Here is a 57,671-nt window from a genome sequence, read left to right as displayed (position 1 = left end):
TGGACCGACATCATGAAGGAGGCGATGCGGCTCGGGCCGCTGCACTGGATCTATTTCGTGAGCTTCGTGCTGCTCGGAACCTTCGTGGTGGTGAACCTGTTCGTGGCGGTCGTCATCAACAGTCTGGAGGAAAGTCACCGCGAGGTGGCAGCGGCCGAAGCCGAAGCGCTGGCGCCGACGCGGGACACCGCCTTGCAGGACCTGCAGGTGATCCGGTCCCTCGTGGCGGACATCGACCGCAGGATCGGATCGCTGGAACAGGCCCTGGAACGCAGAGGCAAGGACGCCCCGCTGCCCTGAACCGTCCCCGATGCAAGCCGTGCCGGGTTACATTGCGCGCTTGCCCCCTTCTACGGAGATCGCCATGCGCGTCGGCGTTCCAAAGGAAACGAAGAACCACGAATACCGCGTGGGCCTCACGCCGGCAGGTGCCGCCGCGCTCGCCAGGACCGGCCATGACGTGGTGGTGGAGGAAGGCGCAGGCCTGCGGACCGGCTTCGCCGACGCCGCGTACGAGGCCGTGGGCGCCCGCATCGTCCCGGCCGCCGCCGACGCCTGGGACGCCGACCTGGTGCTGAAAGTGAAGGAACCGCAGCCGGCGGAACTCCAGTTCATCCGCTACGACCAGGTGCTGTTCACCTATCTGCATCTGGTGACGTGTCCCGATGTCGTCGAGACGATGACCCGGGTGGGCGCCATCGGCATCGCCTACGAAACCGTCACGGACGAACGCGGCGATCTGCCCCTGCTGGTGCCCATGTCCGAGGTCGCCGGCCGACTGGCCATCCAGACGGGCGCCTGGGCCCTGATGCTTCCGCAGGGAGGCAGCGGCGTGCTGATTCCCGGAGTGCCCGGTGTGCCTCCGGCGAAAGTGACGGTGATAGGCGGCGGCACGGTGGGCACACAGGCGGCCCGTACGGCCGTGGGGTTCGGCGCCGATGTGACGGTGCTGGACGTGAACCTGCGCAGGCTGCGCGAACTGGACGACATCTTCGGCGCCCGGCTGAAGACCTGCTACTCGGAACCCGAGGCCGTTGCCCATCACGTGGCCGCATCCGATCTGGTGATCGGCGCGGTGCTGGTACGCGGACGCCACGCGCCGAAGCTCGTGACCCGGGCGATGCTGCGCCGGATGCGGCCCGGTTCCGTATTCGTGGACGTGGGCATCGATCAAGGCGGTTGCGCGGAGACCTCTCGCCCCACCTCCCATGGCGACCCGATCTACGTGGAAGAAGGTGTGCTGCACTACTGCGTGCCGAACATGCCCGGGGCCGTCGCCAGAACCTCCACGCTCGGGCTCACGCAGGCGACGCTGCCCTATGCGACAGCGCTTGCGGATCTGGGTTGGCAGGAAGCGCTGCGGCGCGATACGGGCCTTCGCCAGGGGCTGCAGGTCTGGAACGGGTCCATCACCTACGCGCCACTCGCGGACGACCTGGGCGTGCCTTACGTTCCACCGGAGGACGCCCTGCGCTGACCGGCCGGCGGCTGGTCCAGCGCCCGTCAGAGAGGCTCGGGAACGCATTCGCAGGCTGGCGGTCCATCGCGCTGTCGAATCCTCAGGAGCACTCGCGCATGTGCGTCCTCCCCGCCAGACTGCAACGCTTCGTTCTCCTCTTCTCCCTCGTGGCGGGCAGCGTCGCAGCGCATGCGCAAACGCCGCTCAGGCAGGACGTGACGGCCATTCCGGTGTCGCGCAGCTTCAACCTCATCGGAGCCGGGGCCGGCTTCCTGCCGGTCTTCTCCGGTGCCAACGACTACCGTGCCATGGTGCTGCCGGTGGTGCGGCTGACGTGGCGCGACCGTCTGTACTGGAACGCGCTGCAGGGCGGCGCGTGGCTGTGGGACGCGGACGACAAGTCGGTTCGCATCGGCCTGGCGGTGGAACCGCGCTTCGGCTGGGATCCCGAGGACGGGACCCGCGTGGCGGGCATGCAGGGGCGCGATTTCTCGTTCGACGGCGGTCCGGTCGTGCAGTGGCGGACGGCGGCAGGCGTGTTCACGGCTTCGGTCTACCGGGATCTGGGCGGAGCCTCGGGCGGACACACGGCACAGCTCCAGTACGTGAAGGCGCTCGCCGCCCGGGGCCCGTTCCGATTGAACGGCCTCCTGGGCCTGCAGTGGTTCGACCGGCGCTCCAACGACTACTACTTCGGTGTGCAGCCCGCGGAGGCCAGGCCAGGCCGGCCGGTGTTCGAAGCGCGAAGCTCGACCAGTGTGCAGTTCGGCGTGAACGGCTCCTATTCGCTCACGGAACGCGGCTCGCTGCTGTTCGGCGCGATCGGCAGCCGCCTCGGCGGGGGCGCGGCGGACAGTCCCATCGTGGAAACGTCCGTTCAGGCGATTGCATATCTGGGCTACGGCTGGTCGTTCTAGGGACGATCCGGTCAATGCGCAGGTTCACCACGCGTTCACCCGGCGCTTCACGCCATCCGTTCGCCGAAACACCGTCGCGACCGCGGGTGTCCATCGGTCCCTTCCGGTAGACGGTCTCCTCAGGCTTGCCGGTCCGCGCGTCGGGGGACCGACGTTGCGGCAGGGCCGGTCCGCGATCTTCCCTTTTCCTCGCCATCCGCGGCCCGATCCAGGTCCGCCAGCATGCGGCGGATGCGGTCTTCCAGCTTTTCGGTGGAGAGTTTTTCGCGAATGCGGCCCACCATCAGGGGAAACGAGAACGGCGTCGGTCTCGGCGGATGCGTCAGCACCGTCCGACGGCCTTCCATGGCGCGCAGCGTCGCGGCCAGGCGAGTGAATTCCAGCTCGCGCACGAGGACCTCGCGGCCTGCCTGCTCGAGCAGCAGATTCTCCGGATCGTGCTTGCGGAACACTTCGTAGAAGAGCTCGCTCGATGCCTGCAGCTGGCGCGTGCTCCTGGTCTGGCCGGGGTATCCCTGGAACACGAGACCCGCCACCCGGGCGATCTCGCGGAAGCGCCCGCGTGCGAGCTGGCTTGCATTCAGGCTCGCGACGATGTCGTCCTCCAGCGAGTCCGGCGAGAAGAGACCCGAGGCGATGGCACCTTCCCAGTCCAGCGGCACGGGGGACATCAACTCGAATCCGTAGTCGTTCACGCTGAGCGAGAAGCTCGCAGGCTGCACACGTCCGATGCGCCACGCGCACAGGCTGGACAAGCCCACGTGCACCTGCCGGCCGGCGAACGGGAAGCAGAACAGGTGATGGCCTTCGCGCGTGCGCATGGTCTCGACGAGAAGCTCGTCGCGCGCGGGTATCCTGGACCACCGCCGCTGGATGTCGAACAGCGGGACGAGGGCAGCAAGCTCGGGATCGTCGAAGCATCCCGACCTTGCCTCGTCGACGAGTTGCACCACCGCTGCCGCCAGTTCCGACGAGAGCGGCATCTTGGCGCCGTTCCACCGCGGCACCGCTCCTTTCCCCGGCGGGGCCTTGCGCACGTAGGCCGTCATCTCGTGCACGCGCACCAGTTCCAGCGTGCGTCCCGCGAACCAGAAGCAGTCTCCACGCTCCAGCATGCCGATGAAGGATTCCTCCACCTGGCCGATCCGGCCTCCGGACATCCAGCGGATCTGCACCGCGGCGTCGCTCATGATGGTGCCCACGGACATGCGATGCCGCCGCGCGATCGCCGGGTCTTCCACGATGCATCGTCCGTCGTCGGCGCGGCTCACCTTCCGGTACTCGGGATAGGCGCGAAGCGACGAGCCGCCATGGGTCGCGAACTCGAAGGCCCACCGCCATTCGGCGTCCGACAGATCGCGGTAGGCGTGCGTGGTGCGGACCTCGGCCAGCAACTCCTCCTCGCGGAAGCCTTCGCCCAACGCCATGTTGACCAGGTGCTGAACGAGCACGTCGAATGGCTTGTCGGGAATCTCTCGCGACTCGATCCTCCCTTCGGCGATGGCGCGGCGGGCAGCAGCGGCTTCCACCAGTTCGAACGCGTGCGTGGGCACGCACGTCACGCGCGAGGCTCGGCCCGGCGCATGTCCGGACCGGCCCGCACGCTGCATCAGACGGGCCACTCCCTTTGGGGCTGCCCAGCTGCAGCACACGCTCCACGGGCAGGAAATCCACGCCCAGGTCAAGGCTGGAGGTGCACACGCAGGCCTTGAGCGTGCCGGCCTTGAGCCCCTGCTCCACCCAGTCCCTCAGGTTCTGGTCGAGCGAGCCGTGATGCAGTGCGATGAGTCCGGCCCAGTCGGCCCTTGCCTCCAGCAGTGCCTGATACCACTGCTCGCACTGCGAGCGCGTGTTGGTGAAGAGCAGCGTTGTCGACGCACTGTCGATTTCGCGCACCACATCGGGAAGCTGCGGTATGCCCAGATGACCTGCCCAGGGAAACCGCTCCATGGCCGCAGGCACCAGCGTGTCGACGATGAGGCGCTTGGCGAGCTTGCCCTGTACCAGCTGTCCTCCACGGCCCAGACCCAGCAGCACTTCCATCGCCTGATCGAGGTTGCCGAGCGTGGCGGACAGCCCCCACTGAATCATCGCCGGATTCCAGGAGCGCAACCGGGCAAGCGCGAGCTGCGTCTGCACCCCTCGCTTGTTGCCCATGAGTTCGTGCCATTCGTCCACGATGACCGCCTCGACGCCGGACAGACGCTCCCGCGCGTCGGCGCGCGTGAGCAGCAGCGTGAGGCTCTCGGGTGTCGTGACCAGGGCACTGGGCATGCTTCGCACTTGCTTCACGCGTTCGGCCGACGGCGTGTCGCCCGTGCGAACGCCGACGGTCCAGCCGGTCCCGAGTTCGGCAAGTGCCACCTCCAGCGATCGCGACGTATCGGACGCCAGCGCGCGCATGGGTGTGACCCAGAGCACACGCAGCGTCCGTCCGGCGGACTTCACACCGGTGGCGTGCGACACCGCACCGGCGGCGCGCAGCATCGCACCGATCCAGACCGCGTACGTCTTTCCGGCGCCCGTCGTCGCGTGCAGCAGCCCCGATTCGCCTCTTTGCATGGAAGCCCACACCTCGCGCTGGAAGGGAAAGGGCTTCCAGCCCTTGCGCGCGAACCATCGCTCGACGCGCTCGGACAGATCCGCGACTTCGTCGCGAAGAACCGCCGGCAACTCCTTGTTTCGCGCCCGGGTATTCATGGTTCTTCGTCGAGGGCCTTTACAGCATCGGCCGTATGGGCGAACGCGGCGATGCACTTCTCCTATGGAACGTCCTGCGCAGTAGCACATGGCACTGCCCTTGCTGAAACGTAGCGCGCAGGCGTCGACGACGGAGACCCCACCGGCCATGCAAGCCGGACGCGACGCCTCGCAACGCACACGGCCCTCTCGCGCACCGATCCACGCTGGTACGCGGGGAGGCCGGGGGGACGAGACCTGCCCCGGGGTGCTGCGGCCGAGTAGGCACATCCCGCGCGACACCACAAGAACAACGATCCGCTGTTCCCTTCCGAGCCGCCCGACGAGGCGGCTTTTTATTTCGCCGTCCGCTCATCGATGAGTGCATGCAACGCTTCGAGGCGGTCGGCGTCCGCGGGCGTCTTGTCGCTTCGGATCCGCAATATGCGCGGGAAGCGCACGGCCACCCCGCTCTTGTGGCGCGGGGAAGGACCGATGCCTTCGAAACCGATCTCCATCACGAGCGATGGCGTGACAGTCCGCACCGGACCGAAGCGTTCCACGGTATTGCGGCCTATGAAGGCGTCGACCTCCCGGATCTCCGCATCGGTGAGACCGGAATAGGCCTTGGCGAAGGGCACAAGTTCGTCGCCACGCCACACCGCGAACGTGTAGTCCGTGTACAGACTCGCGCGCCTGCCATGGCCGCGTTGCGCGTACACCAGCACCGCATCGACGCTGTAGGGATCGATCTTCCACTTCCACCATTCGCCGCCGGGCCCCAGCTTCACGCGGCCCGCGCCGTAGGACGAGTCCCGGCGCTTGAGCATGAGACCTTCCACTCCACGATCGCGCGACCCGCTGCGCAGACCCGCTGCCTCGCCCCAGTCGGCCGCATTCACGGCGGGCGACAGGACGAGCTGCGGGTCGTCGAGATCTGCGACGAGCCGTTCCAGGCGCACTCGCCGCTCGTGCAGAGGCCGGGCACGGATGTCCTCCTGTTCCAGCTCCAGCACATCGAAGGCGATCAGTGCGACCGGCGCATCGGCAAGCACGCGCGCGGTGAGCTTCTTTCGGCCGATGCGCATCTGCAGGGTGGCAAAGGGCAGCGGGGCGCCGTCACGCCACGCCAGGAGTTCGCCATCGAGCACGGTTCCGTCGGGAAGCGTTTCGCCAAGGTCCGCGATTTCCGGAAAGCGTTCCGTGATGAGTTCGTCGCCCCGCGACCAGAGACACACTCTCCCGCCGCGGCACACGAGCTGCGCCCGGATGCCATCCCACTTCCACTCCGTGTGCCAATGCTCGATGGGGCCGAGCGAGTCCGGCGTGCCTGCGAGCGGGTGGGCGAGAAAGAACGGATAGGGGCGACCGCCGCGTCCGTCCCGTCCCTGCCCTTCGATCAACCGGCGATACTGTTCCGCCGACGGTTGCCAATCCCCTGCCAGCCGCTCGGCCACGATCGACGGTTCGATCCCTGCCACCATCGCGATCGCCCGGGTCACCAGCAACCGCGACACACCGACACGGAAGGCGCCGGTGACGAGCTTGTTCCACACGAAACGGCCTTGCTCATCCAGTTCCGACCAGGCGCCGAGCACGGCGGCCTCGAGTTCCGCACCGCGCAAGGAGCGTAGAGGCAGCAAGCGCTGCTTGACCCAGTGCGACAGGGACGCATCGCTGCCCTCACCCGGCGAAGGCAGCAGATGAGCGATGGTCTCGGCGAGATCACCCACCGCCTGGTAGCACTCCTCGAACAACCAGTCCGGAATGCCTGCCGCCTGCAACGTGAGACTTCGCAGCGTCTTCGTGGGGATGACCTGCCGGGGCTTCTCGCCCGCGAGGAAGAACACGGCCCAGGCGGCGTCCTCGTCACTGGCTTCGGCGAAGTAATCGCTGAGGGCATCGACCTTGGCCAGCGTCGACGTGGTGGCATCGAGACGCGCGTAGAGCGCAGCGAAGCGTTTCACGACTCTGCCTCCGCAGCCTCGTCGCCGAACTCCGTGGCGAAGGCGTTCGCCTGCAGACCCTGCTCGTTCAGCCAGCGCACCATCGGGGCGACATACCCGTGGGTGACGATGACCCGCTGCGCTGCGCTTTCACGGATCGCCATCTGCAGACCGGGCCAGTCGGCATGGTCCGACAGCACGAATCCGCGATCGAGCGATTGCCGCCTTCGCGCACCGCGCAATCGCATCCAGCCAGATGCGAAACCATCGCTGTACTCCCCGAACCGGCGCAGCCAGGGCGTGCCCCGGGCCGAGGGCGGAGCAAGCACCAACGCGCGATCCATCGCCACCGGGTCCGTGACCCGGGCCGTCGCAGGCAGGGAAACGCCGCTTGCCCGGTAGGCGGCATTCAGCGCTTCGACCGCGCCGTGACAGACGATGGGCCCGATGGACGCATCCACCCCCGCCAGCAGACGCTGCGCCTTGCCGAAGGCGTACGCGAAGAGCACGCTCGTCCGGCCCGCGGCGGCATTCGCCGACCACCAGGCGTCGATCTCGGCGAACACGCGCGAAGCGCGATGCCAGCGATAGACCGGCAGACCGAACGTGGACTCCGTCACGAAGGTGTGGGCGCGCACCGGTTCGAAAACCGCGCAGGTGGGATCGCTCTCCACCTTGTAGTCCCCCGATACCACCCACACCTCGCCCCGATGCTCGATGCGGACCTGCGCCGAGCCCAGCACGTGGCCTGCGGGATGCAGCGAAACCCGCACACCGCCGATGTCGATCGGTTCGCCGTAGTCCAGCACGTCGAGCGAGATATCGCCGAGCCGCGCGCGGAGCACGGCGTCGGACGCCCGGGTTGCGAGATAGCGGCCGTGTCCGCGGCGCGCATGGTCGCCGTGCGCGTGGGTGATGACGGCGCGCGTCACGGGGCGCCAGGGGTCGATGTGGAAGTCCCCGGCTGCGCAGTAAAGACCGCGCTCTGTGTTGCGGACGAGGTCCGCGGACGGGTTCGGTTCGATGGTCACGGAAACGGATCGGGTCGGGCAGTCCGTCGCGCATCGTCCGGTGGGCGATGCGACTGCCGCGGATTTCGATCGCGGCGCGGGCCGAAAATTCCGTGACCGGCGGGGATCGTCAGGAAGGCCGGCCGGCAGGCTGCCCGCCGGCCTTCCGCATCGCGGCGCGGATCAGCTCACGGCAGCGAGCAGCGCCGCGTAGGCTTCCTCGAACAGCTTGACGCCTTCGGTCTGCAACTGAGTGCCGGCGGCTTCGAGATCGATGCCCAGACGCTCCAGGGCCGCGAGCGCGGCTTCCGCCTGCGGCACGCCGTCGCCGATCGTCAAGGCCGCCTTGCCGTGATCGCGAAAGGCAGCAAGCGTTATGTCCGGCACCGTGTTGATGGTCTGCGGTCCGATCAGCGGTTCGACGTAGAGCAAATCGTTGTAGGCGGGATTCTTGGTGCTGGTGCTCGCCCACAGCAGGTACTGCGGCCGGGCGCCCGCGGCACGCAGCGCGGCGAAGCGGGGGCCGTTGAAGACCGAGAGGTACCGCTGGTAGGCGATCTTGCCGATGGACACCGCGCTGCGTCCCTTGAGCGGGGCCGCCTCGGCGGTGCCGATGGCATCCAGCCGCTTGTCCAGCAGGGAATCGATGCGGCTCATGAAGAAGCTCGCGACGGCCTTCACCTTGGACACATCGCCTCCGGCTGCCTTGCGGGCCTCGAGGCCCGAGATGTACGCATCGAAGATGCGGTCCATCTGACCGATGGAGAACAGCAGGGTGACGTTGACGCTGATGCCTTCGGCAATGCAGCGCCGGAAGGCCTCGGCGCCTTCCACTGTGCCGGGAATCTTGATGAGGACGTTGTCGCGCGCCACGGCCGCGCGCAACCGGCGTGCCGCGGCGAGCGTGGCTTCGGCGTCGTACGCCAGCAGCGGGGACACCTCCAGGCTCACGTAACCGTCGTCGCCGCCCGTGGCATCGAAGACGGGGCGCATGGCATCGCAGGCGTTCTGCACGTCCGCGATGGCCATCTGCTCGTAGCGCCGTTCCGGATCCGGCTGGGACGCCCTCAGCGTGGCGAGCTCGGACTGATAGGCCGCCCCGGTCGACATAGCGTTCTTGAAGATCGCCGGATTGGTGGTGATGCCGGTGGCTTCCCCGGCTTCCACGAGCCGCCGGAGTTCGCCCGACTGGAGCATGCCGCGGGAAAGGTTGTCGAGCCAGATGCTCTGCCCGATCTGCCGCAGGGAAGCGAAGGGGGATGCCATGAGTGCCTCGCGATGCTGGTCAGGCGCCGCCTTGCCGGTGGCACGACGCCTGGATTGCCTGGACGGCGTCCCCGAGGGAGCGCCGGAGGCGGCGTGGTGCCGCCCGTTGAGGTCCACGCCGGTCCGGGGAGCGGACCGGCTTTGTGGATCAGACCGCCGCTTCGTCCGTTTCGCCGGTACGGATGCGGATCACCTGTTCGACCGAACTGACGAAGATCTTGCCGTCGCCGATCTTGCCGGTGCGGGCCGACTTGATGATGGCGTCGACCGCCGAATCGACCAGCGTGTCGGTCACGACAACCTCGATCTTCACCTTGGGCAGGAAGTCCACGACATACTCCGAACCACGATACAGCTCGGTGTGCCCCTTCTGCCGGCCGAAGCCCTTCACTTCCGTGACGGTGAGGCCGGTCACCCCGATCTCGGACAACGCCTCGCGAACCTCGTCGAGCTTGAAGGGCTTGATGACCGCTTCGATTTTTTTCATGAAATGCCTCGATCCCGCGAATCTGGAAGGGCCAAGTATAGAGCCTGAGCCTGCCGGCCGGAACCTTGCAGACGGGCGTCCTCCGTTCAGCCGATGTCCGCGGCGAGTGCTTCGATACGCCCGCTGTCGGCCGCCACGTTCTCCAGGATCTGGTCCAGGGTCACGCTGAGCTCCAGGGCCTCCACGATCTCGTTCAGTGCCGGGTCGGATTCCGGAAAGCAGCCCAGCGGGATGTCGTCGCCCACCGTGAGCTGCCCCTGGGCGCGGCTGAGAACGCCCTGGTGAAGGTGGTCGGCCAGGTGCACGACGATCGCCGGCGCCGATTCCTCCGGCGAGAATCCGGCGTGGTGCCGTGCCGCGATCTCGCACAGTGTCGCGGGAGCCCCGCACCGGGACAGGAGCGCCTCGCCCAGACCCGTGTGGGCCTCGACGAACTGCTGGTGCAACGGCGTGCCCCTTGCATAGCCGGCCCTCACGAACAGGCTCATGAGTTCCGGTGCCGCGCCGCAGAACGCCAGCGTGCCGATGTCGTGCAGCAGGCCGCCGGCGTAGGCGACGTTGGGGCTCACCGCGCTGTCCCCGAGCACCCAGGCGATCTCGTGGGCGCAGAACGCCGTGATGAGGTACTCGTACCAGAGGGCGCGCATCATGGCGCGGTCGGGCATGCGGGTACCCTTGCGCATCCACACGGCGGCAAGCTGCGCCAGCGCCACGCGCGTCGTGGTGTTCATGCCCAGACGCAGAACGGCGGACTTGACCTCGAAGATGAGCTTGCCCGAGCCGCTGTAGGCCGCCGCGTTGGCGAGGCCCAGCACCCGCGCGGTGAGCAGGGGATCGCTCTCGACGATGTCCACCAGTTCCCCCGCCGCCTGCTGCCTTTCGGGATCGAACTGGATCAGCCGCAGTGCCAGGGGGGAGATCGGCGTGACGAGGTGGTCCAGTTCGGCCAGCCTGGGCCAGGTCCCGAACAGACGGGAAAGCGCCTCGATCTGAACGGGGCCCAGCACCGGTGCTGCGGGTATCGGAGACGGCGCTCCGCTCTGCATGTCCTGCCCTGCGGTGTTCAAGTCGCTCACCCGTGAAGGTCGTGGTCGGGGGAAACGGTAGGGTCGGGGATGCGGCACGAACAGCCTTGCAGACGTGACACCGGCGCAAGGGCCATACCGACCGGACCGGAGGTTCCCGGATTCTCTGGAATTACGGTCGGGGGCCGACGGGCTTGAGCACCGTTTTCGGCGCTGCCGGGACCGGCACAGGAGCGGCCGGGCTGCCCGGCACGCAGTAGAGCCCGGCGATTTGCGACCGGCGGAACGGCTGTGATAGGTTCCGCGGCGGTCCCTGACCGACCCACCACCACAAGCCGCCGGAGGAGTCCCGCCCGTGAGCGCCACACTGTCAAGGCCCGGACTGCTGTCGGCGCTGCTGCGCCGCCTGTCGCAGATCCTGGCGGCCATCGGCGGCGTCACGCTCGTCGCCATCGCCCTCACGACAGTCGCTAGCGTCGCCGGCCGGGTGCTGTTCTCCTCGCCCATCCAGGGCGACGTCGAGCTGGTGCAACTCGCCTCGGCCGTGGGGCTGTCGTGCTTCCTGCCCTATACCCAGTGGCAGAACGGCAACATCATCGTGGACTTCTTCACCGCTCGCGCATCGAAGCGTGCCCGGGACAGGCTCGATGCGGTGGGTTCCGTCACGCTCGCTGCAGTGGCCCTGCTCGTGGCCTGGCGCACGGCCGTGGGAGCCATGTCCGCGTGGGACAACGAAGAGACCTCGATGCTCATGTCCATTCCCATCTGGATTCCCTACGCGCTCATGACGCCGGGGCTCTTCCTGACAGGTCTGGTGGGGCTGCACCTGGGCTGGCTCCGTGCGACAGGCACCGATGAGTAGCGCGCACCGGCGCGGAGCCCGCGCGTGCTGACGAGTCCGGCAGCCACCGGCATCGCGCTGTTCGCTGCGATGCTCGTTCTCATGGCGATCCGCATGCCCATCGCGATCGCCATGTTCGTGCCCGGGGCCATCGGATATGGCCTGCTGTCGGGCTGGACGCCGCTGCTCAACCACCTCAAGGGCGCGGTGTTCGGGCGCTTCTCGGTCTACGACCTTTCCGTGATCCCGCTGTTCATGCTGATGGGCGCGCTGGCGACGCAAGGAGGCCTGTCCAAGTCGCTGTTCGATTTCGCCAACGCGCTGCTCGGGCGCTTCCGTGGCGGAATGGCCATGGCGGCCGTGCTGGCGTGCGCCGCGTTCGGATCCATCAGCGGCTCGTCGGTGGCCACCACCGCGACGATCGCGCAGGTGGCGCTGCCCGAGATGCGGCGGCTTCGCTATTCCGGGCGCCTCGCCACTGCCGCGCTCGCCACGGGAGGCACGCTGGGCATCCTGCTGCCGCCCTCGGTCACGCTGATGATCTACGCCGTGCTGACCGAACAGAACATCTCGAAGCTGTTCCTGGCCGCCTACGTTCCCGGGCTGCTTGCCGCGGCAGGCTACATCCTGGCGATCGCCCTCTACGTGCGGTGGAAGCCCGAACACGCGCCGGCCGTCGCGCCGCGGATCCCCGGCGAAGTGCGTTCGAGCGCCGTTGGCGTGCTGCCGGTTCTGGCGGTCTTCGTGGTCGTTTTCGGCGGCATCTATGGCGGTTACTTCACGCCGACCGAAAGCGCATCCATCGGCGCGATCATGACCTTCGCCGTCGCGCTCCTGAAGCGCGGGCTCACGGGACGCAAGATCGTGCTCGCGATGCTCGCCACGGCGCAGACGAGCGGGATGATCTTCATGATCTTCATGGGGGCCGACATGATGAATGCCTGCCTCGCGCTCTCCCAGCTGCCGGCGGAACTGGCGTCCGCCGTGGCCAATGCCGGGATCCCTCCCCTGGCCATCATGGCGGCCATCATGATCTTCTACATCGCGCTGGGCTGCGTGATGGACGAGCTGTCCATGATCATGCTCACCATTCCGGTGCTCTTCCCGGTGATCCTCGGCCTGGATTTCTTCGGCCTGCCGCCCACGGAGAAGGCGATCTGGTTCGGCATCCTGATCCTGATGGTCGTGGAGATCGGCATGATCTTTCCGCCCGTGGGGCTCAACGTGTACATCATGAACGGGCTCGCCAAGGACGTGCCCATGGTCGAGACTTACAAGGGCGTCGTGCCGTTTCTCGTGTCCGACGCCATCCGCATGACGCTGCTCATCCTGTTTCCGGGGATCGCGCTGTGGCTCGTGCGGATGATCGAATGACCGCCGATCACGGCGGCATCCCCATCACCACGGAGGAGAAATGATGAAGTCCATTGCCGCGCTCCGCGCGTTCGTTCTCGGCGCACTGTCGGCGCTGGCCCTGCCCGCCGCTGCCGAGCAGATCGTGCTCAAGGTCCACCACTTCCTGCCCGCCACTTCCAACGCGCAGGTGCACATGATCCAGCCCTGGTGCGACAAGGTGAACCGCGAATCCGGCGACAGGATCAAGTGCCAGATCTATCCCGCCATGCAGCTGGGCGGAACGCCGCAGCAGCTCTTCGACCAGCTGCGGGATGGCGTCGTCGACATGATCTGGACCGTGCCCACGTATGCCGCGGGCCGCTTCTCGAAAGCTGAAGTATTCGAGCTGCCCTTCATCGTGACGAGCGCCAAGGCAGGCAGCCAGGCGCTGTGGCAGTACGTGCAGAAGAACGCCATGGACGAGTTCAAGGGCGTGCGCCCCATCCTCCTCCACGTCCACGACGGTTCGGTGCTGCATCTCACGAGCAAGCAGGTGAAGACGTTGGAGGATCTGCGCGGTCTCAAGATCCGCGCCGCCACACGCATCAATGCCCGCATGCTCGCGGCGCTGGGTGCGACACCGGTGCAGATGCCGCTGCCGCAGGTGGCAGAAGCGCTGTCGAAGGGCGTGATCGACGGCGCCATGGTGCCGTGGGAGGGCATGCCCGCACTGAAACTGCACGAGATCACGAAGTATCACGTGGAACCGCCCGCCGGCACGCCGCGATTTTCCAACGCCATCTTCCTGTTCGGCATGAACCCGGCGAAGTACGACAGCCTGCCGCCGGACCTGAAGAAGGTGATCGACGCCAACAGCGGTGCCGCCATGTCGGCGTGGGCCGGTGAACGCTGGGACGCAACGGTCGAACCGCATCGCAAGCTCGCACGCGACCGCGGCAATCAGTTCTACACGCTGCCCGAGGCGGAGAACGCGCGCTGGGTGAAGGCCACCGAGAACGTGGACGACGATTGGGTGAAGGAAGTGGAGAAGAAGGGGGCCGACGGCAAGCGCCTGGTGGGCGAGGCGCGTCAGCTGGTGGGACAGTTCAGCCGCTGAGACCGTACATGGGGCGGCGGGGCGTTCGCCCCGCCCTGCGCTGACGGTCGCCGGTCAACCGACGGCCGCGCACTCCTTCCGGCATTCGGCGCAGGATTCCGCGCAGTCACGGCACTGGGCATGCATGTCCTCGTGCTTGCGGCATTCCTCCTCGCACGACCTGCACATTTCGCCGGCGATGCGGGCCAGCGCGGCGACGTACTCTCCGTTCTGCGCCGCCACGGAGCGCAGCGCGCCGCACAGGGCGAGCATCTCGTTCACGCGCCGGGCGCACTCGGCCAGCATGGTGTCGCCGGACCCGAGTTCGCGGACGCAGTGGTTCAGGCAGATCTCGCCAGCAGCAACGCATCTGGCTGCGGCCGCGACGAGGGCGGCATACCGGGGCCCCTCTGCGTTCCCGCCCCCGTGATGATGTGAATGCTCGCCGGCTCCGGCGACGGAAGCAGCCCCCATGGCAGCGATGGCGGCTGCCACGCCGAACATTTCGCGACGGTTCATTGAAAGTATCTCCCGGCATCGATTGACCCACCGACGGCATCCGACGCCCGGATGCTCGTCGAGCCCGCCGCGATCATGCCACGCGGCGCGTACCGCGTCGCCGGCTCCCCAAACGAAGAGGGGAGGCACCTCGTGCCTCCCCTCGGGGTGCTGCGCCGGAACGTCCGGTCAGTGGCTGATCATCCAGGGCCGCGCCGTGGGAAAGGCCTTCTCTCCGGTGGGCGCGGTCACGGTCGCGCGTTTCGGCAGCCCCGGCTTGCAGCAGGAACATCCGGCGCCATGCCTTTCCTTGTACTCGGTGCTCGAGACGGGCGCATGACTCGCCCGCTCGTTCGTGGCGTGAGCCTTGCGGGCGGCCGCCGGCATGGCCGACAACGAAGGCGCGGTAAGCATGGCGCGCTCAGCGCTGCCGCCGCAGTCGGGACATTCGTGCGGAAGATGGGACTCCGACATGCGCCGGAGCACCGTGAAGTCGCTCTCGCACGTATCGCACCAGTACTCGTACACGGGCATGGCAGCCTCCGGTCACTTGTCGGGGGAGATGGGCATGTCGACGGAACCGTCGAGATACTTCACCGGACCCGCGCTGGTCGGGTTGATGTCGAACTCGAAGATGTCGGTCGGCAGCCACAGCGTGGCGCAGGCGTTCGGGATGTCGACCACCCCGCTGATGTGACCCTGCACCGGCGCGACGCCCAGTATCGAGTGGGCCTGCGCCTTCGAGAACCCGAACTTGGTCATGTACTCGATGGCGTTCAGGCACGCCTGCCGGTAGGCGACGTGGACGTCGAGGTAGTGCTGCTTGCCCCACTCGTCGACCGAGATCCCTTCGAAGATCAGGTAGTCGTCGTACTTGGGTGTGATCGGGCTGGGCTTGAAGATCGGATTCTTGATCCCGTACTTGGCCATGCCGCCCTTCAGCAGCGTCACCTTGATGTGCAGCCAGCCGGCCATCTCGATGGCGCCGCAGAACGTGATCTCGCCGTCGCCCTGGCTGAAGTGCAGGTCACCCATGGACAGGCCGGCACCCTTCACGTACACGGGGAAGAAGATCTTGGAGCCGCGCGACAGGTCCTTGATGTCACAGTTGCCGCCATGTTCGCGCGGAGGAACGGTCCGCGCGCCTTCGGCGGCGACCTTCTCCTTCGCGGCACCGGTCGCCTTGCCGCAGTGCGCGGTCTTCGCGAACGGCGGGTTGGCCAGCGGAGGAACGCGCGTCGGGTTGGTGGAGATGAAGTCCACCTCACGCGTGTTCCAGGTTTCCAGCAGCGCCTGGTCGGGCAGGCAGCCGATCAGTCCGGGGTGGATGAGGCCCGCGAAGCGGACGCCCGGGACGTGACGGGACTTGGTGAACATGCCTTCGATGTCCCAGATGGACTTCTGGGCCAGCGGGAAGTGGTCGGTCAGGAAGCCCCCGCCGTTCTTCTTGGAGAAGAAGCCGTTGAAGCCCCACAGGCTGTCGGGCAGGGCGCCGATGTCCAGCAGGTCGACCACCAGCAGGTCGCCCGGCTCGGCGCCTTCGACGCCGATCGGACCGGACAGGAAGTGCACGGTGGACAGATCGACGTCACGCACGTCGTCAGCCGAATCGTTGTTCTGGATGTAGCCCCCGGTCCAGTCGTAGGTCTGGATGACGAAATCGTCGCCCGGCTTGACCCACGCCGCCATCGGAATGTCCGGGTGCCAGCGGTTGTGGATCATCGGGTTGTCGTAGGGGGACTGCTTGAGATCGACCTTGATCAGGGTCTCGGGCATGACGCTCTCCTTTCGTTTGGTACAGCCGGTGTTGCGAAACGCGTCGTCATCGGGGCGCGGAAAGCGGCCGAGAAGCCAGGCAATGCGGCACGGCCAGGCACGTCATGGCATGGCGCCGTGCGGGAAATGGCGTGGCTGCGCACGGTGGCGTGCTCCGGTGTCCCGTGACGTAGGTTCTGGGATCAGACGGACAGGTACTGCTTGACGCGGTCCGCATCGATGTTCCCGCGGTCCGCCTCGTGCACGAGCCGTCCGCCTTCGATCACGAACAGCCGGTCGGCCACGTCCAGGGCGAAGGACAGCACCTGCTCGGACACCACGATGGTGATCTCGCGCAGCTTGCGGATCTCGTTCAATGCCTTTGCGATGTCCTTGATGATCGACGGCTGGATCCCTTCGGTCGGTTCGTCCAGGAGCAGCACCTTGGGATTGGTCACGAGCGCGCGGCCGATGGCGAGTTGCTGCTGCTGACCGCCGGAAAGGTTGCCGCCCTTGCGCTTGCGCATCTCGAACAGCACCGGAAACAGCGCATAGATCTCTTCGGGAATCTCCTTGGTCCTGGCGTTCTCCAGGCCCGTCTCCAGGTTCTCCTCCACCGTGAGCGTGGGGAAGATCATGCGGCCCTGCGGCACGTAGCCGATGCCCTTGGCGACACGCTGGAACGACTCGTCCTTGGAGACGTCCACTCCGTCCACCTGCACATGACCTCCCTTCAAGGGGAGCACGCCCATGAGTGCCTTGAACAGCGTGGTCTTGCCCATGCCGTTGCGGCCCATCACGGCGATGGTCTCGTTCTTCTTCGCCTCGAAGGAGATGCCGTGGATGGCCTGGCTTTGTCCGTAGCTCACGAAGAGGTCGTTGACGGTCAGCATGTGTTGGCTCCTTCGGGACTCAGTGGCCCAGATAGACGTCGATCACCTTGGGATCGTTCTGCACCCGCTCCATGGGGCCTTCGGCCAGGATCTTTCCCTGGTGCATGACGGTCACCTTGTGCGCGATCTTCTTGACGAAATCCATGTCGTGCTCGATCACGATCATCGAGCGGTTGCGGCAGATGCGTTCGAGCAGTTCGGCTGTCAGTTCGCGCTCCCGCACGCTCATGCCGGCGATGGGCTCGTCGAGCATCAGGAGTTCGGGTTCCTGCATGAGCAGCATGCCGATCTCCAGCCATTGCTTCTGACCGTGGCTCAGCAGGCCGGCCTCCATCTCGAGCTGCTCGTGGAGTCCGATCTCGCGAGCCACCTCGTCGATGCGCGCCTTCACTTCGTCGGTGCACTTGAACTTGAGCGCGCCGAACACGCCACGACCGCGCGGGAAGGACACCTCGAGGTTCTTGAACACCGAGAGGTTCTCGTAGATCGACGGAGTCTGGAACTTCCGTCCGATGCCGGCCCGCACGATCTGGTGCTCGGCAAGCTCCGTCATCTCGGCGTTCTTGAACTTGATGCTGCCCTTGGACGCCCGGGTCTTGCCACAGATGAGATCGAGCAGCGTCGTCTTGCCGGCGCCGTTGGGGCCGATGATGACGCGCAGCTCGCCCTTGTCGACGTACAGGGTCAGCGAGTCGATCGCCTTGAAGCCGTCGAAGGACACGGTGAGGTCCTCGACTGCCAGCACGAAATCCGAATTGCTCATTCTTTGTCGCTCCAGAAACCGACGCGGTGGATGTGGTGTCTCACGTGGCGCTCATCCGCTCAGGCCGCCGCGGGGTCCACGCCGTCCGGCGTGCCCGGCGCCGTCCGCGGTTCCGCGACACGGCTCACCGGCTTCATCGGCGCTGGCGCCGCCGCGGTGGGGGCGGGGTCCACGGGCGCGGTCGCGTTCGGCGTGGGCTCCCGCTTGCGGGCGATCCGGGGCTTGATGTAGCTCTCGTACAGGCCGGCAAGGCCGTTCGGGAAGGCCATCACGACACCGATGAACAACGCCGCCATGAGGAAGAGCCACAGCTGCGGAAAGCTCTCCGAGAAGTACGTCTTGGCGAAGTTGACCAGCAGTGTTCCGTACACCGCGCCCACCAGGGACATCCGGCCGCCGACAGCCGCGAAGATCACCATCTCGATCGAAGGCACGATCCCGACGAACGAGGGCGACATGAAGCCCACCTGCAGGGCGAACATGGCGCCGCCGATTCCGCACAGCATGGCGGCCAGGCAGAAGACGAACACCTTGAACATCGCGACGTCGTACCCCGAGAACCGCACGCGGTCCTCCTTGTCGCGCATGGCGAGCAGCAGGGTGCCGAGCTTGGACTTCTGGATGGCGCGGCAGATGAAGATCGTCAGGAACAGCAGGACCCCGTTCGCGTAGTACAGGACCATCTTGGCCGAGTCGGTCCGGATGTCCCAGCCGAGCATCGTCTTGAGGTCGGTCATGCCGTTCACGCCGCCGGTGTAACCCTGCTGGCCGATGATGAGCACGGACAGCACGAGCGCGACCGCCTGGGTGATGATCGCGAAGTACACGCCGCCCACCCGGCGCTTGAACATGGCGAAGCCGACGATGAACGCCAGGATCGTGGGGACGATCAGCAGCGCAGCGATCGCGAAGGGCAGGCTGCGGAACGGCTCCCACCACGTGGGCAGGGCGGTGAGCTGGTTCCAGTCCATGAAGTCCGGGATGCCCGGCGTCGACTGGATCTTGGTGCTCTCCGGATCCGAGGCCTCGAGCTTGAGGAACATGGCCATGCAATACCCGCCCAGCCCGAAGAACACCCCCTGGCCCAGGCTGAGGATGCCGCCGTACCCCCACAGCATCACCAGACCGACCGACACGAAAGCGTAGGTGAGGTACTTGCCGATCAGGTTGAGGCGGAAGATGTCCAGGGCCGCGGGCATCACGGCGAATATCACGATCGCCAGGATGACGATGCCCGCCATGTCCGAACCGGTGACCCACTTGCGAAGCTTTTCCATCGAGATCTCCTTTGAACGCGAGACCGGATTACCGGCGTACCTTGAGAGCGAACAATCCCTGCGGGCGGATCATCAGGATCGTGATGATCGCCAGCAGCGTGAGCACCTTGGCCATGGAGCCGGTCAGGAAGAACTCCGTGATCGACTGTGTCTGTGCGATGCCGAAGGCCGAGGCCACCGTGCCGAGCAGGCTGGCCGCGCCGCCGAACGTGACAACCAGGAATGCATCGACGATATAGAGCGATCCGCTGGTCGGCCCCGTGGAGCCGATGGTCGTGAAGGCCGCGCCTGCCACGCCGGCGATCCCGCATCCGATGGCGAACGTCATGCGGTCGGTGCGCTTGGTGTTGATGCCGATCGAGTTGGCCATCACGCGGTTCGAGACCGTGGCACGAACGCGCAGACCCCAGCGCGAGCGGAACAGCATCAGGAACACGCCTGCCGTGACGACCAGGGTGAGAGCCATCACGAACATGCCGTTGATCGGGATGTCCAGGCCCTCGGACGGCGACCATGAGCCGAGCAGCCATTCAGGCAGCGTCGGGCTCACTTCCTTGGCGCCGAAGGTGGAACGGAAGATCTGCTGCATGCCCAGGCTGAGGCCCCAGGTGGCAAGCAGCGTGTCGAGCGGACGCTTGTACAGGTGCCGGATGAGCGCCCACTCGGCGAGCCACCCGACGATGAATGCGAGAACGAACGCGACGACGATCGCGACGAAGAAGTAGTAAGGCATGAGCCCCGGTGCGTAGGTCTGCGTAAGGCTCGACAGCATGAAGATCGTATAGGCACCGATCGTCATGAACTCGCCGTGCGCCATGTTGATCACGCCCATCTGGCCGAAGATGATGGCCAGTCCCAGGCCCATCAGCAGCAGGACGCTGAAGAGGCTCAGTCCGGCGAACCCCTGCATCAGGATGATGTTCCACAGCTCCGAAGCGGTCATGTTCCAAGTTCCTCTTCTTCAGGGAAGGACGACCGTGACGGGCCGTCCGATGCTTCGCACTACGCGCCGCGAACCCCCGGGGGATTCGGAGGAACGCGGCGCAACGCCGTCACGCGTTTACTGATAGCCCTTGGGGAAGGGATTCGGCTCGATGAGATTGGGCGACTCGGCGATCTCCTTGAACTGGCCGTCGGCAAGAATCTGCCCGATGCGCGCCTTGGACCACAGGTGATGGTTCTCGTGGATCTTCACGTAGCCTTCCGGGGCGCCCTTGAACTCGATGCCCGGAGAGGCCGCCGCCACCTTGTCCACATCGAAGCTTCCGGCCTTCTCGACCGTGAGCTTCCACAGCCACGGGCCGAGGTAGGCCGCCTGGGTCACGTCGCCGATGACCGCCTTGGGTCCGTACTTGGCCTTGAACGCCTCCACGAATTTCTTGTTGTTGGCGTTGTCCAGGCTCTGGAAGTACTTCATGCAGGCATAGAAGCCGTTGCAGTTCTCGCCGCCGATGCCGAGAAGTTCGTCCTCGGTCACGGAGATCGTGAGCAGCAACTGCTTGTCGGAGGTGATGCCGGCGGCCTTCATCTGCTTGTAGAAGGCGACGTTGGAGCCGCCCACCACGATGGCGTAGACGCAGTCGGGCTTGGCGACCTTGATCTTGTTGATGAGCGAGTTGAAGTTCGTGTGGCCGAGCGGGTAGTACTCCTCGCCCACGACCTTGCCCTTCTGGAAGTTCTCGATGTGCTTGCGCGCGATCTTGTTGGAGGTGCGCGGCCAGATGTAGTCGGAACCGATCAGGAAGAAGGTCTTCGCGTTCTTCTCCTTCGCGACCCAGTCCAGGCCCCAGATGATCTGCTGGGTGGCTTCCTGTCCGGTGTAGATCACGTTCTTGGACTGCTCGAGGCCTTCGTAGAAGGTCGGGTAGTACAGCATCCCGTTCTCCTTCTCGAATACCGGCAACACGGCCTTGCGGGAAGCGGAGGTCCAGCAGCCGAACACCGCAGCGACGCGGTCGTTCACCAGCAGCTTCTTGGATTTCTCGGCGAAGGTCGGCCAGTCACTGGCACCGTCTTCCTGGATGATCTTGATCTGGCGGCCGAGCACGCCGCCCGCCGCGTTGATCTGCTCGATGGCGAGGCGCTCAGCCTGGATGGAACCCGTCTCGCTGATGGCCATCGTGCCGGTGGCCGAGTGCAGCTGGCCGACCGTGACTTCGGTGTCCGTCACGGCGAGCTTGGTCGTGTTGACCTGTGCCGTGGGGTACTTCGGCGCGCCGAAGGACAACCCCGACATGCCGATCAGCGGAAGCGCAGCCATGCCGCGCGTGAAATTGCGGCGCGACGCAGAAATCAGCCGGTCGCGATCATCTTGAGAGGACATTGACATCTCCTGTGCAGTTGGGCGTGGGCAGTTGCGGCATGTGGCCAGCAGGCCGCGAAACGACGATCCCAGATTAGGTTCCTGGGTGCGGCGCAACAATACGTAGATTCACGTACGAAGAAGACGTCCTCGGTGTACGCGATGCTCCGCATCGCACGTGCACCTCGGCCGGACATTGATTCGCGCGACCGCGCGAATCGACTTCAACCCTGATGACCCCGCCAAACCCTCAATCAGAGAAAAAGCTTGGGACGGCCCGGCGCTTTTTCTTTCGGCGTTCGTGGTCGCGACCCTGCAGGTCGCACGTGCACGAACGCCGGGATGATTCGCCCGCCTGCGCGAATCAACTTCAACCCCGGATGACCCCGCCAAACCCTCAGTCGGAGAAAAAGCTTGGGACGGCCCGGCGCTTTTTCTTTGAGGGGCCGAGGAAGCCCTCGCACGGAAGTTGCGATCCGATTGACGGCAGGAACGGCTTTGTCGAGTCGCCCGAAGCACTTATCAGTGCATCGGGCGCGGCATGCGGTGCTGTGTCTGCCCGATCGCGCCCAATATGGGTGCGCGACGACGTCTGACTGCACCACAATGGCCGCCACTCAACGCATAGTCCGGATACGACGCGAGTACAACCAGTGGGTCGCGAACGAGACCCTTGAGGATTACTCCCTCCGCTTCACCGCCAAGTCGGCGCGCAAGTGGTCGTCGTTCCGCGTGGCCAACACGGCGCTCGGCGCGATCTCGTTCCTTGCGCTGGAGGCGATCGGCGGTGCCATCGCGCTCAACCATGGCTTCGTCAACTCGACCTGGGCCATCCTGATCGTCGGTACGATCATCTTTCTCACCGGCCTTCCCATCAGCTACTACGCCGCGAAGTACGGCATCGACATGGACCTGCTCACCCGCGGCGCAGGCTTCGGCTACATCGGGTCGACGATCACGTCCCTCATCTATGCGTCCTTCACGTTCATCTTCTTCGCCATCGAGGCGGCCATCCTTTCGCTTGCGCTCGAGATGGCCTTCCACGTGCCGCTGTGGATCGGCTACATCGTCAGTTCGCTCGTGGTGATTCCGCTCGTCACGCACGGCATCACGTTCATCAGCCAGTTCCAGATGTGGACCCAGCCGCTGTGGGTGGCTCTGCACGTGCTGCCGTTCGCGTTCATCGCATTCAAGAATCCGGAAGCCTTCGCCGACTGGACCACCTTCGCCGGACGTAACGGGGACGGCGGTGGAGACTTCGACATGCTGCTGTTCGGGGCAGCTTCGGCGGTGGTCTTCTCGCTCATCGCGCAGATCGGCGAACAGGTGGACTTCCTCCGTTTTCTTCCGTCCGCCGAGACGACCGGCCGGCGAAGGTGGTGGTCGGCTCTGCTCTCTGCCGGGCCGGGGTGGATCGTGCTGGGCATCCTCAAGCTCCTGGCGGGCTCGTTTCTGGCCTTCCTGGCGCTCCAGCACGAAGTCGGCGCCGAGCGCGCCGCCGAGCCGACACAGATGTATCTGGTCGTGTTCCAGTACGTATTCAGCTCGCCGGGTGTCGCGCTGGCCGTGACTGCACTGTTCGTGATCGTTTCCCAGCTCAAGATCAACGTCACCAACGCGTATGCGGGCTCCATCGCGTGGTCCAACTTCTTCGCTCGTCTCACGCACATGCACCCCGGGCGGGTGGTGTGGCTGGTCTTCAATGTGCTGATTGCCCTCATGCTCATGGAGCTGGGCGTCTTTCACGCGCTGGAACAGGTATTGGGGCTCTACTCGAACGTGGCCAGTGCATGGGTGGGCGCACTGGTCGCCGATCTCGTGGTGAACAAGCCCCTGGGCCTGAGCCCGGCGTACGTGGAGTTCAAGCGGGCTCATCTCTACGACATCAACCCCGTGGGCGTGGGATCCATGCTCATCGCCTCGATCGTCGGCATCCTGTGCTTCTCCGGCCTGTTCGGGGAGACGCTGAGGGCATTGTCGTCGTTCGTGGCTCTGGGCGTCGCGTTCGTCACGGCACCCGTCATCGCGGTGGCCACGCGTGGCCGCTACTACATCGCACGGACGCCGCGGGATTATTCGACGGCAGGCGAGACGGTGCGCTGCGTGATCTGTTCGAATCCGTTCGAGCCGGAGGACATGGCGCGCTGCCCTGCCTACGCCGGCCCAATCTGTTCCCTGTGCTGCTCCCTCGACGCGCGCTGTCACGATGCGTGCAAGCCCAGGGCACGGCTCACGCACCAGGTGAGCGCCGCGTTGAACGCGACGTTCCCCGCGCCCATCGCCGCCCGGCTCAACTCCAGACTCGGACACTATGCGACGGTCGTCGTGGTGCTGGGCAGCCTCGTGGCAAGCATCTTCTGGATGGTCGACTACCAGATCTCCCTGAGCGCGGGCCCCGCCTCCGAGCTCGTCAGCGACGCTCTGTGGAAGGCCTTCGTCGTGCTCATGCTCGTGTCGGGCGTCGCGGCCTGGCTCTTCGTGCTCGCGCAGGAGAGCCGGCGGGTCGCCGAGACGGAAACGCAGCGGCAGACACGCCTGCTCATGCGGGAAATCCGCGCCCACAAGCGCACGGACGCGCAATTGCAGCGCGCCAAGGAGGCGGCGGAAAGCGCGAACGTGGCGAAGAGCCGCTACGTCACGGGCATCAGCCACGAACTGAGGACGCCGCTCAATACCATCCTCGGTTACGCGCAGCTGCTGCGGCGGGACCCGAAGGCCCCGGACAAGTTGCGCGACACGCTGGGCATCATCCAGCGCAGCGGCGAGCATCTCGCGGGCCTCATCGACGGCCTGCTGGACATCGCGCGCATCGAGGCTGGCAAGCTGCACCTGAATCGCGGCGAGATCCATCTCACCGAGTTCCTGCAGCAGATGGTCAACATGTTCTCGATCCAGGCGGAGGCCAAAGGTCTGCGCTTCCAGTACGAGGCCGTGACTGCCCTGCCGGCCGTGGTCAACGGCGACGAGAAGCGCCTGCGGCAGATCCTCATCAACCTGCTGTCCAACGCCATCAAGTTCACGGAGACCGGGGAGGTGAAATTCTCGGTGTCGTATCAGCGCCAGCTCGTCGAATTCACGGTGGCAGACTCGGGTATCGGCATAGCGCCGGAGGACATCGAACGGATCTTCCAGCCCTTCGAACGCGGCAGCTTCAGCATGGGGAACGCCGTGCCCGGAACCGGCCTGGGCCTCACGATCAGCAAGCTGCTCTCCGAGATCATGGGCGGCAGCCTGACGGTGGAGAGCGCGCCAGGCAAGGGCAGCATCTTCAGGGTAAAGCTGATGCTCTCTCCCGTGGCCCAGCCGGCGCTGCCTGCGGCGCCCGTGCGGGAGGTGCGCGGCTACCTCGGACCGCGCAAGGCGATCCTCGTGACGGACGACCAGCCGCTGCACCGCTCCTTCGTGGCCGAACTGCTGGAGCCCATCGGCTTCGAGGTCATCCAGGCGGATGGTGCGGCAAGCTGCCTGGCCATTGTGGCGGCAAGGTCCGTGGATCTCTTCCTGATGGACATCTCCATGCCCGGACGCGATGGCTGGTCGATCGCAAGGGAACTGCGCGAGGGCCGGCACGAGCACACGCCGATCATCATGGTTTCCGCCGACGCGTTCGAGCGCAGCAGGCCCGGCGCGGACGGTTCGGTTCACGACGGATTTCTGGTGAAGCCGGTCAATCTGGACCAGCTCGTCGAGAAGATCGGCAACTGCCTGCACCTGCAGTGGATCTATCGCGAGGAGTCGGGGCCTCCCGCGGGTATCGCAGCGCCGCCGAGCGAGGCAGCGCTGTCGCGCAGTACGGCCGACTCGCTGCTGGCACTGGGCGAGATCGGCTATGTGCGGGGCATCCATCGCAAGCTGGAGGAACTGGACGGGGGTTCGCCCGGAGAGCAGGCCGCCGCACGCAGACTGCGTCCTCTCGTCCAGGACTTCCAGTTCAAGCGCTACATGCAAACGGTCGAGGAGTTGCGTCAACGTGCCGTCTGAATCTTTCCGCCGGGATGTCGTGCTGGTCGTCGACGATTCTCCCGACACTCTGTCACTGCTGACCGACGCGCTGGAAAACCACGGGATGACGGTCCTGGTCGCCACCGATGGCGCCTCCGCCCTCGAGCGGGTGCGGCGTCTCACGCCCGACGTGATCCTTCTCGATGCCGTGATGCCCGGCATGGACGGCTTCGACACCTGCGTGGCGCTGCGTGCCGAGCCCGCTGTCGCCGCCGTGCCGATCATCTTCATGACCGGCCTGACCGACACGGAGCATGTCATTCGCGGCTTCGACGCGGGCGGAGTGGACTATGTGACCAAACCCATCGATCCCGACGCCCTCATCGCGCGCATCCGCAGCCACCTGGCCAATGCGCGGCGCATGACCAGCACGCGCGCGGCGCTCGACGCCGCGGGCCGCGCGCTGGTGGCGGTGGATGGCAGCGGTGTGGTGGTCTGGCACACGCCCAAGGCGGCCAGCTTCATCGATGCCACGTCCCTGGACGAGAACAGGACACTGCCGGCAGCCATCGCCCGGTGGCTGGGAGCCGTGTCGAGGGGTGCGGAGGTCCGCCCCTACGGCTGGCCGGAGGAGCGTCCGCGCTACACGCTTTCTTCGCTCGGAGACGCGGGCGGCGGCCAGCTTCTTCTTGCGGTCGAAGAGGCGGACGATTCCGGTGCTCTGGAGAGTCTCGGCAAGCGGTTCCAGCTTACCGAGCGCGAAGCGGAGGTGCTCCTGTGGGTCTCGCGCGGAAAGTCGAGCCGTGACATCGGTGCAATTCTCGGCTCGAGCCCCCGCACCGTCGACAAGCATCTCGAGCGCGTCTTCGTGAAGCTGGGAGTGGAGAATCGCGCCGCGGCCGCCTCTGTCGTCACGAAGCTTCTGAGTGCCCGGTAGCCTTCCCCGGTACCGCCGCCTGCGGCAGCCGCAGCAGCGGTTCTCCCATCCTGATCCTGTCCCCGGTGGTGACGCGCTCGCAGAGGTCGTAACCTCGGGGCGCGAACACGATGATCGTGGAGCCGTGTTCGAACCACCCCATCTCCTGTCCCTTGAGCAACGATGCGTCGCAGGGCAGCTCTCGCGGCCCCCGGTATCCCATGTTGAGCAGCACGTCCGCAAAGTGGAGCCGGATGCTCGCGACCAGCACGGCCGCCACGGGGACGAGCGCGATGACGTCGCCGCGACCCGCCACCTCGGCGCGGATGACGGCGCGTTCGTTACGGCAGTAGAGACGCTCGACCCGCTTCAACGCGACCGGATTGACGTTCCAGACATCGCCGGGAATGTAGGTTACCCGTCGGACACGGCAGTCGGCGGGGGCGTGGAAGCGGTGATACATGGTGGAGGTGAGCCGCATCGTCACGTAGACGCCCTCCTGGAATCGCCGGGCCAGCAACGGATCGGCAAGCAGTTCGTCGATCGGGTAGGGAAACCCCTTTGCCTGGACGACCATGCCGTCCCGCACCCGCCCGCAGGCGCCGATGATGGCATCGCACGGACTGGTGAGGATGGACGGGTCCGGGTGGATCGGTCTGGCACCGTCCTTCAGTTCCCGGGTGAAGCAATCGTGCAGACTGCGGAACTCGGAGCGTCGCGCTTCCGACAGATCCAGATCGCTGAACGTGCGCCAGACCCGCAGGGAGATGTCGCGGATCAGGGGGTGCTCGATCTTGCTGAACCAGCCCATGAATCGCGTGAGGCTGCGGCGCGGAATGCGGTTGGTGAGCCAGAAATTGACCCCTTCCCTTTGTGCCAGTCTGGCAAGAAAACCCGGCATGGTCACAGTCCCGTAAAGTGCGCCCGGTAAATGCTGGCGCATGGATGAAGAAATCGCTCTGATTGCGCTGGGCGCCGGCACGCTTGCCGCCGCATTTCCCAAACTTCGCCGCCGCCTCCAGCTGTCCCGGGCCAAGCACCGCTCGCTCGGGGGGCACGCGCGCATGTCGAGATTCGTCGCCAGGCTCGTGCCCTTCTACGAGTACGGCGAATCGCGCTTCTACGACGCCGATGGAGCGCCCCCGGAGATCGCCGCCAGAAGGCGGGAGGCATTCGAACGGCTCGCAGAGATCTACAGAACGCGGTTCGCGCGGACCGCCGCCAGGACGGCAGAAGTGCGAGACGCGATCTCCGACTTGCAGTTCACCAGCACGTACCGCGTGCCGTTCCAGTTCAGCCGGCACGTGAAAGCCCACCTCTCTGCGGGGGCCTTCGTGGAGTCCTCGGCGGGCGTCCGGGTGAAGGATCTCGACGGCAACGAGTTCTACGACCTCACCGGCTCCTATGGCGTCAACGTGTTCGGCCACGACTTCTACAAGGCCTGCATGGCGGAAGGATGCGCGAATGCCTCCGGCCTCGGTCCGGTCCTGGGTGCCTACCATCCCAGCGTCGCCTTCAACGTGAGGCGGCTGCAGGAGGTGTCGGGCCTCGATGAAGTTTCCTTCCACATGTCGGGCACCGAGGCGGTCATGCAGGCCGTGCGCCTCGCGCGCTATCACACCGGCCGTTCCCATCTCGTCCGCTTCTGCGGCGCCTACCACGGATGGTGGGGCGATGTGCAACCCGGAGTGGGCAATCCGGTGCCGGCACGGGAGACCTACACGCTGGAAGACATGAGCGATCGCGCCCTCCGGGTCCTGCGTACCCGGAAGGACATCGCCTGTGTGCTGGTGAATCCGCTGCAGGCGCTGCACCCCAACTCCGGCGCTCCGAGCGACGGTGCTCTCGTGGATGGCGGACGCAACGCGCACTTCGATCGCGAGGCCTACGCGCAGTGGCTGCGCCGTCTGCGGGACGTCTGCTCCGAACGCGGCATCGTGCTGATCTTCGACGAGGTGTTCGTGGGATTCCGGCTCGCCCGCGGCGGTGCGCAGGAGTACTTCGGCGTCAGGGCGGACATGGTGACGTACGGCAAGACGGTCGCGGGCGGCTTTCCCGTGGGAGTCCTGTGCGGAAAGCGGGAAGTCATGAAGCGCTTCCGCGACGATCGTCCGGGAGACATCTGCTTCGCCCGCGGGACATTCAACTCTCATCCGTATGTGATGGCTTCGATGCAGTCGTTCTTCGAGCGCTTGGACGGCCCCGGCATCTCCGGCATCTACGACGGTCTGGACGAGCGCTGGAACGGACGCGCCGAATCCCTCAACCATCAACTCGAGCAAAGCGGTCTGCCTGTGCGGGTGGCGAATCTCTCCACCATCTGGACCGTGCTGTACACCCGCGCCAGCCGCTACAACTGGATGCTTCAGTTCTACCTTCGTGCCGAGGGTCTTGCGTTGAGCTGGGTGGGTACGGGCCGCCTGATCTTCAGTCTCGACTACACGGACGAGGACTTCGCGGAGGTGGCCCGGCGGTTCGTCCGCGCGGCGGCTGCCATGGAGAAGGACGGCTGGTGGTGGACATCACCCGAGGCCACGAACCGCTCGATTCGCCGCGGCGTCCTGCGCGAGATCATCTCTCGCCGGCTCTCCCGCCAGGAGAAGGTCTGATCTGACCAGACCTTCTCCGGTCTGTTATCCGACACGAGGAACCGACTCGTCTCCCCCTTGCTGGTGCGCCCCGTCCAGGGGGCGCACCGTTCCCATGCGAACCCTGGCGAACTCAGCCGTGGTGCACGTGCGTCATGGGGTCGAGCAGTTCGCCGCGCAGCAGGTACAGAGGCGACTTGTGGTAGAGCTTCACATCGTGGAAGGGATCGGTGAGGATCTTGAGCATCCACGCCAGAGCCGTGCCGGCATCACGAATGAACAGCAGGTGCAGTGTGCGGAACATCAGGCCGCCGACGCCAAGAGCCAGCCAGAGCAAGCCCACGTCGTGGACGTATTCCACCTTCGTCTGACTCGGTTCCATCAGACCGAACAGGGTCGGGTCGACGTAGAGCAGCAGCGGACAGGCAAGCCATACGGCGATCAGGATCGTCTTGCGACGCATGTTGAAGCCGACCTTGATCTTCTCCTTGTATTCGTCCGTGGCATCGTTGACGTGATCGTAGCCGCGGGGCTCGAATACGTAGTGCCCCGTCTGGCGTGTGCCCATCCCGACGAGCCACCCGATCAGCGCCGAGATGGCCGGGTCGATGAACAGCATCACGTACGCCGTGAGGAAGCTGAGGGCGCTCACGAAATGGAGCGACTGATTGATCCGGCTCTGGTGGTAGTAGCGGTGGTCGTCCCAGCGCAGGACTTTCAATTGGCTCATCAGGTCTTTCATCGAGACTCCGAAGGGTGGTTTGCAGAGGCATGTCGACGGTAATGCCGTATTGCGACAGATCGTCGATGCTTTCGTGACGAAGCAAAGACATGGATCCGGAACCTGATGAAGGTTCGAGATGACGCGACGGTTCCCATGCCTGCCTCGATCCCAGCGCATTTATCGGCAGCCGTGGCCGTTCCTGTGGGTCTTCCGTAGCGTCGCAGAATCGTCATGCGGCGGTCATTGAAGCGTCGCGTCCGTCTGTCAGCGTATGCGCATGCGCTCGGAATCGGTCCCCCTGCTGGTCGAACAGCTCCCGGTGATGCGGCGGTCGTTGCGGATCGCCGTGGTCACCGAGACCTATCCACCGGAGATCAATGGCGTGTCGATGAGCGCGGCGCGTTTCATCGATGGCTTGCGCCGGCGCAACCATCAGATCCAGCTCATCAGACCCCGACAGGACCGATCGGACAAGCCAGGCTCCGATCCCCAGTTCTCGGAAACGTTGACGCGCGGGCTTCCCATTCCTCGCTACCCTTCCCTGCGTGTGGGCTTCCCGGCAAAGCGCACACTCACGCAGTTGTGGTCGGTGAATCGGCCGGACATCGTTCACATCGTGACGGAGGGGCCGCTCGGCTGGTCCGCTCTGCAGGCGGTCACCAAGCTCAAGCTGCCTGTGGTCTCCGATTTCCGGACGAATTTCCATGCCTACAGCGCCCACTACGGAGTGGGGTGGCTGAAGAAGCCGATTCTCGGCTATCTCCGGAAATTCCATAACCGCACGCGGTTCACGCTCGTGCCGACGGAGACGATGCGCGTCGAACTCGCGGCGCAGGGGTTCCGGAACCTGGAGGTGATCTCGAGAGGCGTGGATACGCGGCTGTTCGACCCGAACCGCCGTAGCGAATCGCTGCGCCGATCGTGGGGAGCCGGTCCAGGCGACACGGTCGTTCTGTACGTCGGTCGGCTTGCGCCGGAAAAGAATCTCACGACACTCGCTCTCGCTTTCGAGGCGATGCGCGCCCGGAACGCCAAGGTCCGCCTGATCTTCGTGGGAGACGGTCCCGCCCGGGCCGAGATGGAATCGCGAATTCCGGACGCTGTCTTCGCCGGCACTCGAACGGGCGAGGATCTCGCCGCTCACTATGCCTCGTCGGATGTCTTTCTCTTTCCCAGCCTCACCGAGACGTACGGAAATGTCACCGTCGAGGCGATGGCGAGCGGGCTGGCGGTGGTCGCATTCGACTATGCCGCTGCCCGGGAACACATCCGCGACGGCGTCAACGGAATGCTTGCGCGAAACAGGAGCGAGGACTTCGTGCGGCTGGCAGCCGACCTCGCCTCTGACTTTGTACGCGCCAGAGACATGGGACGCCAGGCCAGGACAACCGCTCAGTCATTGGATTGGGAAGGGGTGGTGCAACGGCTGGAGGGCATCCTGCTGACCGCTGCAGGCATCGTCACGCCGGGAGCGACGGAGCTTCGCCTCTCTGCCGACCTCTCTCTCGGCGACACCCCCTAGCCGCTCCAGCGAGAGAAACAAAGTCCCTGGGATGGATCAGAATGATCCGAGTCCCCGGCCATGCTAGAAGCGAAGGCGCGCCGAAGCGCGCCTTCGCTTCCACTCAGCGCTTGCGCCGCAAGGCAGCCAGCCCGGCCAGACCGGCACCAAGAAGTACGAGTGTCTCGGGTTCGGGCACGGGCGCGGCCTCGATGAAGAGCGTCGGTCCCGCGTACGTGTTGTTGTTGTAACCCGCGTAGGTCGCGGCCACGCTGGCATCCACGTCGACGAGCGCGAGAGTCACCATGTTGTCGCCGAGCAGGTCCGCCGCCAGCGCGTTGCCTCCCGAGGTATTGATACCGGCCCTGTCGAAGAGCTGATAGCTGTTCGTGTCACCTGTCGCGGTTTCCTGGAACGCATAACCCAGGATCTTCTGTGCGTCGGGGAAGTCTCCTGCGAAGGGATGCAGGAGGGCCGTCGAGCCGCCCGCGAGAGTGACGCTGTCGTCATCGGTGAAGTACACGTCCACCAACCCGTCGTTCGTGAAGCCCGCATTCGACTGCGTCAGCTGGAGCGCAACGCTGTCGACGACCCAGCCACCCACACCGTAGACCGCGTCGAAACCCGCCTTGATGGCCGTCACGTCGAACCGGGCAACGCCGTAGGAAGCGAAATTGCCGTTGGCCGAGCCTTCGATGTTGAAGAAGTTGATGCCGTTGCTTCCGCTCCGGACCTGCGCCGGCTGAACGGTCGCGTTTTCTATGGCTTCCACCTCCGACGCGGCTTGAGCCGTGCCCGACACCAGCGCCGCCACGGCGGCCAGGATGAGGACATTCTTCATGATTGTCTCCTTAAGACGAGCGTCCCGACCTTTGGACACTGTCCTCGAGGAAAGCGTTGGCGGGATCGAGGTGGCGAAGTGCCACCTATCGGAAGCCTGCCGAAGAGTCGTGTAGGCGTGATGACAGGGAGTCGCTCACGCCGTGGTTCCGGCTACCTACGGAGCGAAGCTTCGGCCCCGCGCCGTACCGACGTTAGAACTTGTCGCGATAGCGGTTGGTGATGGGATAGCGCCAGTCCTTGCCGAAGCCGCGCGGGGTGATCCGCACGCCGATGGGCGCCTGCCTGCGCTTGTATTCGCTCACCGTGAGCAGCCGGACGACGCGCTCGACATCGGCACGGGCAAATCCGTGTCCGATGATGGCCACGGGCGGCAGATCCCGTTCCACGTACATCTCCATGATCGCGTCGAGCACCTCGTAGGGAGGAAGGCTGTCCTGGTCCACCTGGTTGGGCTTCAACTCCGCCGAAGGCGGCCGGGTGATGATCCGCTCCGGAATCACGGGCGAAAGCCGGTTACGGTAGTTCGACAGCCGGTACACCAGGGTCTTGCTGATGTCCTTCAGCACCGCGAACCCCCCGGCCATGTCGCCGTAGAGGGTGGCATATCCGGTGGCCATCTCGCTCTTGTTGCCCGTCGTGAGCACGATGGATCCGAACTTGTTGGATAGCGCCATGAGCAGCGTGCCGCGAATGCGCGACTGGAGATTCTCTTCGGTGGTGTCAGGCTTGCGTCCCGCGAACTCCTCGGAAAGGGTCGACGAGAATGCGTCGAGAGCCGGACCGATGGGCAGGATCGAGTACCGGACACCGAGATTGCCGGCCAGTGCCGCGGCATCGTCCAGGCTCATCTGCGAGGTGTACTCGGACGGCATCATCACGGCCCGGACCTTGTCGGCTCCGAGCGCATCCACCGCGATGCAGAGCGTGATGGCGGAATCGATGCCGCCGGACAGGCCCAGGAGTGTGCCGGGAAACCCGTTCTTGCCGATGTAGTCCTTCACTCCCAGGCACAGGGCGCGGTAGACCAGTGCCTCCAGCGGTTGCTCGGGTTCGATGAAGCCGGGTGCGATGCCCCCCGGCATCATCTCGGCGACCACGAGTGATTCCTCGAACGCAGGTAGCTGATGGGTGACCTTGCCTTGTCCGTCCACGACGAACGATGCACCATCGAATACGAGTTCGTCCTGACCGCCGACGAGATTGCAGAAGACGATCGGCACGCCGGTTTCCCGTGCCCTCGCACCGACCACCTCGTAGCGGGTGGCGAGCTTGTTGACGTGGTAGGGCGAGGCATTGAGGACCAGCAGGATCTGAGCGCCGGCCATGCGGGCGGCGCGGGGCGCCTCCGCGTCCCACTGCTTCAGCGGCAGGCTGTCGGCGGAAGCCCGGGCGGTGGGCGCTCCGGAGTGCCCCCACACGTCCTCGCAGATGTTGATGCCCACCCGCACTCCGGCGATGTCCACGACGCAGGGGGCATTTCCCGGCTCGAAGTAGCGCTCCTCGTCGAACACGGTGTAGTTGGGAAGGTCGTGCTTGTAGTACGTGGCGATCACCTTCCCGGCCGCAAGCACGGACGCCGCGTTGTGGAGTTTGCCCCGTCTTCCCTCGGGATGCCCGACGATCACCGTGATGCCGTGGACCCGTCCGGCGAGTTCCTGCACCTGGTTCTCGCAAGCATGGACGAAGTCGTCGCGAAGCAGGAGATCCTCGGGAGGATAGCCGCAGATGGAAAGCTCGGGGGTGACGAGCACATCCGCCCCGAGGGCCCGCGCCCGGTCCGCCGCATCCGCAATGCGTGCCGCATTGCCGGCGAGGTCACCGAGCGTGCAATTGATTTGTGCAATGGCGATCTTCATGGGCGCTAATATACCTGCTGATCCCATGGCAGATGCTCCGTCTCTAGAAGTCACCGACTCCCTCGCGGACGTTCCCGTCGCCGAATGGAACGCCCTGTCGCGCGGCCATCCGCTTCTGTCGCACGCCTTTCTCCATGCCTTGCATGAGAGTGGGTGCGCCACCGAGGAAACCGGGTGGGCTCCCCGGTTCATTCTGCTGCGGCGGGATGGCCGGCTTCGCGGTGCACTGCCTCTCTACGCCAAGAGCCACTCCTATGGCGAATACGTCTTCGACTGGGCCTGGGCGGAGGCATGGCATCGGGCCGGCGCCGAGTACTACCCCAAGTTGCTGAATGCCGTGCCGTTCACTCCCGTGTCAGGGCCGCGCCTGCTTGCAGAGTCCAGGGAGGATCGCGCACTGCTGATCCGCGCCGCCCTGCAGTTCGCCTCGGAGTCCGGCGTCTCCACCTTCCACTGTCTGTTCCCGGCGGAAACCGAGGCCGAAGAACTGCGCGGGGCCGGCCTCATGCTCCGCAGGACGGTGCAGTTCCACTGGGAGAACTCCGGCTTCGGCACCTTCGACGACTTCCTCGCCACCATGAACCACGAAAAGCGCAAGAAGGTGAAGCAGGAACGGAGAAGGATCCGCGACGAAGGCATCGTGTTCGAACGCCGCACCGGCAGCGAGATCGCGGAGAGCGACTGGGCCTTCTTCTTCCGCTGCTACGAGGACACCTACCGGCGACATCATTCAACGCCTTATCTCAATCTCGATTTCTTCCTGCGAATCGCGGAGTCGATGCCGGAACATCTCATGATCGCGATCGGGACACGAGACGGCAGGCCGGTCTGCGCGGCGTTCGACATCTTCGACGGCAACGCGCTGTATGGCCGTTACTGGGGCACGACCGGCTACGTGCCTGGTCTGCACTTCGAAGCCTGCTACTACCAGGCAATCGAGTTCTGCATCGAGCGCGGCATCGGGCGGTTCGAAGGCGGCGCTCAGGGCGAACACAAGCTGGCGCGGGGTCTGATGCCCGTCACGACGTACTCGGCCCACTGGGTGGAGGATTCCCGTTTCGACCGGGCCGTGCGGCAGTTCGTCGAACGCGAGTCCCGCGGTGTCGCCGCATACGTGAACGAACTGGAGGAACACGGGCCGTTCAAGTCGCCATAGACCTTTGACCCCAGACCTAGACCCGGGACCCTGGACCCCAGGCCCTGGATCCCGGACCCATGCACGCCGGCGCGGTCTGTATTCCGGAGCGTGGAATCCACCTGCCACCGAACGCCGCCTGTCCTCTCCCGCGAGCCGGATCGACCCACGACGATCTCCGATCATGATCCTCCCCTCCCCTGGTCCCAGGCATCCTTCTGCGCCGGTACAAGCGCTTTCTCGCGGACGTCCAGCTGGAATCCGGACAGACCGTCACGGCCCACTGCCCCAACACGGGTTCCATGCTGGGGGTCGCCGAGCCCGGGTGCCGTGTGTGGCTCACGCATCAGCCGTCCGAGTCGCGCAAGTACGCTCACGGCTGGGAACTCACCGAACTGGCAAGCGGTGTCCTCGTTGGCATCAACACCCATCGGAGCAACGCGCTCGTGCGCGAGGCGATCGAACATCGGCACCTGCCCTCTCTTGGCGGCTACACGTCGATCGTTCCCGAATGCCGCTACGGCAGCGAGAACAGCCGCGTCGACTTTCTTCTGCAGGCCAACGGTCTTCCGGACTGCTACGTGGAGGTGAAGAACGTCACCGCCGCCGTGAACGGCGGCGTGGCCGTGTTCCCGGACGCGGTGAGCGTCCGCGCCACCAAGCATCTGCGCGAACTGGCCGACATGGTCCGGCAGGGACATCGGGCCGCGCTGGTGTATTGCGTCCAGCGGCAGGATGTGGAGGAAGTCCGGCCCGCCGATGCCATCGATCCGGCCTACGCGGCCGGTGTACGGGAAGCCATGGCGGCGGGAGTCGAATTTCTGGCCCTGGCCGCGACGGTGACCACCGATTCGATCGTGCTGCACCGCGAGATTCAGTTCCTGACAACCCCGGCCGTAAAGCCTGAGTAAGGAAAGGCAGGGCCATGCACGGTCGCGTCGCTCGACCGGTCCCTCCCTCCCCGTTGCACCGTCACGACCGACGGTGCGTTCCCATTCCACCGTCAGGAGAATGCGTTGTCAGTATTGTGGTCGAGGGGGGCCGCCGTCGTGGCGGTACTGGCTGTCAGTGGCTGCACGACCGGCCCGCGGCAGCACGCAGACAACAAGGTCGAGGGCACGGTCGTCGGGGTTTTCAAGGAGTCGTACTCCGGCATTCTCGTGTCGAGAAAGATCGACAGGCGTCCGGGAGAATGGCCGTTGTGGGTGGAAGTTGCCCCCGTCGCAGAGTCGCGATCGGGTAACGAGTTGATCCAGGCGCGCGTATCCGATCCCGATATCGAGGTGGGGGATCGAGTCGTTCTATCGCAGCCGCCCGGCGGCACGTCGCCGGTATCACTCTGGGACCTGGTTTCCCTGCCCGGAGCCGTCAGCGCCTATGCGCGAAACGTGGTCGCGGTAGTTCCGGAACAAAGGGCGGTCCGAACATCGGATCGCCGCATCAGAGTGGCCACCGAACCGTGACGGCGAGAGGACTCCGCGGGGTTGTTTCTGGGGGATGAAAGACCGATCGACCGGTCTCGAGGCAGTCGATCGAGACCGTCAGATCGACAGGCCCTTCTCGCGGAGCAGCGCGGCTACCGGCCGGCCCGCAATGCCCGCATCGGCGTCGAGACTCCTGGCATCGAAGTAGAAGCGCACGATCGTCTCATCCACCGCATTGTCCTGGCACCACTGACGCGCCTGGGCGTGAGTGAGAGGGGTGACGGACGACCGGGTCCGCTCGTCGCTGCTCACGACCAGGAACCACCAATCGTCCACGGTCCGATAGAGCGCCACGTCGAAACTGAGGTCGTCCTCGTCCCACGATGTGGCGGAAGCAACGAACTCGGCTTCGGTCGTGTCGTAGGTATAACCGCGAATCGTTTGTCTGACGTTGTTCATGGCAAGAGTTCCTCGACTTCGCACGCTGCGCTGGTGATCTGCACTCTGACGGTTGCGTGTGACAGCCATGCGATTCCGCCGCCCCGGGCCGGGCCGAAGCCGGCCCCGGGAGGAACCCGACAACGGACGGACTCAGCGGCTGCGCCGGCGCGCGAAGCCGGCAACCCCGAGCAACCCGGCCCCGAGAAGGACCATGGTCGAGGGCTCCGGAACCGGTGCGGAGAGGACGTACAGCGTGGGGACTTCTGCGGAGTTCGGGACAAGCGTGGTTTCGGCGACGACGTAGATCACGCCATCGTCGTCGATGGTGATGCCCTCCGCGTTTTCGGACAACGCCGAGAAGTCGAACGTGGAAAGCTTTTCACCGGACCGGCTCACTTCCATCAGCACCGCCGACTCCTGGCTGAAGATCAGAAGATTCGACGCATCCGGATGTCCGGCCAGCATCGGCACCGAGGATAGAACCGCCACATCGGACAGATCCAGGGCGCCCAGTGCCGGCGCGAACAGCGACGTCACACCGGCAGTCCCGGCATCGAAATCCATGGCGACCTCGTATACGGCCTGAGGCGTCTTTTCCTTGACTGCATAGAACTTGCCGTTGTTCCGGTCGAACGAAACGCCCTCGATGCCGATGTTGCCGATGGTCGGTCCGAGGGACACGGACGGAAGGCCACCGCGAGCGACACTGCCGTTCGCGGTGTAGGACAGCACGTAGGCATCCTGCAGCCGCTCCTCGGTGACGACGAACTTGCCGCCGCCGATGTAGGCCAGTCCTTCGGTGTCGTCGAAACCGGTCAGCGACATCACGCCGAGCTTCTGGCCCTCCTTGTCGACCTCCACGAGGGCATCGCCTTCGTCCCCAAGCACGAACAACGTGCCCGTGTCCCAGTTGTACGTGACGGCCGATGCCTCGGACGCCTCGGACGCCAGGGCATGGCTGCCGACGAGCTGGTACTTGGACAGATCCAGTCCCGCAGCGAGCGCGGGGGATGCAGCAGGAAGCGCGGCAGCGATGGCCGCGCCCAACAGGAGTTTCTTGAACATGTTCGGTGATCTCCCGTTCTCAGGAACGCGACGCGCGCTTGCGGGCACCGAACGCGATCAGCGCCAGTCCGGCACCCAGCAACGCGTAGGTGGAGGGTTCCGGGACAGCCGCGGCAAAAGCGGTGTAGCCCGGGCTGCCGATATCACCGCCCACGGAACTGAACGAGTTCTCCGTGTCGCCCACGACGGACAGCTTCCACTGCAAGGCGTCGTTGGCGCCGAGGGCACCTTCCGTCTTGGCCTGACCGCTGACCCCGACGGTGCGAATGGAGCCTGGCACGTAGGTGCTGTCACCGTAACGCAGACGGTCGACGAGATTGTCATCCGCATCGAAGATGTTCAGTTCGTCGTTGCGGCCGATGTTGTTGGTAATCCCACCCTTGACCTTCACGGACGCAGCAAGATTCCATTCCGTGCGGAAGGCGTCCGGATCGGCTTCGGTAAGAATCACCGACTCGCCGGGATTGACGATGCCCAGGACCGACAGGTCTTCCGCTCCGGGCACACGGCCCTCGTCGTCGTAACTCCAGCCCGTGAAGTCGATGGCCGCGGGGCCGAAGTTGGTGAGTTCGACATACTCTCCGATGCTCGCAGCCGGGTTGTACATCCATTCCGTGATCTTGATTCCGGTGGGTGCTGTGTGAGCGGCGGTGGCGAAGGCGGCGAAGCCGGCGCAAAGGGCAAGGCGCCCGATGATGGCAGACAGTCTCATGGTCTCGTTCCTGTGGGGTTTGATGGGACATCGGCGCCCCGGGGACGAAGTCCCCCGGAGCGACGTGCTCCCACAGGCTAATCGCGCCTCATGACGATCAGGAGACAAGACAAGGCCCGCCGATGATCCCATCGGATCACCGGATCGGGCCTTCGGACAACGCCGCGCTACTGCACGGCCATCGGTATCAGTTCCTGCCGCCGCGTCTCCTCCGGACGGCCGCGATCAGGCCGAGCCCACCCAGCATGAGCGCGTAAGTCTCCGGCTCCGGAATCGCGGCCACTGCGGTGTCGGGAAAGTCGCTGAAGACGCCATCGATACCCATCGCGTAGAACGCCTTGTACTCGTCCGTGGGGGTCTCGAATCCGAGCTGATAGCCGATGTTGTCGTCCCGGAATGTCCAGGTGTGCACCAGAAGGCCGCGCTCGTGAGCGTCCTCGATGACACCGGTGGAACCGATCACCAGCCGGTCGCGCGCGTCGAGCACGCCATTGCCGTCACGGTCCACGCCATCGTCCACGGTCTTGAGGAGATAGGGCTTCCAGGGACCGACGCCGTCGGCGTAAGTCGCGATGAAGTCCAGACCTTCCTCGGTCAGCAGATCGGCAAACGTCCGGGAATCTCCCGCGACGACAAAGTCGTAGGGTTGCGCATAGGGCGCGATGAGTTCCATGGTGCCGTCGGCCTTCACGTCCCACGCGTCCATGAGCTGCACCAGCTTCACGTCCGTCATCGTGTTGAGTTGCTGCAGATTGCTCACCTCGAACGACTGGATGAATACGGGCGCGGCACTTGTAGACCAGCCGGCGTTGTTGAGCGTCTGTACGAGTGGCTCCTCGAGGGACAACCCGATGCTGTCGTGGAAGGAGGGATGCTTGGTCTCGGGGTAGATCCCGATCGTGCGGCCCGTGGCAATGGATCTTGCCTTGGCGAGATCGATCACTTCCTGCAAGGTCGGGATCTCATACAGCCCGTCGTAAGTGGTGCTGCGGCCGCGAGTCTGAATGGCCCGCAGTGTCTTGATCTCGGCCAGCGTGAAGTCCGAAGCAAACCAGCCCGACTCCGAAACGCCGTCCACGATCTTGGTCGTGTAGCGGTCGGCGAATTCCGGATGGAGCGACACGTTGGTCGTGTTGGTGATGTTCGGCTCGTGCCGCACGATCAGCACTCCGTCCTTGGTGGACACGAGATCCGGCTCGATGTAGTTCGCGCCCAGTTCGATTGCCAATGAGTATGACGCGAGCGTGTGCTCGGGGCGATAACCGCTGGCGCCGCGATGCCCGATCACGATGGGGTCGGAACCGTCCAGCGTCGGAAACGCTGCTTCGGCTTGCGCAGTCTGCGTCAGCGCGGCGATCGCGCCGAGCACGCATGCATGGGTCTTCCAGAGTCTCATCCTCGATCTCCCTTCGGTTCTGTTGGTGTGGCGCCGCCAATCGGCGTGGCTACGGTAGCGCGCGTACTTGACGATTCCCGGACAGGGTCGCGGCACCAGCATGGCCCGTTCGACTCATGCAAATGGAATTTCCAGGAACGACGCGGTCGCCCCGATGTGGATCCGGTCCTCATTCGTGGATCGCGTTCCGGACGGAAAGGGAAGCGATGCCGGGCAGGAGCACGGAGGGAGACCACCAGCCTGCATTCGTGTGACATTCCACGATCGCTTCGGCTCATGCTGTCTTGCCGATCGACATCACACATGACATCGGGCCTCTCTAGCATTGCGATGCCGCGTCCTGGACCGGAAGGGCTCTTGCCTGCCGGACGGGTGCGCGAACGCACAACTGGAGAGAGACCCATGAGACTGCCCTTCCGCATCGCGGCCGCAGGCGCATTCGCGCTCGTGGCGGCAAACGCCCTCGCGGCGACCCCCGACTTCGACAACTGGTACCTGTTCGACGCCTATCAGGACATGGCCGACTCCTCCTGGGTCGACGAGAACCTCGAAGTGCTGAGCTTCGACATCGTGCTGAACGCCCCGGCCCTGCTCAAGGTGACCGATGCAGGCCTTGCCGGCGATCGTTTCGAAGTATTCGCCAATGGCATCTCGCTGGGCGCGACATCGCTCCCGGGCGATGCGGGCGACGACAGCAAGGATCTCGACTTCGATGCCGCCTACGCCGACCCCCGCTGGAGCCACCACGTGTACGCACTGGATGCCGGGTCCTATTCCATCACCGGCAAGGCCATCGCCTTCGTGCCCGACGCCGGCGCGGCAACCGGCGCCATCATGCTGACCGCCGTGCCGGAACCGCAGACCTGGGCGCTGCTGGGCGCAGGGCTCGCCATGACCGGCCTCGCGCTGCGTCGCCGTTCCGCCTGACTCCGGAGAAAACGCACATGAAGATGAACAAACTCGTTTCCGCCGTCTGCGGTGCCCTGCTGACGGCCTCCGTATCGGCCTTCGCCGCGGACGTCAACGTGAAGCTCATCGGCTTCAACGATTTCCACGGCAACCTCAAGTCGCCGGGCAACTTCTCGGGCAATCCCGCCGGCGGCGCGGACTACCTGGCGGGCTACATTGCCAGCCTGAAGGCTCAGAACCCGAACACCGTGGTCATCCACGCCGGAGACATGGTCGGCGCATCACCGCTGGTGTCCGCGCTCTTCCACGATGAACCCACCATCGAGGCGATGAACAAGATCGGCGTGGATATCGCGTCAGTGGGCAATCACGAGTTCGACGAAGGCCGGACAGAACTGATCCGCATGAAGACAGGTGGCTGTCACCCGACCGACGCGAACAGCTGCAAGGGTCCGGATGGCACGTTCAAGGGTGCCAGGTTCCAGTTCCTGGCGGCCAACGTCATCGACAAGGCGACCGGGCAGCCCCTTTTCCCGCGCTATGTCGTCAAGACGTTCGGCGGCGTCCGCATGGCGTTCATCGGCATGACGCTGGAAGGAACGCCCACGATCGTCACGCCGACCGGTGTGGCGGGCCTCGACTTCAAGGATGAAGCCGATACGGTGAATTCCCTGATCAAGACCCTGCGCAATCAGGGAGTCAATGCCATCACCATCGTCGTGCACGAGGGCGGCACCCAGTCCGGTCCGATCGGCGGTTGCACCAACATGTCTGGCGCCATCCTGGACATCGTGAACCGGCTCGACAGCAGCGTGGATCTGGTCATCTCCGGCCACACGCATCAGGCCTACGTGTGCCAGCTGCCCAATGTACAAGGCAAGATGATTCCGGTCACGAGCGCAAGTGCTTTCGGACGCGTGCTCACCAACATCGACGTGGTGCTCGACACGGTGACACGCGACGTGAAGTCGGTGACCGCCTCGCAGGTCGTGGTCAACCGGAACAATGCGTCGATCACGCCCAATGCGGAGATCGCCGCACTGGTCACCCACTACGACGCTCTGGTCGCGCCCATCGCGAATCAGGTGATTGGCAAGATCAGCCAGACCGTCGACCGGTCCACCAACGCGGCCTGCGAGCACGAATCCGGAGACCTCATCGCCGACGCTCAACTCGCGGCGACCCAAGCTCCGGAGTTCGGCGGCGCCGTGGCGGCGTTCATGAATCCGGGAGGTGTCCGTGCCGACTTCGCGTTCGCTTCCTCCGCCGCCGGAGAAGGCGACGGCAATATCACCTACGGCGAATCGTTCACCGTTCAACCCTTCGGCAACAGCCTGGTGACGATGTCTGTCACGGGTGCGCAGATCAAGACGATGCTGGAGCAGCAGTTCGTCGGCTGTGGCCAGCCTGCGGCTCCGACCGGCTTCAACCGCGTCCTCCAGGTCTCCAAGGGCTTCGAGTACGAGTGGGACAGGTCCGGCGGGGTGTGCGCCCGCGTCGTCCCCGGCAGCGTCAAGCTCAACGGCGCGCCGATCAATGATGCCCAGATCTACCGTGTGACTGTGAACAATTTCCTGGCAGACGGTGGCGACGGCTTCGTTGTGCTCAAGAACGGCACAGATCGCCTGGGCGGTGCGGTGGACGTGGATGCGCTGACCGACTTCCTGAAGCCGACGCTGTCTCCCGCCCCCACCGGCACGCCCTACGTTCCGCCGGCGCTCACCCGCATCAAGCAGAAGGACACCACCGTCACGAGCTGCCCCAGCAACTGACGATCGCGCATGACACTTCGGGAAGCCAGGGCGGCTTCCCGAAGCCTTCTCAGAATTTCACCGCCAGATCCAGTCCGACGTACACGGCGTTGGATTCGCTCTGGAAGTGGTAGCCGCCCCGCAGGCCAAGCGAAGAGTCGGGCGTCGGACGAAGTCCTCCAAGCGCGACGCCCACCTTCAATGCCTTGAAATCGCGATCCCCCAGGGCGATGACCTCCGGGCCGACCTCGTACCCATCGCCGATGGTTGTGACGAGCCGCGTCCGCAGCCAGTAGCCTTCGAGGCCGAAGGTATACGACGCGATGTTCCGGCTCTCCCAGCGGCTTCCTAGCGGTGCAGCGATCTCGAACTGCAGCTTGGGCCACACCTTGGTACCGCGGACGCGGGACCCAGGATCGTCCGGCGAGAATTCGGTGTCCGCGTACCGCAGGCCGGCATAGCCCGCGACCGCGATGCCGTCGCGGGTGAAGTGATAGCCCAGCGCCGCTTCCAGCCCCTTGCCACGTGCCCGGATGCGTTGCGGGTCCACGCCGTACAGGGCAGGATTCGACACGTCATAGCTGTAGCGGTAGCCATCGATCCAGTACCGCTGGACCCAGCCCTGGCCGAGCCGGCCCCGCGCACCGAGCGGTATCAGCGCACCCAGGTAGGCGTAGTTCTCTCCGCTGCGGCGGCTTTCGACGCCGGCGAGGAGCAGATTGCCCTCGGCTGCGGACTCCCTCGCGAGCGAGCACGCGAACACGAGTCCCAGGGCGATGGCAAGCCCGATCGGGCGACGTGCACGCCTGCCTGCCCCGCAACTCCGGCGGGTCTTCGATCGGGGAACCGTGAAACCGCAGACTTTCATGTCCCGCCCTGTGACTTCGATGATGGTTCGTTTACGGCCTCGAACCTGTACAGATAAAGAGGCGTTCCGCTGGCCACCATGGCGTCGAACAGGGTGGCCGTCCCGTTCACCGACTGTGTTCCGGCACGGGTCGTGACCAGCACGTCGAGCGCCTCCTTCACGCCGATCCGGCGGAACGCGATGAGCGTTCGCGGCTCGTCCGCAGACCTGGCCACGGAGATGACACCGACGCCGGTATCACCCTTGCCCGCGCGGCTGCGGATGAGGGCCGACGCCCAACGGCTGCGCACTTCCTTCTGCTCGGGCTGGCCCTTTCGCAGCCAGCGCAGCATCCGGTCCAGCGGTGTCCGCGTCTTCTCGGCGAAGCGATTGAGCTTCCACTGCAGATCCGAACCGTACAGGAAGGCGAGCAATTCGTCGCGATCGCCCGTCTTCTCCCAGTCGAATTCGCAGCCGAGCGACCGGGTGTCGCCGTCCTTCTCGCTGCCGAAGAGCGCGCGCACGAGCGCGCGAAAGCGCACGCGTCCGGACGGCAGCACGATCTCGCCGCGCACCGTGTCGCCGACGGTGATGTCGTCCGGAAACAACCCGTAGTACTTGAACCCGTCGGCCGAAACGTCGTCCAGGATGCCGGCCTGCGGATGCCGGCCGGGCACGTCCAGCATTGCCGGCAAGGGAATGGGGAACCGGTATTCGCGCCGATGAAAGGCCGCGATGCGTTTGGTGAATCCGATCACGACACTAGCCAGGCTCGCATTGACCGCCGCCCAGAACACGTTCGCGACGAGCGCTCCGGTGGGCAGATTCGTCTGGCGCAGGGCGAAGAGCAGCAACCCCGCGGGTACGGCCACCGCGTTCAGCAGGAACACGAGCGTCTGCGGAAGCATGAATCTCCGCGTCGTGACCTGAGCGTTGCGCGTGCGTTCCTTGGCCGTCACCCGGAAACGCAGTCTCCGCCGGAACAGCCCCAGCGTGGCCCACATGAATGCGGCGTACCGCGCCATGTTGTAGCGCTCCACCTCGATCGCCCTGCCGTAGCCGCGTCCCGTTTCCTCGAAGACCCAGAAGGTGAGCACGTAGAACGGCAGGAAGCGGAGCAGGAATTCCCACGACATCTCCGCGATGGGCATCACGCCCGTGACGAGCACGATCACGGGGGCCAGGTAGAACACGAGCTTCTGCCAACCGTCGAGGTAGGTGATGGTGCTGGCGAGGTAGCTCAGCTTCTGTGCGAGAGACAAGCCACGGGCGAAGACGATGAAGCCGTGCCGGCGCAGCACCTGCATGGCGCCCTGGCCCCAGCGCATGCGCTGCTTGATGAAGGGGACGATGTCGGCCGGCGCCACGCCGAACGCCAGGGACTCGGCGTGGTAGACGGACTGCCAGCCGCGCCGGTGGATGCGGATCGACGTGTCGAGGTCCTCGGTGACCGTTTCGACGGCGAACCCGCCGATGTCGTCCAGCGCGCGGCGGCGCAGGATGCCGCAAGTGCCGCAGAAGAACGCGGCGTTGTGGACGTCCTTGCCTCTCTGGATCACCCGAAAGAAGAGCGACTGCTCGTTCCAGACGAGCTGGCTGCCTTCGCGCGCGCGGTGCTGGAAGGAATCGAGGTTGTAGAAGTCCTGCGGCGTCGAAACGAACGCGACGGCCTCGTCATTGAAGTAGCCCAGGGTGCGGACGAGAAAGTCGCGGGCCGGCGCATGGTCGGCGTCGAAGACGGCCACGAATTCCCCTCGCGCGTGCTTCAGGGCGTTGTTGAGATTGCCTGCCTTGGCATGGCGGTTCTCGGTTCGCGCGAGATACTGCACCCCGAGGCTGCGGGCAAGCGCCCCCATCTCGGGCCGGTTGCCATCGTCGAGAAGCCAGGTCGCATGGGGGTAGTTCATGCGCTGGGCCGCGAGCAGGGTCCGGCGGACCATGTCGACGGGCTCGTTGTAGGTGGTGATGAAGACGTCGACCAGCAGGTCGGGCCGGGGCGTGGGTGCTTCGCGCACCGACAGACGCCACAGCATGAAGATGTTGAGCAGGGAGATCGCGAATCCGAACAGTTCGGCCGCGTAGATCACCCAGGAGAAGACCGGCGCACGGGGATTGAAGGTCGTGGGCCGCCACGCGAGATACCACGCGGCAACGACGACGTACGCGATGACGACGGCGACCTGCAGCCGGCTCAGCGACTCGCTGGGGGGAGGTACAGTTCGGCGTTGCGATCGCACGGATGCGGGAGGAGCCTGCGAGACGGCATCGTGATGCGACGTGGCGCCGCGTGTCCGACGATCCGCGGTGCGCCCCGCCTCAGCGGCCGCCCCGGGAATCGTCACCCTTGTGGATTATGCCATCCGGGTACGCAGCCTCCGTCCCGCTGCCAGCAGCGCGATGCCCGCTGCGACGAGGGCCCACGTCTCCGGCTCGGGGATCGCCGCCGTGAGACGCACGTTGTCCAGCCCCCAGGCCTCGTCCAGATACGGAAACTCCAGGTCGCTGCGCACCTGGAGCCCGTTGCTGTAGAAGCTGAAGGCCGCCGTGGATCCGGTACGCGCTCCTTCCCAGACGAAGTGATAGACCGAATCCATGGGTGCTGCCTGGGTCGATCCGACATCTTCCTCGGTGGGCAGGATCTCGAAGCGGTAGCCGAGGGTGTAACGCTCCTGCGCACCGGTCGTGGGAAGACACGGGCTCGACAGCACGTCGCAGTACGTCTGCAGACTCAGATCGCCGTTGCCGTGGCTGAAGGTCCAGGACGACTCCGTTTCCGGGGTGCCGCCTGCCCCGTACCGGAACCCGAAGACGTCCGGCCCGCGCAACACGTCGTTGACCGGCCGCGAGTCGTTGCCATCCCAGGACCACATCAGGTACGCGTCGAATTCCAGCTTGAGCGTCGTCACCTCGTCGGGAATGTCGGCAACCGTCAGCGTGACGACATCGTTGCCGCCGAAATAACCCAGGAACTTGCGGCTGCCGTCATCCGGGGACGGCGTGCTCTGCTGACCCCAGGCGTAAGGCGAGGTGGACGTCCATTGCGAGCCGACGGACGCCTGAAAGTCGTTGAAGTACAGGGAAATATCCGCGCGGGCGGATGCGGCGAAGAGGGCCAGCCCAGCGGCCAGGTAACGGACGGGCATACCGCGAATGATCACGACGAGTCTCCATGGCGATTCACCGGCGCCGGCAAGATACGACAGCGGCAGGGCCGGGAGAAGAGGATGCGCAAGATTGGTGCCGAAATGTTGCGAAAAGCCCCTTCTTTCGTCGTGGCGCGGCGACATTCTGCATTTCCTGGGCGGCTCGACCGGCCGCGCGCGAAGAAATGAGCACTCAAGTCCGGCCGTCTCCAGCCGCTAAGTCACTATGCGTCAGCCGGGTGACCGCGATGCGGCAACGAGGCCGGGCGCATTTCTGCATGGGGCAAACCCGGTGAAAGCCGGGGACGCAAAGCCACCGGGCTAACCAGGTTCCACCTGCAAGCCGGCGGGGCCGCCGGCTGCGGACCGTGATCCGTCGTCCACCCCTCGCAGCGGGAACGAGGGAGTCTCCATCGATGATGTCGTTGTGCAACCAGATCTGCCGCAGGATTCGCGTCCGCCCCCCGGGCGAACCGAGGACTGCATCGGCATTCATCGGGACGCTGCTCGCGGCATGCATGGCCGCCATGCTCGTCAGCGCCTCGCCGAGCCGGGCGGGCGGCCTGGAAGAAGCGTTCTCCACGGCGCTGGCGGCCTTCGCACCCCAGGGCTGGAGCGCCCGCCTGGAGGTGGTCACCGATCCGGCCGTCACCATCGCCATGATCGCCACCTATGAAAGCCGCCATTGCCGCATCTCGGTGCTGAAGACGTCGGCCTACCTGGTCGACACGCTGCAGCAGCTGGAACCAGCCGTTCGCCGGCCGTACATGGAGGCGCTGTTCGCCCACGAACTGGGGCACTGCGAAGACAGTTACGTCGCCCAATCCGAAGCCGGCAACATCAGCAACGACAGCGGTTCGCTGAGCGGCCTGACCGCCCAGTCGACCGTGGCGGGCGCCACCCAGCTCTCTGCATCTCCGCGGCGGGTGCTGTGGCGGGAGATCCTCGCCGATGCGTATCTGGCCCTCTACCTCCACGACCGCTATCCCGATGTTGCACCGGCGCTGGTGTCGTTCCACCTGGAACGCCGTGCCGGACGCGCGCGGGCCGATCCGGAACACGACACGAGTCTGTATCTCGCCGGTCAGCCCTGGCGCCGCGACACGGGCGAATCGCTCTACGAGGCGGCGATCCGGATCCGGTCCGTCGGCACCGACCGCGCCTACTGAACCGCCGTCAGGCGTCGCCCAGAGCCTGCTCGAGACGTTCGAGCCTCGCCCGCAGGTCCCGCACCTCGTCCCTCAAGGCTGCAACCTCGGCCCCCAGTGCGCCCGCGTTCGAATCGCCATCGCGTTCCATGGCGTCACCGGCCACCGGCAGATCGGCGACGGGTCCGGCGAGAAGATGGGCCCAGCGCTGCTCGCGGGATCCTGGCTGCCGCGAAAGCTTGACGACCAGGGGCACTGCAGCCCGGGTGATCATGTCCTCGAGATACGCTTCCACCGAGGAGATGTCGGGAAACCGGTAGAGACGGTCGGTCATCGTGCGAAGCTCGCCGGCCGTGAGCGGCCCCCGCAGCATGAGCACCGCCAGCAGCGCGAGCATCGGCTGCCCCACCCCCAGCACCTTGGCGAGATTGTGCGCGTACCGCAGCACCCTCCCGGAGGCCCCGTACGACTCGATCACGAGGGTCCTGTACTTGAGGTTCTCGAGCACGGACACGATCTCGGACTCGGACAGGTTCATGATCGGGAACCGGCTCGTCTTTTGATTGCATCCGGCGAGGAGCGAGTTCGCCGTGAGGGGGTAGGCGTCGGGGGTGGCGTACTGCTTTTCCACCAGCACCCCGAGCACCCGCGCCTCTGCCGCCGTGAGCGGTGCCTCCGCGAAGTCGGCCACCCGGTCAGACCTGGGCTGCGATGTAGGCGGTCTTGACCGTGGTGAAGAACTCCTGCGCGTAGCGGCCCTGCTCCCGCGGTCCGTAGCTCGATCCCTTCCGGCCGCCGAACGGCACGTGATAGTCCACGCCGGCGGTCGGCAGGTTCACCATGACCATGCCCGCCTGGCTCATCTTGCGGAAGTGCGATGCGTACTTGAGCGAGCGCGTGCAGATGCCGGAACTCAGACCGAACGGCGTGTCGTTCGCCACGGCCAGCGCTTCGTCGTAGTCGTTGACGGCAATGACCGTGGCGACCGGGCCGAAGACTTCCTCGCGGTTGATCCGCATGCTGTTGTCGGTTTCCGTGAAGAGCGCCGGCTCCAGGTAGAAGCCCTGCGTCTCGCGCTTGAGCAGATTGCCGCCGAAGGCGAGCTTCGCCCCGCCCTTCTTGCCTTCGTCGATGTAGTACAGATCCTGGTTCAGCTGGCTCTGGTCCACCACCGGGCCGATGTGCGTTCCGGACTTGAGCGCATTGTCGACGACCAGTCCCTTGAGGCGTTCCACCATCGCGGCCACGAACTGGTCGTGGATGCCCTTGGTCACGATGAGCCGGGACGAAGCCGTGCAGCGCTGGCCCGTCGAGAAGAAGGCGCCGTTGACGGCGCACTCGACGGCCGTCTTGATGTCCGCATCGTCCAGCACCACCAGCGGGTTCTTGCCGCCCATTTCCAGCTGGAACTTCTTCATCGTCGCCAGCGCCTTCATCGCGACCTTCTTGCCCGTCTCCACGGAACCCGTGAACGTGACGGCGTCGACGCGCGGGTCGGCCAGGAGCGCCTCGCCGACCACGGACCCGCGGCCCATGCAGAGATTGAACGCGCCCGCCGGGACACCGGCACGGTGCAGGATGTCGGCGATGGCCCAGGAAGAACCGGGCACAAGATCGGCCGGCTTGAACACGACGCAGTTGCCGTGCGCCAGCGCGGGTGCCACCTTCCAGGCCGGAATGGCCGACGGGAAATTCCAGGGGGCGATGATGCCCACCACACCCAGCGGCTCGCGCGTGATCTCCACGTCCACGCCCGGACGCACGGAGGAGATCAGTTCGCCGGAGCGCCGCAGCACCTCGCCGGCGAAGAACTTGAACACGTTGCCTGCGCGGACCACCTCGCCCACGCCTTCCGCCAATGTCTTGCCTTCCTCGCGCGACAGCAGCTGGCCCAGCTCGTCCTTGCGCGCGATGATTTCCAGACCCGCCTTCTCAAGGATGTCCGCGCGGGCCTGCGTGTTGAACGAGGACCACGCCGGAAATGCGGCACGGGCGGCGGCGATCGCGCGCTCGGTCTGGGCGGCGTCCGCCTGCGCGTATTCCCCGATGACGTCCGAGGTGTCGGACGGATTGATGTTGCGCGTGACGGTCGCGCCCGCGATCCACTCGCCGGCGATGAGATTCGAGAATTGTGGGGTGCTCATGGCTGCGTTTCCTCCGAAGGAATGCGGATGCTAGCGCAAGTGCGATGCGCTGAGCGCATTCGCGCCATTCCGAGGGCCGGTTTGCGCACCTTCCCGGCCGCCTTGCACCCCATGGCCGCAGCCCGCGACGAACGCGAATTCGATCATGCGACAATCCGGGCCTTCCGCTTCCCGCCCGTGCCTGCCATGAGCTTCCCCCTGACCGCACGCCCCGCCGTCCTGGCACTGCGCAATTCCAAGATCCGCGAGGTCGCGAATGCCGGCATGGGCCGCTCCGACGTCCTGCCGTTCTGGTTCGGCGAGCCGGACGAAGTGACACCCCAGTTCATCCGCCAGGCGGCGATCGACGCCCTGCAGGCCGGGGACACCTTCTATACGCAGAACCTCGGCATCCCGGAATTGCGGGAGACGCTGGCTGCCTATGTCTCCCGCCTCCACCGCCGGACCGGCATGGACGAGATCTCGGTCACCAACTCCGGCATGTCGGCCTTGATGCTGGTCACCCAGGCACTCGTGGGACCGGGCGACCGCACCGTGATCGTCACCCCCATGTGGCCGAACCTGGTGGAGATTCCCAAGATCATGGGCGCGGAGGCAGTCACCTTCCCGCTCACCTTCTCGCCGGACGGCTGGACCCTGGACGTGGAACGTCTTCTTGCCACGCTCACGCCCGGCACGCGGATGCTGTACCTCAACTCCCCCAACAACCCGACGGGATGGACCATCGACCGCGCGTCGCAGGAAGCGATCCTCGCCCACTGCCGACGGCACGGCATCTGGATCCTCGCGGACGATGCCTACGAGCGCCTGTATTACGGTAACGGACAGGACGAGTGGGAGCCCGTCGCGCCCTCCTTCCTGGATATCGCGCAGGCCGACGATCGCGTGGTGAGCACGAACACCTTCTCCAAGTCCTGGCTCATGACCGGCTTCCGGCTGGGCTGGATCGTGGCGCCTCCCCTGCTCATCGAGGAGATCGCCAAGCTGATCGAGTACAACACGTCCTGCGCGCCCGGCTTCATCCAGCGTGCCGGCGTGGTGGCCGTGCGCGACGGGGAGGAAGTGATCGCGCGCACGCAGGCGCGCTTCCGGCGGGCCCGCGACCACCTGGTGGCCGGGCTGCGTGCGCTTCCGGGCATCGAGACCGCGGTTCCCGGGGGCGCCATGTATGCCTTCTTCAAGGTCGCGGGCATGCACGACAGCCTTTCGTTCTGCAAACGCCTGGTGGCCGAAGCGGGACTGGGCCTCGCGCCCGGCATCGCGTTCGGTCCGGAAGGCGAGGGTTTCGTGCGCTGGTGTTTTGCGGCCGACACGGCACGCCTGGACGAAGGGCTGGCCCGGCTCGCGAAGGGGCTCGCGCTCAAGGCTGCGGCCTGAGATCCGACAATTCTCCCGTTCTCATGATTCCAGGCTGCCCCACCGCACCATGACCCCCTTGCCAAGCCACCTGCCGGCATCGATGTGTCAGTGTGCGGGAACCGCCGGACCGCCGTCCTTCACTCGACCGTGAATGCCCGCATTCCTCTGAGTACCGTCTACGAGCGAGCGTCGTGGATTCTTGCGGGCGCAGGACTCGCGGCCATTCTCGCCCTTCACCTGCTTCCCGCGCTGCTGGCGGGGTTGCTTGTCGCCGAACTGGTGCACGTCATCGTGCCCCGGCTGCAGATCCTCCGCATCGGCGATGTCCGTGGCCGGATCGTCGCCGTGGCGCTGCTGGCGATCGTCATCGGCGGCGTGATCACGATCGGCGTCCTGGCGACGACGGCCTTCTTCCGCAGCGATGCCGGGAGCCTGTCGACGCTGCTTGCCCGGATGGCCGACATCCTGGACGAGGCCAGGACCAAGCTGCCGTACTGGATCGGCGAACGGCTGCCGGAGGACGCCGAGGCGTTGCGCCTCGCCTCCTCGGAATGGCTGCGCACGCACGCGGACTTCATCCAGACCACCGGCAAGCAGGTCGGCATCACGCTGACCCACATTCTCGTCGGACTGATCATCGGCGGCCTGGTGGCGGTGCGCGAAGTGCGAACGGACCGCACCCCGGGACCGCTCGCCATGGTCATGTCGGAACGCGTCCGCGGGCTGGGCATGGCGTTCCGGCGCATCGTCTTCGCGCAGATCCGCATCTCGGCGCTCAACACGACGCTCACCGGCATCTATCTCGCGATCGTGCTGCCCGCACTGGGCATCCACCTGCCCTTCACCAAGACGATGATCGCCATCACCTTCCTGGTGGGGCTCATGCCGGTGGTCGGCAATCTCATCTCCAACACGGTCATCGTCACCGTGAGCCTGTCCAATTCGCTCGGCGCCGCCATCGGGTCGCTGGCCTTCCTGATCCTCATCCACAAGCTCGAGTACTTCGTGAATGCGCGAATCGTGGGATCGCAGATCAAGGCGCGCGCATGGGAGCTGCTCACCGCCATGCTGGTGATGGAAGCGGCGTTCGGCATTGCCGGGCTCATCGCCGCGCCGATCTACTACGCCTATCTGAAGCAGGAACTCTCCAGCCGGGGACTCATTTGAACCGCCGCCGTTCCCGCCGGCCGTCGCCGAACCCGTCCTTCACTTCCCCCGCCCCATGAAAGTCGCCATCGTCCCGGTCACTCCCTTCGAACAGAACTGCTCCGTGCTGGTGTGCGAACGCACCGGCAAGGCGGCCATCGTCGACCCGGGCGGAGACGTGGACCGCATCGCCGCCGCACTGGAAGAATTGGGCGCGAGCGCAGAGAAGATCCTGCTCACGCACGGACACATCGATCACTGCGGGGGCACGGTGGAACTGGCAAGGCGGCTTTCCGTTCCGGTGGAAGGCCCGCAGCGCGAGGACGCCTTCTGGATCGACCAGCTCCCGCAGCAGGGCCGCATGTTCGGATTTCCGCCGCTGGCCGCGTTCACGCCGGACCGGTGGCTCGAGGGCGGCGACACGGTGACGTTCGGAGAGGAGGAAATGGAGGTCCGCTTCTGTCCTGGGCACACGCCCGGACACGTGATCTTCTTCCACCGCGCAGCGCGGGTCGCTTTCGTGGGCGACGTGCTGTTCGCGGGTTCCATCGGGCGCACGGATTTTCCGCGCGGCGACATGGACACGCTCCTCGATTCGATCACCGGACAGCTCTGGCCGCTCGGCGACGACGTGACGTTCGTACCGGGGCACGGCCCCACTTCCACGTTCGGCGAGGAGAGAAAATCCAACCCGTTCGTGTCCGACACCGCATTGCGGGGACGGCGCTAGTACCCCGTGTCTTTCCTCTCGCCCATTGCCCATAGTCCCATGCCCTCAGCCTGAACCGACCATGCGCCTGCCCACTCTCGACCAGCTGCAGAAATCCGCGGACATCGTCTACCGCTCGATGCAACCCACGCCCCAGTACTCGTGGCCGCTCCTGAGCGCGCGAGTCGGCACCGAGGTCTGGGTCAAGCACGAGAACCACACGCCCGTCGGCGCGTTCAAGGTCCGGGGGGGACTCGTCTATTTTCACGAACTCGTCCAGGCAGGCACCAGGCCGGCAGGCGTGATCAGCGCCACGCGCGGCAACCACGGACAGTCCATCGCGTTTGCCGCGCGCCAGCACGACATTCCGGTGACCATCGTGGTCCCCCTGGGCAACAGCCGGGAGAAGAACGAGGCCATGCGCGCGCTGGGCGCCCGGCTCGTGGAGCACGGCAACGATTTCCAGGAAGCGCGGGAACACGCGCAGGTGCTCGCCGACGCGGAGCGCCTGCACATGGTGTCGTCCTTTCATCCCTTCCTGGTGAGAGGCGTGGCCAGCTATTCGCTGGAACTGCTGCACGCGGTACCGAATCTCGACGTGCTGTACGTGCCCATCGGCCTCGGCTCGGGCATCTGCGGGGCCGTCGCCGCACGCGAAGCGCTGGGCCGCACGACGGAGATCGTGGGCGTCTGCTCGACGGAAGCCCCGGCGTACGCCCGCTCCTTCGAATACAAGGAGTGCGTCGAAAGACCCGCGAAGACGCAGATCGCCGACGGCCTGGCGTGCCGCGTCCCGGAAAAGTCGGCGCTCGAGACGATCTGGCAGCACGTGGCACGCATCGTCGAAGTCACCGACGAGGAGATCGCGGATGCGATGCGCCTCGTGTTCTCCACCACGCACAACGTCGCCGAAGGCGCGGGCGCCGCCGCCGTCGCGGCGGCCATGAAGGAACGGCACGAACTCGTCGGCCGCAAGGTGGGGGTCGTGCTGTCGGGAGAGAACGTGGACCGCGAAGCCTACGCGCGCGTGCTCGCGGGCTGATCCCATCGCCGAACCGGAGAATCCCCATGCACGATCCGGAAGACCTCGCATCGAACCCATCGAAAACCACGCCGTTCGGGGACATGGTGGACGTCGACGGTCACCGCCGGCGTCTCCTGCAGGCGGGCTTCGGAGCGGCCGGCCTGGCCTTTCTGGGGATTCCGGGGAGTGCGGCGGCTCGCGGCGCGCTCTCGCCGGTCATCTCGTTCCGTGCGGTCCCGGTCGCGGTGGACGACGCCCTGCACGTGCCCGAGGGCTACGAGGCGCAGGTGCTCTACGCCTGGGGCGACCCCGTCTCGGAGGGCCCCTCGTTCCGTGGGGACGCGAGCGAGTCCGCGGCGGATCAGGAGAAGCAGGCGGGCATGCATCACGACGGCATGCATTTCTTCCCCCTGCCCTCGCCCCCCGGCGAGCGCAACCGTGGTCTTCTCGCCGTGAACCACGAATACGCCGACGACGGACTGCTGCACCCTGACGGGATGCGCACATGGACCGCCGACAAGGTTCGCAAGTGCCAGGCGGCGCACGGTGTGTCCGTCATCGAGATCCGGCAGTTGCCCGCGGGCCTGTGGGAGGTCATCCGTCCGTCACGGTACGGCCGGCGCATCACGGCGTACACCCCCATGCGCATCGCCGGCCCCGCCGCGGGCCACCCGTGGATGAGGACGGAAGCGGACCCGTCCGGCATGCGGGCGCTCGGCACGTTCAACAACTGCTCGAACGGCTTCACGCCGTGGGGGACCTACCTCACGTGCGAAGAGAACTTCTACGCCTATTTCGTGAATCGCGGCGCCGTCCCTGCCGACCAGGCGCGCTACGGCGTCACCGACAGAGGCTTCGGCTACCGGTGGCACGAATACGACGAACGCTTCGACGCCCAGCGGCATCCGCACGAACTCAACCGGTTCGGCTGGGTCGTGGAGATCGATCCGCACGATCCCTCGTCCGTGCCGGTCAAGCGCACCGCGCTCGGCCGGTTCTGCCACGAAGGCGCGGTGCACACGCTCGCCGCCGATGGACGGGTGGTCATCTATTCGGGAGACGACCAGCGCAACGAGTACATCTACAAGTTCGTGAGCCGCGACCGTTTCGATCCGTCGAATCCTTCCGGCAACCGGGATCTGCTGGACCACGGCACCTTGCACGTCGCACGCTTCGACGCGGATGGCACGGGAACGTGGTTGCCCCTCGTGCACGGCGAGAACGGGCTCACCGCCGAGAACGGTTTCGGCAGCCCGGCCGAGGTGCTGATCCGCACGCGGCAGGCGGCGGATCGGCTTGGCGCCACCATGATGGACCGGCCCGAATGGATCGCGGTGCATCCGCACACGCGCGAGGTCTACTGTTCGCTCACCAACAACAGCAAGCGCGGGGGCTCGGTCGGCAATGCGCCCGACGGTTCCACCCGTGCCGGATCGGCGAGCCCACCGACGGACGGAGCCAATCCACGGGCCGACAACATCTTCGGTCACATCGTGCGCTGGCGCGAATCCGGCGGTGACGCCGCCGCCACCGGCTTCGAGTGGGACGTGTTCATCCAGTGCGGCGATCCGTCCAACCCGGACCCGAACAAGCAGGGGAACATCAAGGGCGACATGTTCGGCAGTCCGGACGGTCTGTGGATCGACCCCGACGGCCGTCTGTGGATCGAGACGGACATCTCGCCCACGTCCATGTACAAGGGCGACTACGCGGGCATGGGCAACAACGCCATGCTCTGCGCCGATCCCGCCACCGGTGCGGTGTCGCGCTTCCTGACCGGGCCGCGCGGCTGCGAGATCACCGGCGCTCTCCAGACGCCCGATCAGCGCACGATGTTCGTGAACATCCAGCATCCGGGCGAGACGCCCGGAGAGCGCAGCGACCCAGGCAATCCCAAGGCGATCAGCGCGTGGCCGGACGGAGCGGCAGGTCAGCGGCCCCGCTCGGCGACGCTCGCGATCCGGCGCGTGGACGGCGGAAAGATCGGCACCTGACGGCGATGCGCGGTCACCCCGGCATCCGCCCGCGGGACCGCCACATCACGGGCGCGATCAGCACCGCCTGAACCACGAAGAACACGAACGCAAAGGACAGGAACTCCACCCGGCCCAGCACGTTCACCGCAAGCAGCGTGGCGATGCTCAGGCTGCGGGCGGGAAAGCCGGCCACCATGGTCAGCCGATCCTTCGCGCTCCAGCGAAGCAGCCCCGCCAGACCGGCGCCCGCGCCCGCGGCCAGGACGGTGAACAGGGCGGAGGCAAGCACCATCGTACCCAGGTGATCGCGCAAGGCCACGCCGCTTCCCGCCACGATGAGCGTCAGCAGCGCAGAGAGCAGGGCCAGACTGGTCCAGCGGAATCGCTCCCGCCAGCGTTCGACCCAGCCCGGCGCGAGATGCCGGACGAGCATGCCGGCGGCGATGGGCAGGATCAGGCCGGTCAGGACCTGGCGAGCAACGGCGTCCACCGGCAACGCGTGACCGCCCGTGCCGTCGAGGAACCAGCCATGGAGCAACGCCGCCGCGAACGGCGTGACGACGAGCGCCGCAGCGCTGGAGAGCGCCGTCAACGTGACCGAGAGAGCCACGTCGGCCCGCCCCAGCAGGCAGAACAGGTTCGACATGGTCGCCTGCGATGCGGCGGCAATCAGAATCAGCCCGCCCGTCACCTCGGGGGCGGGCCGCAGCATCAGGATGACCGCCGCGCCCGCGAGGGGCAGCAGGAAAGTCTGAGCCGCGAGAACCGTAGCGACAAGCGCCGGGCGCCGGAGCGCACGGCGAATATCGTCCGGCGTGAGTTCCAGGCCGACGAGGGTCATGGCAGCCACGACCAGGCCCGGCAGGCCGACCTGGATCCAAGGGTTCACGGGGTTGGACACCTCGCTGCAAGACGGGACGGAGCGCGAACTCGGGATGCACCCGCAGGCCGGCATCACGGACCCGGTACGCGCACGACGGCGTGCGGTCAGGGATGACATCGCCCGCCGGAACGGATTCTGACCGAAACGGCGTCCGGTCTGCAGTCTTCTGAAGCATCCAACTCTCCGCCACGGCAGGAAGCCTCAAACCCCGGTCACACGGTGCGCCGGACGCCCACAGGATCGCATCGGGCACGCCGCCCTCCCCGGATCGGTTCCCGGCAGGAGGGAGCGCCGCATGGCTGTGGCAGCGAGGGGGCGCTGCGGCACCTCCTGGGCGAATCGGGAATCCCGCCGCCAGGGCGCACGTTCGTTCAATTGCCTGTCCGGCCGTCAGGCTAAACTCCGCACCCATTGCAGATCCGCGCCCCGTCGCGGCCGGGGAATCATTCCATCCCCGTCCTGTCGAAGCCCGACCTCACCTTCGTTCTCCCGGAGAGCACTTGATGAACCGTCTCACCTTTCCCGTCCTGCGCGCATCAG

At 65.8% G+C, this 57,671-nt stretch carries 49 protein-coding genes, 1 pseudogene and 1 riboswitch (2 of these 51 cut by a window edge); of the genes and pseudogenes, 22 read left to right on the top strand and 28 right to left on the bottom strand.

The annotated features are described in order from the left end of the window. The 3 genes from IPK20_10860 to IPK20_10850 all read left to right on the top strand — a co-directional run. A protein-coding gene (locus IPK20_10860; protein MBK8017154.1) for an ion transporter crosses the window boundary here: on the top strand, window positions 1-300 show its final stretch. 603 nt of this gene lie to the left of the window's left edge; the window shows 300 of its 903 coding nt (coding positions 604-903); its start codon lies off the left edge, out of view; the stop codon is at window positions 298-300. 64 nt (window positions 301-364) lie between these two features. Beyond that, complete coding sequence (ald, locus tag IPK20_10855; protein ID MBK8017153.1) at window positions 365-1,477, top strand: alanine dehydrogenase; 1,113 nt, start codon at window positions 365-367, stop codon at window positions 1,475-1,477. A gap of 98 nt (window positions 1,478-1,575) precedes the next feature. After that, complete coding sequence (locus tag IPK20_10850; protein MBK8017152.1) at window positions 1,576-2,376, top strand: MipA/OmpV family protein; 801 nt, start codon at window positions 1,576-1,578, stop codon at window positions 2,374-2,376. Window positions 2,377-2,495: 119 nt separating this feature from the next. Here the strand turns inward: IPK20_10850 and IPK20_10845 are convergent. The 6 genes and pseudogenes from IPK20_10845 to IPK20_10820 form a co-directional block, all read right to left on the bottom strand. Beyond that, window positions 2,496-5,076: pseudogene (locus IPK20_10845) on the bottom strand (ligase-associated DNA damage response DEXH box helicase). 335 nt (window positions 5,077-5,411) lie between these two features. Beyond that, a complete protein-coding gene (locus IPK20_10840; GenBank protein ID MBK8017151.1) occupies window positions 5,412-7,022 on the bottom strand; it encodes an ATP-dependent DNA ligase in 1,611 nt (536 codons plus the stop codon). Continuing rightward, complete coding sequence (locus IPK20_10835) at window positions 7,019-8,026, bottom strand: ligase-associated DNA damage response exonuclease (GenBank protein ID MBK8017150.1); 1,008 nt, start codon at window positions 8,024-8,026, stop codon at window positions 7,019-7,021. The genes IPK20_10840 and IPK20_10835 overlap by 4 nt, the downstream gene beginning before the upstream one ends. Before the next feature lie 168 nt (window positions 8,027-8,194). Further along, window positions 8,195-9,277: a transaldolase gene (tal, locus tag IPK20_10830; GenBank protein ID MBK8017149.1), complete on the bottom strand. Its 1,083-nt coding sequence runs from the start codon at window positions 9,275-9,277 to the stop codon at window positions 8,195-8,197. 148 nt (window positions 9,278-9,425) lie between these two features. Next, complete coding sequence (locus tag IPK20_10825; protein MBK8017148.1) at window positions 9,426-9,764, bottom strand: P-II family nitrogen regulator; 339 nt, start codon at window positions 9,762-9,764, stop codon at window positions 9,426-9,428. Window positions 9,765-9,850: 86 nt separating this feature from the next. Beyond that, a complete protein-coding gene (locus IPK20_10820) occupies window positions 9,851-10,831 on the bottom strand; it encodes an HDOD domain-containing protein (GenBank protein ID MBK8017147.1) in 981 nt (326 codons plus the stop codon). Between the two features lie 343 nt (window positions 10,832-11,174). Here IPK20_10820 and IPK20_10815 point away from each other — a divergent pair, with 343 nt between their 5' ends. The 3 genes from IPK20_10815 (at window position 11,175) to IPK20_10805 (ending at window position 14,082) form a co-directional block, all read left to right on the top strand. Next, window positions 11,175-11,651, top strand: a complete 477-nt coding sequence (locus IPK20_10815) for a TRAP transporter small permease (GenBank protein MBK8017146.1) — start codon at window positions 11,175-11,177, stop codon at window positions 11,649-11,651. Between the two features lie 69 nt (window positions 11,652-11,720). Next, window positions 11,721-13,004 (top strand): TRAP transporter large permease, encoded by a 1,284-nt coding sequence (locus IPK20_10810; protein ID MBK8017145.1) that lies wholly within the window; start codon window positions 11,721-11,723, stop codon window positions 13,002-13,004. A 43-nt stretch (window positions 13,005-13,047) separates the two neighbouring features. Further along, entirely contained in the window at window positions 13,048-14,082 is a 1,035-nt protein-coding gene (locus tag IPK20_10805) for a TRAP transporter substrate-binding protein (protein ID MBK8017144.1), read from the top strand. A gap of 54 nt (window positions 14,083-14,136) precedes the next feature. On the opposite strand, the gene IPK20_10800 is transcribed toward IPK20_10805, so the two are convergent. From IPK20_10800 to urtA, 8 genes are all read right to left on the bottom strand, one after another. Beyond that, window positions 14,137-14,580, bottom strand: a complete 444-nt coding sequence (locus IPK20_10800; protein MBK8017143.1) for a four-helix bundle copper-binding protein — start codon at window positions 14,578-14,580, stop codon at window positions 14,137-14,139. A gap of 168 nt (window positions 14,581-14,748) precedes the next feature. Beyond that, complete coding sequence (locus IPK20_10795; GenBank protein ID MBK8017142.1) at window positions 14,749-15,093, bottom strand: zinc ribbon domain-containing protein; 345 nt, start codon at window positions 15,091-15,093, stop codon at window positions 14,749-14,751. 12 nt (window positions 15,094-15,105) lie between these two features. Further along, window positions 15,106-16,335 carry an acetamidase/formamidase family protein gene (locus IPK20_10790; GenBank protein MBK8017141.1) on the bottom strand — a complete coding sequence of 410 codons (1,230 nt, stop codon included), beginning with the start codon at window positions 16,333-16,335 and terminating at the stop codon, window positions 15,106-15,108. Between the two features lie 182 nt (window positions 16,336-16,517). After that, window positions 16,518-17,207, bottom strand: coding sequence for an urea ABC transporter ATP-binding subunit UrtE (gene urtE / locus IPK20_10785; protein ID MBK8017140.1), 690 nt, complete (start codon window positions 17,205-17,207; stop codon window positions 16,518-16,520). Between the two features lie 19 nt (window positions 17,208-17,226). Then, the gene (gene urtD / locus IPK20_10780) at window positions 17,227-17,970 is read right to left on the bottom strand and encodes an urea ABC transporter ATP-binding protein UrtD (protein ID MBK8017139.1); all 744 of its coding nucleotides are present in this window, start codon (window positions 17,968-17,970) and stop codon (window positions 17,227-17,229) included. A 59-nt stretch (window positions 17,971-18,029) separates the two neighbouring features. Next, on the bottom strand, window positions 18,030-19,247 hold the full coding sequence (gene urtC / locus IPK20_10775; GenBank protein MBK8017138.1) for an urea ABC transporter permease subunit UrtC: 1,218 nt from the start codon (window positions 19,245-19,247) through the stop codon (window positions 18,030-18,032). Window positions 19,248-19,275: 28 nt separating this feature from the next. After that, window positions 19,276-20,190 carry an urea ABC transporter permease subunit UrtB gene (gene urtB / locus IPK20_10770; protein ID MBK8017137.1) on the bottom strand — a complete coding sequence of 305 codons (915 nt, stop codon included), beginning with the start codon at window positions 20,188-20,190 and terminating at the stop codon, window positions 19,276-19,278. A 117-nt stretch (window positions 20,191-20,307) separates the two neighbouring features. Next, window positions 20,308-21,570: an urea ABC transporter substrate-binding protein gene (gene urtA / locus IPK20_10765; GenBank protein MBK8017136.1), complete on the bottom strand. Its 1,263-nt coding sequence runs from the start codon at window positions 21,568-21,570 to the stop codon at window positions 20,308-20,310. A gap of 585 nt (window positions 21,571-22,155) precedes the next feature. On the opposite strand from urtA, the gene IPK20_10760 reads away from it, so the two are divergent. Together IPK20_10760 and IPK20_10755 are read left to right on the top strand one after the other, a co-directional pair. Next, window positions 22,156-25,530, top strand: a complete 3,375-nt coding sequence (locus IPK20_10760; protein ID MBK8017135.1) for a response regulator — start codon at window positions 22,156-22,158, stop codon at window positions 25,528-25,530. Further along, window positions 25,520-26,428: a response regulator transcription factor gene (locus IPK20_10755; protein MBK8017134.1), complete on the top strand. Its 909-nt coding sequence runs from the start codon at window positions 25,520-25,522 to the stop codon at window positions 26,426-26,428. The genes IPK20_10760 and IPK20_10755 overlap by 11 nt, the downstream gene beginning before the upstream one ends. Here the strand turns inward: IPK20_10755 and psd are convergent. Continuing rightward, window positions 26,403-27,308: a phosphatidylserine decarboxylase gene (psd, locus tag IPK20_10750; protein MBK8017133.1), complete on the bottom strand. Its 906-nt coding sequence runs from the start codon at window positions 27,306-27,308 to the stop codon at window positions 26,403-26,405. The genes IPK20_10755 and psd overlap by 26 nt on opposite strands. A 40-nt stretch (window positions 27,309-27,348) precedes the next feature. Between psd and IPK20_10745 the strand changes: the two genes are divergently transcribed. Next, window positions 27,349-29,016: an aminotransferase class III-fold pyridoxal phosphate-dependent enzyme gene (locus IPK20_10745; protein MBK8017132.1), complete on the top strand. Its 1,668-nt coding sequence runs from the start codon at window positions 27,349-27,351 to the stop codon at window positions 29,014-29,016. A 112-nt stretch (window positions 29,017-29,128) separates the two neighbouring features. On the opposite strand, the gene IPK20_10740 is transcribed toward IPK20_10745, so the two are convergent. Further along, window positions 29,129-29,737, bottom strand: coding sequence for a hypothetical protein (locus IPK20_10740; protein ID MBK8017131.1), 609 nt, complete (start codon window positions 29,735-29,737; stop codon window positions 29,129-29,131). A gap of 259 nt (window positions 29,738-29,996) precedes the next feature. On the opposite strand from IPK20_10740, the gene IPK20_10735 reads away from it, so the two are divergent. Continuing rightward, on the top strand, window positions 29,997-31,241 hold the full coding sequence (locus tag IPK20_10735; protein MBK8017130.1) for a glycosyltransferase family 1 protein: 1,245 nt from the start codon (window positions 29,997-29,999) through the stop codon (window positions 31,239-31,241). Window positions 31,242-31,344: 103 nt separating this feature from the next. On the opposite strand, the gene IPK20_10730 is transcribed toward IPK20_10735, so the two are convergent. Then, the gene (locus tag IPK20_10730; GenBank protein MBK8017129.1) at window positions 31,345-32,061 is read right to left on the bottom strand and encodes a PEP-CTERM sorting domain-containing protein; all 717 of its coding nucleotides are present in this window, start codon (window positions 32,059-32,061) and stop codon (window positions 31,345-31,347) included. 193 nt (window positions 32,062-32,254) lie between these two features. Beyond that, window positions 32,255-33,919 (bottom strand): NAD+ synthase, encoded by a 1,665-nt coding sequence (locus IPK20_10725; protein ID MBK8017128.1) that lies wholly within the window; start codon window positions 33,917-33,919, stop codon window positions 32,255-32,257. Between the two features lie 25 nt (window positions 33,920-33,944). Between IPK20_10725 and IPK20_10720 the strand changes: the two genes are divergently transcribed. The 3 genes from IPK20_10720 (at window position 33,945) to IPK20_10710 (ending at window position 36,517) form a co-directional block, all read left to right on the top strand. After that, window positions 33,945-35,075: an N-acetyltransferase gene (locus tag IPK20_10720; GenBank protein MBK8017127.1), complete on the top strand. Its 1,131-nt coding sequence runs from the start codon at window positions 33,945-33,947 to the stop codon at window positions 35,073-35,075. 179 nt (window positions 35,076-35,254) lie between these two features. After that, the gene (gene sfsA / locus IPK20_10715) at window positions 35,255-35,965 is read left to right on the top strand and encodes a DNA/RNA nuclease SfsA (GenBank protein MBK8017126.1); all 711 of its coding nucleotides are present in this window, start codon (window positions 35,255-35,257) and stop codon (window positions 35,963-35,965) included. A gap of 105 nt (window positions 35,966-36,070) precedes the next feature. Beyond that, window positions 36,071-36,517, top strand: coding sequence for a hypothetical protein (locus tag IPK20_10710; GenBank protein MBK8017125.1), 447 nt, complete (start codon window positions 36,071-36,073; stop codon window positions 36,515-36,517). A 78-nt stretch (window positions 36,518-36,595) separates the two neighbouring features. Here IPK20_10710 and IPK20_10705 read toward each other — a convergent pair whose 3' ends face one another. From IPK20_10705 to IPK20_10690, 4 genes are all read right to left on the bottom strand, one after another. Continuing rightward, window positions 36,596-36,937, bottom strand: a complete 342-nt coding sequence (locus IPK20_10705) for a hypothetical protein (protein ID MBK8017124.1) — start codon at window positions 36,935-36,937, stop codon at window positions 36,596-36,598. A gap of 132 nt (window positions 36,938-37,069) precedes the next feature. Continuing rightward, window positions 37,070-37,984 carry an SdiA-regulated domain-containing protein gene (locus IPK20_10700; GenBank protein MBK8017123.1) on the bottom strand — a complete coding sequence of 305 codons (915 nt, stop codon included), beginning with the start codon at window positions 37,982-37,984 and terminating at the stop codon, window positions 37,070-37,072. A 19-nt stretch (window positions 37,985-38,003) separates the two neighbouring features. Next, complete coding sequence (locus IPK20_10695) at window positions 38,004-38,696, bottom strand: lamin tail domain-containing protein (GenBank protein MBK8017122.1); 693 nt, start codon at window positions 38,694-38,696, stop codon at window positions 38,004-38,006. A gap of 187 nt (window positions 38,697-38,883) precedes the next feature. Beyond that, window positions 38,884-40,092 (bottom strand): glycerophosphodiester phosphodiesterase, encoded by a 1,209-nt coding sequence (locus IPK20_10690; protein MBK8017121.1) that lies wholly within the window; start codon window positions 40,090-40,092, stop codon window positions 38,884-38,886. Window positions 40,093-40,494: 402 nt separating this feature from the next. On the opposite strand from IPK20_10690, the gene IPK20_10685 reads away from it, so the two are divergent. Both IPK20_10685 and IPK20_10680 read left to right on the top strand, forming a co-directional pair. After that, window positions 40,495-41,019, top strand: coding sequence for a PEP-CTERM sorting domain-containing protein (locus IPK20_10685; protein ID MBK8017120.1), 525 nt, complete (start codon window positions 40,495-40,497; stop codon window positions 41,017-41,019). Window positions 41,020-41,036: 17 nt separating this feature from the next. Next, window positions 41,037-42,773: a bifunctional metallophosphatase/5'-nucleotidase gene (locus IPK20_10680; GenBank protein MBK8017119.1), complete on the top strand. Its 1,737-nt coding sequence runs from the start codon at window positions 41,037-41,039 to the stop codon at window positions 42,771-42,773. Between the two features lie 49 nt (window positions 42,774-42,822). On the opposite strand, the gene bcsS is transcribed toward IPK20_10680, so the two are convergent. From bcsS to IPK20_10665, 3 genes are all read right to left on the bottom strand, one after another. Beyond that, the gene (gene bcsS / locus IPK20_10675) at window positions 42,823-43,620 is read right to left on the bottom strand and encodes a cellulose biosynthesis protein BcsS (GenBank protein ID MBK8017118.1); all 798 of its coding nucleotides are present in this window, start codon (window positions 43,618-43,620) and stop codon (window positions 42,823-42,825) included. Continuing rightward, window positions 43,617-45,836, bottom strand: coding sequence for a glycosyltransferase (locus IPK20_10670; protein MBK8017117.1), 2,220 nt, complete (start codon window positions 45,834-45,836; stop codon window positions 43,617-43,619). Before IPK20_10670 ends, bcsS begins: the two co-directional genes overlap by 4 nt. A gap of 114 nt (window positions 45,837-45,950) precedes the next feature. Further along, window positions 45,951-46,886, bottom strand: a complete 936-nt coding sequence (locus tag IPK20_10665; GenBank protein MBK8017116.1) for a hypothetical protein — start codon at window positions 46,884-46,886, stop codon at window positions 45,951-45,953. A gap of 128 nt (window positions 46,887-47,014) precedes the next feature. Next, window positions 47,015-47,102: riboswitch (cyclic di-GMP riboswitch) on the top strand. A 56-nt stretch (window positions 47,103-47,158) separates the two neighbouring features. Between IPK20_10665 and IPK20_10660 the strand changes: the two genes are divergently transcribed. Continuing rightward, a complete protein-coding gene (locus IPK20_10660; GenBank protein ID MBK8017115.1) occupies window positions 47,159-47,911 on the top strand; it encodes a hypothetical protein in 753 nt (250 codons plus the stop codon). Between the two features lie 7 nt (window positions 47,912-47,918). Here the strand turns inward: IPK20_10660 and IPK20_10655 are convergent, their stop codons facing one another. Further along, window positions 47,919-48,581, bottom strand: coding sequence for a DUF480 domain-containing protein (locus IPK20_10655; protein MBK8017114.1), 663 nt, complete (start codon window positions 48,579-48,581; stop codon window positions 47,919-47,921). Between the two features lie 4 nt (window positions 48,582-48,585). Further along, window positions 48,586-50,034 carry an aldehyde dehydrogenase family protein gene (locus IPK20_10650; protein ID MBK8017113.1) on the bottom strand — a complete coding sequence of 483 codons (1,449 nt, stop codon included), beginning with the start codon at window positions 50,032-50,034 and terminating at the stop codon, window positions 48,586-48,588. Between the two features lie 111 nt (window positions 50,035-50,145). Here IPK20_10650 and IPK20_10645 point away from each other — a divergent pair, with 111 nt between their 5' ends. The 5 genes from IPK20_10645 (at window position 50,146) to IPK20_10625 (ending at window position 56,266) form a co-directional block, all read left to right on the top strand. Then, window positions 50,146-51,411 (top strand): pyridoxal phosphate-dependent aminotransferase, encoded by a 1,266-nt coding sequence (locus IPK20_10645; protein MBK8017112.1) that lies wholly within the window; start codon window positions 50,146-50,148, stop codon window positions 51,409-51,411. A 129-nt stretch (window positions 51,412-51,540) separates the two neighbouring features. Next, a complete protein-coding gene (locus IPK20_10640; protein ID MBK8017111.1) occupies window positions 51,541-52,560 on the top strand; it encodes an AI-2E family transporter in 1,020 nt (339 codons plus the stop codon). 55 nt (window positions 52,561-52,615) lie between these two features. Then, window positions 52,616-53,269 (top strand): MBL fold metallo-hydrolase, encoded by a 654-nt coding sequence (locus IPK20_10635; GenBank protein ID MBK8017110.1) that lies wholly within the window; start codon window positions 52,616-52,618, stop codon window positions 53,267-53,269. Window positions 53,270-53,330: 61 nt separating this feature from the next. Continuing rightward, window positions 53,331-54,290, top strand: a complete 960-nt coding sequence (locus tag IPK20_10630; GenBank protein ID MBK8017109.1) for a threonine dehydratase — start codon at window positions 53,331-53,333, stop codon at window positions 54,288-54,290. A gap of 26 nt (window positions 54,291-54,316) precedes the next feature. After that, on the top strand, window positions 54,317-56,266 hold the full coding sequence (locus IPK20_10625) for a PhoX family phosphatase (protein MBK8017108.1): 1,950 nt from the start codon (window positions 54,317-54,319) through the stop codon (window positions 56,264-56,266). A 13-nt stretch (window positions 56,267-56,279) separates the two neighbouring features. Here the strand turns inward: IPK20_10625 and IPK20_10620 are convergent, their stop codons facing one another. Further along, window positions 56,280-57,137: a bile acid:sodium symporter gene (locus IPK20_10620; protein MBK8017107.1), complete on the bottom strand. Its 858-nt coding sequence runs from the start codon at window positions 57,135-57,137 to the stop codon at window positions 56,280-56,282. Between the two features lie 497 nt (window positions 57,138-57,634). Here IPK20_10620 and IPK20_10615 point away from each other — a divergent pair, with 497 nt between their 5' ends. After that, a protein-coding gene (locus IPK20_10615; GenBank protein MBK8017106.1) for a transporter substrate-binding domain-containing protein crosses the window boundary here: on the top strand, window positions 57,635-57,671 show its start. 908 nt of this gene lie beyond the right edge of the window; the window shows 37 of its 945 coding nt (coding positions 1-37); it begins with the start codon at window positions 57,635-57,637; its stop codon lies beyond the right edge, outside the window.

The organism is Betaproteobacteria bacterium, from assembly GCA_016713305.1.
GTDB lineage: Bacteria > Pseudomonadota > Gammaproteobacteria > Burkholderiales.
The sequence above is the reverse complement of the archived record's forward strand: the minus strand, read 5'-3'. Positions and strand labels throughout refer to the sequence as shown.

Coding starts and splice junctions, on each gene's coding strand:
- ald (MBK8017153.1), top strand. CDS start 365: ATGCGCGTCGGCGTTCCAAAGGAAACGAAGAACCACGAATACCGCGTG.
- IPK20_10850 (MBK8017152.1), top strand. CDS start 1,576: ATGTGCGTCCTCCCCGCCAGACTGCAACGCTTCGTTCTCCTCTTCTCC.
- tal (MBK8017149.1), bottom strand. CDS start 9,277: ATGGCATCCCCCTTCGCTTCCCTGCGGCAGATCGGGCAGAGCATCTGG.
- IPK20_10825 (MBK8017148.1), bottom strand. CDS start 9,764: ATGAAAAAAATCGAAGCGGTCATCAAGCCCTTCAAGCTCGACGAGGTT.
- IPK20_10810 (MBK8017145.1), top strand. CDS start 11,721: ATGCTCGTTCTCATGGCGATCCGCATGCCCATCGCGATCGCCATGTTC.
- IPK20_10805 (MBK8017144.1), top strand. CDS start 13,048: ATGAAGTCCATTGCCGCGCTCCGCGCGTTCGTTCTCGGCGCACTGTCG.
- IPK20_10800 (MBK8017143.1), bottom strand. CDS start 14,580: ATGAACCGTCGCGAAATGTTCGGCGTGGCAGCCGCCATCGCTGCCATG.
- IPK20_10795 (MBK8017142.1), bottom strand. CDS start 15,093: ATGCCCGTGTACGAGTACTGGTGCGATACGTGCGAGAGCGACTTCACG.
- IPK20_10790 (MBK8017141.1), bottom strand. CDS start 16,335: ATGCCCGAGACCCTGATCAAGGTCGATCTCAAGCAGTCCCCCTACGAC.
- urtE (MBK8017140.1), bottom strand. CDS start 17,207: ATGCTGACCGTCAACGACCTCTTCGTGAGCTACGGACAAAGCCAGGCC.
- urtD (MBK8017139.1), bottom strand. CDS start 17,970: ATGAGCAATTCGGATTTCGTGCTGGCAGTCGAGGACCTCACCGTGTCC.
- urtC (MBK8017138.1), bottom strand. CDS start 19,247: ATGGAAAAGCTTCGCAAGTGGGTCACCGGTTCGGACATGGCGGGCATC.
- urtB (MBK8017137.1), bottom strand. CDS start 20,190: ATGACCGCTTCGGAGCTGTGGAACATCATCCTGATGCAGGGGTTCGCC.
- urtA (MBK8017136.1), bottom strand. CDS start 21,570: ATGTCCTCTCAAGATGATCGCGACCGGCTGATTTCTGCGTCGCGCCGC.
- IPK20_10760 (MBK8017135.1), top strand. CDS start 22,156: ATGGCCGCCACTCAACGCATAGTCCGGATACGACGCGAGTACAACCAG.
- psd (MBK8017133.1), bottom strand. CDS start 27,308: ATGCCGGGTTTTCTTGCCAGACTGGCACAAAGGGAAGGGGTCAATTTC.
- IPK20_10745 (MBK8017132.1), top strand. CDS start 27,349: ATGGATGAAGAAATCGCTCTGATTGCGCTGGGCGCCGGCACGCTTGCC.
- IPK20_10740 (MBK8017131.1), bottom strand. CDS start 29,737: ATGAAAGACCTGATGAGCCAATTGAAAGTCCTGCGCTGGGACGACCAC.
- IPK20_10735 (MBK8017130.1), top strand. CDS start 29,997: ATGCGCTCGGAATCGGTCCCCCTGCTGGTCGAACAGCTCCCGGTGATG.
- IPK20_10730 (MBK8017129.1), bottom strand. CDS start 32,061: ATGAAGAATGTCCTCATCCTGGCCGCCGTGGCGGCGCTGGTGTCGGGC.
- IPK20_10725 (MBK8017128.1), bottom strand. CDS start 33,919: ATGAAGATCGCCATTGCACAAATCAATTGCACGCTCGGTGACCTCGCC.
- IPK20_10720 (MBK8017127.1), top strand. CDS start 33,945: ATGGCAGATGCTCCGTCTCTAGAAGTCACCGACTCCCTCGCGGACGTT.
- IPK20_10705 (MBK8017124.1), bottom strand. CDS start 36,937: ATGAACAACGTCAGACAAACGATTCGCGGTTATACCTACGACACGACC.
- IPK20_10700 (MBK8017123.1), bottom strand. CDS start 37,984: ATGTTCAAGAAACTCCTGTTGGGCGCGGCCATCGCTGCCGCGCTTCCT.
- IPK20_10695 (MBK8017122.1), bottom strand. CDS start 38,696: ATGAGACTGTCTGCCATCATCGGGCGCCTTGCCCTTTGCGCCGGCTTC.
- IPK20_10690 (MBK8017121.1), bottom strand. CDS start 40,092: ATGAGACTCTGGAAGACCCATGCATGCGTGCTCGGCGCGATCGCCGCG.
- IPK20_10685 (MBK8017120.1), top strand. CDS start 40,495: ATGAGACTGCCCTTCCGCATCGCGGCCGCAGGCGCATTCGCGCTCGTG.
- IPK20_10680 (MBK8017119.1), top strand. CDS start 41,037: ATGAAGATGAACAAACTCGTTTCCGCCGTCTGCGGTGCCCTGCTGACG.
- bcsS (MBK8017118.1), bottom strand. CDS start 43,620: ATGAAAGTCTGCGGTTTCACGGTTCCCCGATCGAAGACCCGCCGGAGT.
- IPK20_10665 (MBK8017116.1), bottom strand. CDS start 46,886: ATGTCGCCGCGCCACGACGAAAGAAGGGGCTTTTCGCAACATTTCGGC.
- IPK20_10660 (MBK8017115.1), top strand. CDS start 47,159: ATGATGTCGTTGTGCAACCAGATCTGCCGCAGGATTCGCGTCCGCCCC.
- IPK20_10650 (MBK8017113.1), bottom strand. CDS start 50,034: ATGAGCACCCCACAATTCTCGAATCTCATCGCCGGCGAGTGGATCGCG.
- IPK20_10645 (MBK8017112.1), top strand. CDS start 50,146: ATGGCCGCAGCCCGCGACGAACGCGAATTCGATCATGCGACAATCCGG.
- IPK20_10635 (MBK8017110.1), top strand. CDS start 52,616: ATGAAAGTCGCCATCGTCCCGGTCACTCCCTTCGAACAGAACTGCTCC.
- IPK20_10630 (MBK8017109.1), top strand. CDS start 53,331: ATGCGCCTGCCCACTCTCGACCAGCTGCAGAAATCCGCGGACATCGTC.
- IPK20_10625 (MBK8017108.1), top strand. CDS start 54,317: ATGCACGATCCGGAAGACCTCGCATCGAACCCATCGAAAACCACGCCG.